Source organism: Cystobacter fuscus DSM 2262, assembly GCF_000335475.2.
GTDB classification, from domain to species: Bacteria; Myxococcota; Myxococcia; order Myxococcales; family Myxococcaceae; genus Cystobacter; species Cystobacter fuscus.
Genome location: NZ_ANAH02000012.1, coordinates 1 through 57,671, shown reverse-complemented (window position 1 = coordinate 57,671; position 57,671 = coordinate 1). Strand labels below are relative to the sequence as shown.

41 protein-coding genes and 1 tRNA gene are annotated in these 57,671 nt (G+C 67.1%); 19 read left to right on the top strand and 23 right to left on the bottom strand.

What is annotated here, in order from left to right; genetic code table 11:
- Positions 1 to 218 precede the first annotated feature (218 nt).
- Together D187_RS22505 and D187_RS22500 are read left to right on the top strand one after the other, a co-directional pair.
- Positions 219 to 1,598 carry an FHA and sigma-54 interaction domain-containing protein gene (locus D187_RS22505; RefSeq protein ID WP_002624034.1) on the top strand — a complete coding sequence of 460 codons (1,380 nt, stop codon included), beginning with the start codon at positions 219 to 221 and terminating at the stop codon, positions 1,596 to 1,598.
- Between the two features lie 37 nt (positions 1,599 to 1,635).
- Positions 1,636 to 2,856, top strand: coding sequence for a hypothetical protein (locus D187_RS22500; protein ID WP_002624033.1), 1,221 nt, complete (start codon positions 1,636 to 1,638; stop codon positions 2,854 to 2,856).
- Between the two features lie 103 nt (positions 2,857 to 2,959).
- On the opposite strand, the gene smc is transcribed toward D187_RS22500, so the two are convergent.
- The 3 genes from smc to D187_RS22485 all read right to left on the bottom strand — a co-directional run bounded on the left by smc (position 2,960) and on the right by D187_RS22485 (position 9,130).
- Complete coding sequence (gene smc, locus D187_RS22495) at positions 2,960 to 6,559, bottom strand: chromosome segregation protein SMC (protein ID WP_002624032.1); 3,600 nt, start codon at positions 6,557 to 6,559, stop codon at positions 2,960 to 2,962.
- 362 nt (positions 6,560 to 6,921) lie between these two features.
- A complete protein-coding gene (locus D187_RS22490; RefSeq protein WP_002624031.1) occupies positions 6,922 to 8,262 on the bottom strand; it encodes a hemolysin family protein in 1,341 nt (446 codons plus the stop codon).
- A gap of 52 nt (positions 8,263 to 8,314) precedes the next feature.
- The gene (locus tag D187_RS22485; RefSeq protein WP_002624030.1) at positions 8,315 to 9,130 is read right to left on the bottom strand and encodes a tetratricopeptide repeat protein; all 816 of its coding nucleotides are present in this window, start codon (positions 9,128 to 9,130) and stop codon (positions 8,315 to 8,317) included.
- 445 nt (positions 9,131 to 9,575) lie between these two features.
- On the opposite strand from D187_RS22485, the gene prfA reads away from it, so the two are divergent.
- The 7 genes from prfA (at position 9,576) to D187_RS22445 (ending at position 16,773) form a co-directional block, all read left to right on the top strand.
- Positions 9,576 to 10,667, top strand: a complete 1,092-nt coding sequence (gene prfA / locus D187_RS22475; protein WP_002624028.1) for a peptide chain release factor 1 — start codon at positions 9,576 to 9,578, stop codon at positions 10,665 to 10,667.
- Positions 10,664 to 11,545, top strand: coding sequence for a peptide chain release factor N(5)-glutamine methyltransferase (gene prmC / locus D187_RS22470; RefSeq protein ID WP_002624027.1), 882 nt, complete (start codon positions 10,664 to 10,666; stop codon positions 11,543 to 11,545). Before prfA ends, prmC begins: the two co-directional genes overlap by 4 nt.
- Before the next feature lie 12 nt (positions 11,546 to 11,557).
- Positions 11,558 to 12,823: a UDP-N-acetylglucosamine 1-carboxyvinyltransferase gene (gene murA, locus D187_RS22465; RefSeq protein ID WP_002624026.1), complete on the top strand. Its 1,266-nt coding sequence runs from the start codon at positions 11,558 to 11,560 to the stop codon at positions 12,821 to 12,823.
- 166 nt (positions 12,824 to 12,989) lie between these two features.
- The gene (locus D187_RS22460) at positions 12,990 to 13,379 is read left to right on the top strand and encodes a zf-TFIIB domain-containing protein (RefSeq protein ID WP_002624025.1); all 390 of its coding nucleotides are present in this window, start codon (positions 12,990 to 12,992) and stop codon (positions 13,377 to 13,379) included.
- A 191-nt stretch (positions 13,380 to 13,570) separates the two neighbouring features.
- Positions 13,571 to 15,487, top strand: coding sequence for a hypothetical protein (locus D187_RS22455; protein ID WP_002624024.1), 1,917 nt, complete (start codon positions 13,571 to 13,573; stop codon positions 15,485 to 15,487).
- Positions 15,488 to 15,553: 66 nt separating this feature from the next.
- Positions 15,554 to 15,626 (top strand) — tRNA-Gly (locus tag D187_RS22450).
- 109 nt (positions 15,627 to 15,735) lie between these two features.
- Positions 15,736 to 16,773: a PA0069 family radical SAM protein gene (locus D187_RS22445; protein WP_002624023.1), complete on the top strand. Its 1,038-nt coding sequence runs from the start codon at positions 15,736 to 15,738 to the stop codon at positions 16,771 to 16,773.
- Between the two features lie 21 nt (positions 16,774 to 16,794).
- On the opposite strand, the gene D187_RS22440 is transcribed toward D187_RS22445, so the two are convergent.
- From D187_RS22440 to D187_RS22415, 6 genes are all read right to left on the bottom strand, one after another.
- Positions 16,795 to 18,888 (bottom strand): M13 family metallopeptidase, encoded by a 2,094-nt coding sequence (locus D187_RS22440; protein ID WP_002624022.1) that lies wholly within the window; start codon positions 18,886 to 18,888, stop codon positions 16,795 to 16,797.
- A gap of 102 nt (positions 18,889 to 18,990) precedes the next feature.
- Positions 18,991 to 19,551, bottom strand: a complete 561-nt coding sequence (locus D187_RS22435) for a chalcone isomerase family protein (protein ID WP_002624021.1) — start codon at positions 19,549 to 19,551, stop codon at positions 18,991 to 18,993.
- A gap of 32 nt (positions 19,552 to 19,583) precedes the next feature.
- Complete coding sequence (gene serC / locus D187_RS22430; RefSeq protein ID WP_002624020.1) at positions 19,584 to 20,672, bottom strand: 3-phosphoserine/phosphohydroxythreonine transaminase; 1,089 nt, start codon at positions 20,670 to 20,672, stop codon at positions 19,584 to 19,586.
- Between the two features lie 77 nt (positions 20,673 to 20,749).
- A complete protein-coding gene (locus tag D187_RS22425) occupies positions 20,750 to 21,466 on the bottom strand; it encodes an HvfC/BufC N-terminal domain-containing protein (protein ID WP_002624019.1) in 717 nt (238 codons plus the stop codon).
- Positions 21,463 to 22,308, bottom strand: a complete 846-nt coding sequence (gene bufB / locus D187_RS22420) for an MNIO family bufferin maturase (RefSeq protein ID WP_002624018.1) — start codon at positions 22,306 to 22,308, stop codon at positions 21,463 to 21,465. The genes D187_RS22425 and bufB overlap by 4 nt, the downstream gene beginning before the upstream one ends.
- A gap of 119 nt (positions 22,309 to 22,427) precedes the next feature.
- Positions 22,428 to 22,685, bottom strand: coding sequence for a hypothetical protein (locus D187_RS22415; protein ID WP_002624017.1), 258 nt, complete (start codon positions 22,683 to 22,685; stop codon positions 22,428 to 22,430).
- Positions 22,686 to 23,148: 463 nt separating this feature from the next.
- Between D187_RS22415 and D187_RS22410 the strand changes: the two genes are divergently transcribed.
- Together D187_RS22410 and D187_RS22405 are read left to right on the top strand one after the other, a co-directional pair.
- Positions 23,149 to 24,687 (top strand): helix-turn-helix domain-containing protein, encoded by a 1,539-nt coding sequence (locus D187_RS22410; RefSeq protein ID WP_043431212.1) that lies wholly within the window; start codon positions 23,149 to 23,151, stop codon positions 24,685 to 24,687.
- A 15-nt stretch (positions 24,688 to 24,702) separates the two neighbouring features.
- Positions 24,703 to 25,578, top strand: a complete 876-nt coding sequence (locus D187_RS22405) for a tetratricopeptide repeat protein (RefSeq protein ID WP_002624014.1) — start codon at positions 24,703 to 24,705, stop codon at positions 25,576 to 25,578.
- Positions 25,579 to 25,639: 61 nt separating this feature from the next.
- Here the strand turns inward: D187_RS22405 and D187_RS22400 are convergent, their stop codons facing one another.
- Genes D187_RS22400 through D187_RS22385 form a run of 4 tightly spaced genes read right to left on the bottom strand, consistent with a single transcriptional unit; the run spans position 25,640 to position 34,591 of the window.
- A complete protein-coding gene (locus D187_RS22400) occupies positions 25,640 to 27,313 on the bottom strand; it encodes an AAA family ATPase (RefSeq protein WP_002624013.1) in 1,674 nt (557 codons plus the stop codon).
- A 2-nt stretch (positions 27,314 to 27,315) separates the two neighbouring features.
- The gene (gene drmB, locus D187_RS22395) at positions 27,316 to 29,163 is read right to left on the bottom strand and encodes a DUF1998 domain-containing protein (RefSeq protein ID WP_002624012.1); all 1,848 of its coding nucleotides are present in this window, start codon (positions 29,161 to 29,163) and stop codon (positions 27,316 to 27,318) included.
- Complete coding sequence (locus D187_RS22390) at positions 29,150 to 32,368, bottom strand: helicase-related protein (protein ID WP_002624011.1); 3,219 nt, start codon at positions 32,366 to 32,368, stop codon at positions 29,150 to 29,152. The genes drmB and D187_RS22390 overlap by 14 nt, the downstream gene beginning before the upstream one ends.
- A 12-nt stretch (positions 32,369 to 32,380) precedes the next feature.
- Positions 32,381 to 34,591, bottom strand: coding sequence for a UvrD family DEAD/DEAH box helicase (locus tag D187_RS22385; RefSeq protein WP_002624010.1), 2,211 nt, complete (start codon positions 34,589 to 34,591; stop codon positions 32,381 to 32,383).
- A gap of 429 nt (positions 34,592 to 35,020) precedes the next feature.
- Between D187_RS22385 and D187_RS55385 the strand changes: the two genes are divergently transcribed.
- Positions 35,021 to 35,143: a biotin/lipoyl-binding protein gene (locus D187_RS55385; protein WP_002624009.1), complete on the top strand. Its 123-nt coding sequence runs from the start codon at positions 35,021 to 35,023 to the stop codon at positions 35,141 to 35,143.
- Positions 35,144 to 35,191: 48 nt separating this feature from the next.
- The gene (locus D187_RS22375) at positions 35,192 to 35,416 is read left to right on the top strand and encodes a hypothetical protein (RefSeq protein WP_043431181.1); all 225 of its coding nucleotides are present in this window, start codon (positions 35,192 to 35,194) and stop codon (positions 35,414 to 35,416) included.
- A gap of 136 nt (positions 35,417 to 35,552) precedes the next feature.
- On the opposite strand, the gene D187_RS22370 is transcribed toward D187_RS22375, so the two are convergent.
- The 6 genes from D187_RS22370 to D187_RS22350 form a co-directional block, all read right to left on the bottom strand.
- Positions 35,553 to 38,495 carry a Z1 domain-containing protein gene (locus tag D187_RS22370; protein ID WP_081713805.1) on the bottom strand — a complete coding sequence of 981 codons (2,943 nt, stop codon included), beginning with the start codon at positions 38,493 to 38,495 and terminating at the stop codon, positions 35,553 to 35,555.
- A gap of 24 nt (positions 38,496 to 38,519) precedes the next feature.
- A complete protein-coding gene (locus tag D187_RS50230; protein ID WP_162159673.1) occupies positions 38,520 to 39,485 on the bottom strand; it encodes a PD-(D/E)XK motif protein in 966 nt (321 codons plus the stop codon).
- A 14-nt stretch (positions 39,486 to 39,499) separates the two neighbouring features.
- Positions 39,500 to 40,984, bottom strand: a complete 1,485-nt coding sequence (locus tag D187_RS22360) for an ATP-binding protein (protein ID WP_020918204.1) — start codon at positions 40,982 to 40,984, stop codon at positions 39,500 to 39,502.
- 215 nt (positions 40,985 to 41,199) lie between these two features.
- Complete coding sequence (locus D187_RS22355) at positions 41,200 to 43,257, bottom strand: AIPR family protein (protein WP_002624005.1); 2,058 nt, start codon at positions 43,255 to 43,257, stop codon at positions 41,200 to 41,202.
- Positions 43,258 to 43,290: 33 nt separating this feature from the next.
- The gene (locus D187_RS52530; protein ID WP_245591791.1) at positions 43,291 to 44,763 is read right to left on the bottom strand and encodes a DNA cytosine methyltransferase; all 1,473 of its coding nucleotides are present in this window, start codon (positions 44,761 to 44,763) and stop codon (positions 43,291 to 43,293) included.
- Between the two features lie 111 nt (positions 44,764 to 44,874).
- The gene (locus D187_RS22350; protein WP_043431174.1) at positions 44,875 to 45,447 is read right to left on the bottom strand and encodes a very short patch repair endonuclease; all 573 of its coding nucleotides are present in this window, start codon (positions 45,445 to 45,447) and stop codon (positions 44,875 to 44,877) included.
- 362 nt (positions 45,448 to 45,809) lie between these two features.
- Here D187_RS22350 and D187_RS22345 point away from each other — a divergent pair, with 362 nt between their 5' ends.
- The 4 genes from D187_RS22345 (at position 45,810) to D187_RS22330 (ending at position 50,639) form a co-directional block, all read left to right on the top strand.
- Positions 45,810 to 48,446, top strand: coding sequence for a serine/threonine-protein kinase (locus tag D187_RS22345; RefSeq protein WP_002624001.1), 2,637 nt, complete (start codon positions 45,810 to 45,812; stop codon positions 48,444 to 48,446).
- 22 nt (positions 48,447 to 48,468) lie between these two features.
- Positions 48,469 to 49,014, top strand: coding sequence for a PH domain-containing protein (locus D187_RS22340; RefSeq protein WP_020918203.1), 546 nt, complete (start codon positions 48,469 to 48,471; stop codon positions 49,012 to 49,014).
- Positions 49,011 to 49,754: a PH domain-containing protein gene (locus tag D187_RS22335; RefSeq protein WP_081713804.1), complete on the top strand. Its 744-nt coding sequence runs from the start codon at positions 49,011 to 49,013 to the stop codon at positions 49,752 to 49,754. Before D187_RS22340 ends, D187_RS22335 begins: the two co-directional genes overlap by 4 nt.
- Positions 49,755 to 49,835: 81 nt before the next feature.
- Entirely contained in the window at positions 49,836 to 50,639 is an 804-nt protein-coding gene (locus D187_RS22330) for a hypothetical protein (protein WP_002623998.1), read from the top strand.
- Positions 50,640 to 50,760: 121 nt separating this feature from the next.
- Here the strand turns inward: D187_RS22330 and D187_RS22325 are convergent, their stop codons facing one another.
- Both D187_RS22325 and D187_RS22320 read right to left on the bottom strand, forming a co-directional pair.
- The gene (locus tag D187_RS22325; protein WP_043431172.1) at positions 50,761 to 51,297 is read right to left on the bottom strand and encodes an imm11 family protein; all 537 of its coding nucleotides are present in this window, start codon (positions 51,295 to 51,297) and stop codon (positions 50,761 to 50,763) included.
- Positions 51,298 to 51,345: 48 nt separating this feature from the next.
- On the bottom strand, positions 51,346 to 52,749 hold the full coding sequence (locus D187_RS22320; protein WP_043431171.1) for an AHH domain-containing protein: 1,404 nt from the start codon (positions 52,747 to 52,749) through the stop codon (positions 51,346 to 51,348).
- Positions 52,750 to 53,047: 298 nt separating this feature from the next.
- Between D187_RS22320 and D187_RS22315 the strand changes: the two genes are divergently transcribed.
- Positions 53,048 to 54,724: a carotenoid oxygenase family protein gene (locus tag D187_RS22315; RefSeq protein WP_002623995.1), complete on the top strand. Its 1,677-nt coding sequence runs from the start codon at positions 53,048 to 53,050 to the stop codon at positions 54,722 to 54,724.
- 50 nt (positions 54,725 to 54,774) lie between these two features.
- Here the strand turns inward: D187_RS22315 and D187_RS22310 are convergent, their stop codons facing one another.
- On the bottom strand, positions 54,775 to 55,851 hold the full coding sequence (locus D187_RS22310; RefSeq protein WP_002623994.1) for a trigger factor: 1,077 nt from the start codon (positions 55,849 to 55,851) through the stop codon (positions 54,775 to 54,777).
- A 31-nt stretch (positions 55,852 to 55,882) separates the two neighbouring features.
- A complete protein-coding gene (locus D187_RS50225; RefSeq protein WP_020918201.1) occupies positions 55,883 to 56,839 on the bottom strand; it encodes a hypothetical protein in 957 nt (318 codons plus the stop codon).
- 40 nt (positions 56,840 to 56,879) lie between these two features.
- Here D187_RS50225 and D187_RS22300 point away from each other — a divergent pair, with 40 nt between their 5' ends.
- Positions 56,880 to 57,104, top strand: a complete 225-nt coding sequence (locus D187_RS22300) for a hypothetical protein (RefSeq protein WP_002632743.1) — start codon at positions 56,880 to 56,882, stop codon at positions 57,102 to 57,104.
- Positions 57,105 to 57,671: the final 567 nt, after the last annotated feature.

The following is a 57,671-nucleotide window of genomic DNA, read 5'->3' as shown; positions in this document are numbered from 1 at the left end:
TCCGGGCCGTCGTGCGTGTTGGGCTCTCCCCAGGGGCCTGTCCCGTGTCCGCCCCGGATCCCGCTCCGGTTGGAAATCTCCCGGAGGACTTGATTCCTCGTGGACGGTCCGGAGCGCGAGACAAACGCTTGCTCCCTTCGGGAAGCCCTCGTAAACAGGAACTTCCGTGAAGCTGGCGGAGCCTCCTGCTCGCCGCGCGGAATGGAGGGACCACGCCCATGATCGACGACAGAGCCGAGTCCACGTTGACCGTGCAGGTGGGAGACAGTCCGCCAACACGCATCCAGGTGCGTGACTGGACCGTCGAGGTCAACTCGGGGCCGGACAAGGGCAAGAAGGTCACCACCCAGGACGCGCTGCTGCGCGTGGGCTCCGACCCCGCGAGTGACCTGGTGCTCAGTGATCAGACGGTGAGCCGCCGCCACCTGGAACTGGAGCGCAGCTCGCAGGGCATCCTCCTGCGCGACCTGGGCAGCCGCAACGGCACCTTCCTGGATGGCCACCGGGTGATCCAGGTGCTGCTGCAGCACGGCGACAAGGTGCAGTTGGGCAAGACGAAGCTCGTCATCAAGCAGGAGTCGCGCGCCACCGAGGTGGAAGTCTCGGGGGGAGCGGATGCCTTCGGCTCGCTGGTGGGCACCGCGGAGAAGACGCGGGTCGTCTTCGCGCAGCTGCGCGGCATCGCCCGTGAGGACATGAACCTGCTGCTCGAGGGCGAGACGGGCACCGGCAAGGAACTGGCCGCGCGCGCCGTGCACCAGCACTCCATGCGCCGCCACGGCCCCTTCAAGGTGGTGGACTGCAACCTCATCACCGAGGAGAAGGCCGAGCGCGAGCTGTTCGGCGGTCTGCGCGCCGACGAGGACAAGGGCGCCAAGGGCGTGTTCGAGGCCTCCCAGGGCGGCACCCTGTTCCTGGACGAGGTGGGCGAGCTGCCCCTGTCGCTCCAGCCCAAGCTGTTGCGCGTGCTCGAGTCGCGCGAGGTGCCCTCGCTCACCGGGGCGCCCATGCCGGTGGACGTGCGCGTCATCGCCTCCACTCACAGAAACCTCGAGGAGGACGTGCGCCAGGGCCGCTTCCGCGCGGACCTCTACTTCCGCCTGGCCGTGGCGCGCGTGCGCCTGCCCCCGCTGCGCACCCGGCGCGAGGACATCCCCGTGCTGGCCCAGTCGCTGCTGCGCGGCATCAAGTCCTCCTTCGAGCTCACCCCCCAGACGCTCGCCCTCTTCGAGGGCTATGACTGGCCGGGCAACGTGCGCGAGCTGCGCAACGTGCTCGAGCGCGGCGCGCTCATGCAGGAGACGGGCAACTCGAGCTGGCTGGACTTCATGGCCCAGAACCAGCGCCGCCCCGATGGCGAGCAGCCCACCACCAGCGTGGCCGCCCTGGTGACGAACATGCCCTACCACGAGGCCAAGGATCGCGTGGTGGCCGACTTCGAGCGCCTCTACTTCGCCGAGGTCATGCGCGAGTCCAACTTCGACATGAAGAAGGCCGAGCAGCACACGGGCCTGTCCATGCAGAGCCTCTACCGACTGGTCAAGAAGAACGGTTTGCGCTTGAAGGATCTCAAGAACGCCGAGGGACTTGATAAATGACGCCTCCGTTGTCCTGACCCCAACGGAGAACCTCCACATGATACGTCGTATCGCCATCGCCTCCCTCCTCGCTTCGGCGGCCGCGGGCTGTGCCAGCACGCAGCAGGCCCAGACCCAGGGCCCCACCACGAAAGAAGAGCGGATGCGCATCAGCAACCAGCCGCCCTTCGACGTGTCGGTGTGCCAGACGCAGCTGCCCGCCCTGCCCCAGCCCGCCAACCAGGGCGGCCTCGTGGGCGGCCTGCTCTTCGCCCGTCCCCAGGTGATGGAGTGCCTGGTGGATCCCAAGTCCCGCGGCGACGCGGAGACCACGCGCGTCGTCGTGAAGACGACCGTGAACGATCAGGGCGGCACGCACGCCGTCTCTGGCGAGAACCTCACCCCCGAGGGCACCGCGTGCGTGCAGAAGACGGTGGACACGCTCGTGCCGCTCACCGCCCTGGCCAAGGGCGCGCAGCCGGTGGAGTCAGAGAGCGTCTTCGTGCACGAGCGCGGCAACAGCGCCAGCGTGAAGTTCGGCACCAACCCGGGCTCGGACTACTCGGGCGCCGTGCGGCTCGCCCAGCCCCAGTGGTGTGACTGCTACGCGGGCTTCACCACCGTGGCGCCGCCCACGCTGCGCGCCAACATCACCCTGAAGAAGGCCGCGACGACCGCGGCCGACATCACCTTCGACACGGTGGGAACCCCCGAGGGCGAGCAGCTCGCCGCGTGCCTCAAGGGCAAGCTGGCGGCGGTGCCGGCGAAGCTGGACGTGGACGAGCTGAAGTTCCCCTACCGCTTCGTCCACTTCAACTCGCGCGCCACCGAGCCCGCCGCGGATCTCCAGCCCGAGATGCGCTTCTTCCAGTTGGATCTGGTGCGCAACCAGCGCTCGGCCGACGCGGCCATCGCCTTCGGCCACCGCGCCAACGCCGCCGAGGTCTATGACGCCGTCGTCGCCCAGTACCAGAAGAGCAAGGACTGGAAGCTGGTGGACGAGCTCAAGAGCAAGTGCAAGGTGCTCGTCGACGCCTCCCAGGCGTGGGTGAACGCCATCGACGCCCAGCTCAAGGTGGACCAGAGCACCCTGGGGCTCGCCCAGGAGCTCAAGGCCAAGGACGCGTCCTGGGCCGACCTGGAGCCCAAGGCCCAGGAGGTCATCAACAACACCCAGCAGGACCTGGACAACGCCAAGAAGCGCCTCGAGGCCGACCAGGGCGCCTGCCCCAAGGAGACCCGGGAAGCCGCGCCCAAGAAGGACGCCAAGAAGAAGTAGCCCCCGACGCCTGAAGCACCCGAGGCCCTGAAACACCGAAGGCGCGGCCCCTGGAACCCCAGGAGCCGCGCCTTCTTCACTTCCGCGGGAGCGCGGCGGGGGCTCAGGCCACGCTGGTGTTGTCGTTGGCCGCGGTGGCCTCGCGCAGCCGCACGCTCACCAGCTTGGAGATGCCGGGCTCCTCCATGGTGACGCCGTAGAGGGTGTCGGCCACTTCCATGGTGCGCTTGTTGTGGGTGATGAGGATGAACTGCGACTGCTTGCTCATCTCCTTCACCATGTCGTTGTAGCGGCCCACGTTGCCCTCATCCAACGGGGCGTCGACCTCGTCCAGGAGGCAGAAGGGCGTGGGTTTGATGAGGAAGATGGCGAAGATGAGCGCCACGGCCGTGAGCGCCTTCTCGCCGCCGGACAGCAGGTTCATGCTCTGCAGCTTCTTGCCGGGCGGCTGGGCGACGATCTCCACGCCGGGCTCCGTCCCCTGCCCTTCCTGAGTGAGCACCAGGCTCGCCCGGCCTCCGCCGAACAACCGCGGGAAGATGGCCTGGAACTTCTCGTTGACGATGTCGAACGTCTGCTTGAAGCGCTCCCGGCTCGACGCGTCGATGCGCCGGATGGCCTCCTGCAGCTTCTCCATCGACTCGCTCAGGTCCTTCTTCTGCGCGAGCAGGAACGCCGAGCGCTGGGTGAGCTCCTCGTGCTCGTCGATGGCGGTGAGGTTGATCTCCCCCATCTTCTCCACCTGGGCGCGCAGCTCCTTGAGCTCCTGCTCCGCCTCCTCGCTCAGCGAGGGCAGCAGGTGGTAGTTGTGCACCTCGTCGGGCAGCTCCACCGCGTGGCGCTCGCGCACCCCCGACACCAGGTGCTCCAGCTCCAGGGAGATCTCCCGCTCGCGCAACGTCATCTGCGACAGGCCCTGGGTGAGCCCATCCAGCTTCGTGCGCAGCTCGCGCAGCGCCGCCTCCTGGTCACGCACCTCGCCGGTGGCCGCGGTATGGGCCGCGCGCCGCCCCTCCAGCCCCTCGGTGGCGCCGCGCAGCGCCTCGGCCTTCTCGGCGCGCAGGGCTTGCGTCTCGCCGATGCGGCGGTTGAAGTCCTCCACGCGCGAGGCGCCCTCACGCACCGTGGACTCCAGCTTGCGCACCCGGCTGGCCATCTCCTCGCGCTGGGCGAGCAGGCTCTCCAACTCCTTGCGAGCCGCCTCGCCACGCTCGCCGCCCGCGGCCACCTTCACCTTGAGGCTGGTGAGCTGTCCGGTGGCCGCGTCCGCGCGCTGCTTGAGCGACTCCAGCTCGCCCAGCAGTTGCTTCACGCGCTCCTCGCGCGCCTCGCGGTCCGTCTGGCCGTGCGCCACCTCGCCCCGGCTGTTCTCCTCCTCGTGCGCCAGGCCCTCGTACATGTGCGCGAGCTGGGTCTCCTCGGCGTCCACGGCGCGGATCCGATCGCGCACCCGCGCCAGGTCCTCGCTCGCCTTGTGGAGATCCTTCTCCTGGCTGGCCAGGCTCAGCTCCTCGGCGTGCTGGTTGCGCGAGAGCCCCTTGAGCACGTCCTCCGTGTCCCCCATCTGCTTCTGCAGGGTGTAGTGCCGGGTGAGGATCTCGTTGTAGCGCTCCTCCACCCGGGCCACCTCGATGGCCAGCTCGGCGATCTCCCGCTTCTTCTGCAGGGCCCCCACCGCGGCGCCCTCGCGCTCACCGCCGGTGATGGTGCCGTCCGAGCGGAACACCTCGCCGTCCAGGGTGACGAGCGTGCACGCCTCGCGCTCGGCCTCCGCGTAGGAGCGCGCGCTCGCCAGATCCTCCACGATGATCACGTCCCCGAGCAGCAGCCGCACCACGGGCAAGAGCGCCGGCTCACACGTCACCTCGTCCAGGGCGCGCGCGAGCACGCCCGGGCGGGAGCGGTCCGGTTGGATTTCGGGGGGGAGCCGCTCGGGGGGAGGCACGGGCAGGAAGCTGCCCCGGCCCTCGGCGGCGTCCTTGAGGTACTCCACCAACTCCACGCCCTTGGCGCGGCTCTCCACGACGACGTGCTGCAGCCGCTCGCCGAGCACCGCCTCCACCGCGCGCTCGTAGCGCGGCGTGGTGGAGAGCACGTCCGCCACCAGGCCGAAGATGCCCTGGGTGCGCGCCTCCTCGCCCGCGCGCACCATCACCGCGCGCACGCCCTTGTCGAAGCCCTCGTAGTCCTTCTGCAGCGCCTCCAGCGAGGCGAGCCGGGTGCGCTTGTCGCTCAGCTCCTCGCGCAGGCCGATGACCTGCACCTCGTTCTCCGTGAACGCCTGGCGGGTGCGGCGCAGCGCCTCCTCCTCCTGGCCCCTGCGCTCGGCGATCTCGATCGACAGGTGGCGGCGATCCTCCACCTGGCGGGCCACCGACTGGCGCGCGTCCTCGAGCTGCTTCTCCTGCTCGCGCAAGCCGTCCGCCTCGGCGCGACTGCGCGCGCGGCGGGCCTCCAGGTCCGCCTTCTGGCGGGCGAGGTTGACGAGGTTGCTCTCGTGGTTGGCCAGGCGGCTGGCCACGGTGACGAGCGCGGCGCGCTCCTGCTCCAGCCGCAGGCCAATCTCCGCCTGCAACTGGCCCGCCCGGCGCAGCTCCTCCTGCGCCACGCGCATGGCCACCTCGTCCTCCTTCCACGAGCCGGCGATGTTGCTGAGCTCCGCCTCGCGCGAGCTCATGGTCTCGGACACTTCGGCCTGCCGGGCCTTGAGCGCCTGGAGTTCCACCTCGGACTGGGCCACCCGGGCGCTCGTCTCCTCGAGATCCTTGTGCCAGTAGGCCAGGTCCTGGTCCGCGCGCTGCACGGCGCTCTCCAGGGCGTGCACCTCGGCCGACAGCTTCTGCAACGCCTGGGTCTCCGCCTCGAGCCCCGCGCGGCGCTCGGCGATGGCCGCCTCCTGCTCGCGCATCTTCTCCAGGCCCTCGCGCTCCTCGCCCACCACGCCGCCCAGCTTCTCCTGCAGCTGCTTGGCCTCCGCGTGCAGCGCCAGGAAGCGGTGCGAGGCCGAGTGCAGATCGATCTCGCGCATGCGCGTCTTGAGCTTGCGGTACTTCTCGGCCTTCTTCGCCTGGCGCGACAGGCTCTCCAGGCGGCGCTCCAGCTCGTTGGTGATGTCGGTGACGCGCAGGAGGTTGGCCTGGGTGGCCTCCAGCTTGCGCTCGGCGGCCTTGCGGCGCGACTTGTACTTGGTGACGCCCGCGGCCTCTTCGATCAGGTGGCGCCTGTCCTCGGGCTTGCTGGAGACGATGAGTCCCACGCGGCCCTGCTCGATGATGGAGTAGGCGCGCGTGCCCACGCCGGTGCCGAGGAACAGCTCGGTGATGTCCAACAGGCGGCAGGTCGTCTTGTTGATGAGGTACTCGGACTCGCCGTTGCGGAAGAGCCGGCGGGTGACGGTCACCTCGGGGATGCCGCCCAGGTGCGCGGGCAGCGTGTCCGTCTCGTCCACGTGGAAGGTGAGCGACACCTCGGCCATGGACAGGGGCGGCTTGGACTCCGAGCCGTTGAAGATGACGTCCTCCATGCCGCGGCCGCGCAGGTTCTTGGCGCTCTGCTCGCCCATCACCCAGCGGATGGAGTCCACCACGTTCGACTTGCCACAGCCGTTGGGGCCGACGATGCCCGTGACGCCCTCATCGAACGAGAAGACGCTGCGCTCCATGAACGACTTGAAGCCGGTGATGTCCAGGCGCTTGATTCGCATGAGGGAAAGGGCTCCCGAGAAGAAGGTGCGGACGGACGAGAAACGGCGCCGAGGCCGAAAAATCGGCTCCGGAGCGATTCTGGACGAGTAGCACGCAAGTTTTCGACCGATCAAGCATGACGCCCGCCCAGCCCATGCATTCGCGTGGGCGGACGCGCTCGTCCCCACCCGACAACCCGGGGGTTGTGGGAAGGGGAACAGACGCTACCGTCCCTCCGCGCTTCCTGGAGGCATCCCTCGATCAAGGCCCTGCTCGCCCTCTCGCTCCTCACGGGAGCGTCCCGCGAGGGTGTAGCACCCCCCTCTGACACGGCGGCGCCGCCAGCGCGTGTCGGGGTGGCGCGAGGAGCGCCTCCCGGGCTTCAGGCCTCCGGAGCCGCCGTCACCGGGGGCTTGGGGCTGGCCTGGGGCTCCACCGTCACCTTCACCACGCGGGGGCCATCGACCTCCTCCACCTGGATGCGCCACATGTCCAGCTTGAGCACGTCGCCCTTGAGGGGGATGCGGCCCAGCTTCGCCATGAGGTAGCCGGCGATCGTCGTCACCTCGACGTCCTCGTCATCCAGCTTGAACGACACGTCCAGCCGGTCCTCCAGGTCATCCAGCTGCGCGGAGCCGGGCAGCTCGAAGCGCCCACCGGGCAGCGAGCGCACCTCGTCCACGCGCCGCCCCAGCTCGGCCACGTCGCCGACGATCTCCGCCACCACATCCGCGATCGTCACCAGGCCCGAGGTGCCTCCGTGCTCGTCCACGACGAGGGCCGTCTGCCGGCGCCGACGGCGGAACTCGTTGAGCAGCTGCTCGAGCGTCACGTGCTCCGGCACGTACAGCACCGGCCGCTGCACCTGGGACAGGCTGCGCAGCTCACCTCGGGACAGGAGGAAGAAGAGGTCCTTCACGTTCACCACCCCCTCCACCTCGTCCATGTTGCCGCGGCACACCGGCAGCCACGTGTGGCCCGCCGCGCGCGCGTCCGCGACGCACTTGTCCAGGGGCTCCTCCATGTCGAGGAACTTCACCTGGTGGCGCGGCACCATCACCTGGCGCGCCGACTTCTGCGCCATCTCCAGCGAGCGCTCGAGCAGCTCGGCGCGCGCGGTGGTGATGGCGCCCGCCTGGGCGGAGCTGTGGAGGATGACGCGCAGCTCGTCCTCGTTGTGCGCGTCCTGGGACTCGTGCGCGGTGTGCATGCCGAACGCCTTGAGCACCCAGCCGGCCAGCGCGTTGAGCAGCCAGATGGCCGGATAGAAGACGAAGTAGAAGGCGCGCATGGGCAGCGCCACCGCGAGCGTCGTCGCCTCGGCGCGCTGGATGGCGAGGCTCTTGGGCGCCAGCTCCCCGAGCACGATGTGCAGGAAGGTGATGATGGCGAACGCGACGGCCACCGAAATCGAGTGCGCCAGCGTGGGCCCCGCCGCCTCGGGCACCACCCGCGTCAGCACGGGCTCCAGCAGGTGGGCGAACGCCGGTTCCCCGAGCCAGCCCAGTCCCAGCGACGCGAGCGTGATGCCGAACTGCGTGGCGGACAGGTACGCGTCCAGCTTGTCCACCATCTTCATGGCGGTGGCCGACCCCGGCCGTCCGTCATCCACCAACGCCTGCAGGCGCGTGGGGCGAATCTTCACGATGGCGAACTCGGTCGCCACGAAGAAGCCGTTGGCGACCACCAGCAGCAGCGCCAGGCCGAGGAAAACCCATTCCATGGTGGGACTCAGGGGCTCGAAGAAGAGCCCTGGAGAGGGCTCGCGGGAGGGCTCAGAAGAGCGCCTCGAACCCGGGATCGCTCTTCAACGAGTCGAACATCGTATCCGTGGCGAGCCAACCCTGAACCTTCGTGCGATCGGCCGCCACGGCCTTTTGCAGGAAGGTCAACGCATCGGCCCGGCGGCCCCAGAGCGCGTAGAGCGCGGCCAGGTTGTAGTTGAGCAGCAAGTCCTCCGCGTTGAGCGCGCTCGCCTTCTCGTAGGAGCGCTCCGCCTCGGCGTAGAAGCCCTTCTGGGCGTAGCAGATGCCCAGGTCCAGGTGCGCCTCGAAGTTGTCGGCCTCCAGCCGCACCACTTCCTTGAGCTGGGTGATGGCCGAGCGGTAATCCCCCTCGTCCATCAGCAGCGCGGCGAGCTCGTGCCGGGGGAAGGCGTCCTGGGGCTCCAGCTCGATGGCCGTCTGCAACTCGCGCATGGCCTCCTCGATGCGCCCCTGGTCCGCGTAGGTGAGGCCCAGGTTGAGGTGCGCGTCCGGGTACTCCGGATCCAGCTCGATCGCCTCGCGGTACTCCACCACCGCCATCTCGTCGGCGTGCGTGGAGAGGAAGCAGGCGAGGTTGTAGTGCGCGGTGGGGCTTTCCGGCTCCAGCTTCAGCGCGGTGAGGTACTCGCCCAGCGCCTCGCGATAGAGCTTCTTCTCCGCGTAGACGGTGGCGAGGTTGTCGTGGGCGTGAGCGGAGTCGGGATCGAGATCGATCGCCTTCTTGAACTCCTTGATGGCCTCGTCCAGCCACCCGCGATCCGCCAACTCGATGCCACGTGAGTTGTGCTCGTCGGAGAGAGCGATGTTGTCCTTTTCCCGGGCCATGAACTCGCGAAATCAATCTACGCGCCGCCACTTTCACGGCGCAAGCAAGAGCCATCCCTCCCGGCAAGTGCCCGGAGGGTCCTATCCTGGGAAGACCTAATGACCAGCTCCCCAGGGATCCAGCGCGCGGGGTGGGGAAGGCTTGCCCCCTCCCCTTCGGACCAGGGGAGGAGGCGTACGGCGAACTACTTGCGGCGCTCGCGGGCGCGGCGGCGCTTGAGGGCCGCCTTCTTCGAACCAGCGCGGTTGGACAGCTTCTTCTTGCTGCGGTTTCCCTTCTGGGCAGGCATCTTCTTGGTACTCCGTTTCGGCGGAATGGAGCCGCACGGAAAGGCGGCGAACCGCCCTTTTTTCACGCTCTGGGACTGGAAGTCCACGGAATTTCTTGGCCCCGTCCGGCCTTGCCAGGGGCCAGACAACGGGGCACAACCCCGAGCCCACACCGATGATCGATAAACTCGAAGACGTGGAGCGCCGGTTCGAGCGCCTCACCGCCGACCTGGCCAACCCGGACGTCATCGCCGACTCGGCGAAATTACAGAAGGTCTCCAAGGAGCGGGCGAGCCTGGAGAAACTGGTGGAGACCTTCCGCTCCTACCGCAAGGTGCTCGACGACCTCAAGGAAGTGGAGGCGTGGCTGTCCAGCTCGGACGCCGACGAGAAGGCCTATGCGCGCGAGGCCCTGCCCGGCCTCAAGGCCCAGCGCGAGGAGCAGGAGCAGGCGCTCAAGCTGCTCTTGCTGCCCAAGGATCCCAACGACGAGAAGAACGTCATCCTGGAGATCCGCGCGGGCGCCGGCGGCGACGAGGCGGGCCTGTTCGCCGAGGAAGTCATGCAGATGTACCTGCGCTACGCCGACCGCAAGGGGTGGAAGGCGGACATCCTCGACATGAGCCCGGGCGGCGCCGGCGGCGTCAAGGACGTCACCATCAATTTGTCGGGCGAGGGCATCTACAGCGCCATGAAGTACGAGTCCGGCGTGCACCGGGTGCAGCGCGTGCCGGCCACCGAGGCCCAAGGGCGCATCCACACGTCCACCATCACCGTGTCGGTGATGCCCGAGGCCGAGGACGTGGACATCAAGCTCAACCCCGCCGACATCGAGATGCAGGTGATGCGCTCGACGGGCTCGGGCGGCCAGAGCGTGAACACCACCGACTCCGCGGTGCGCCTCATCCACAAGCCCTCGGGCATCGTGGTCAAGTGCCAGCAGGAGAAGAGCCAGGGGAAGAACCGCGCCATGGCCGAGCGCATGCTGCGCGCCAAGCTCTATGAAATCGAGCAGGAGCGCATCCGCAACGAGCGCGACTCCATGCGCCGCGGCCAGGTGGGCACGGGCGACCGCTCGGAGAAGATCCGCACCTACAACTTCCCGCAGGACCGGCTGACGGACCACCGCATCGGCCTCACGGTGCACAACCTGCCGGGCATCATGTCGGGCGGCGTCGAGGACATCATCACCGCCTGCCGCACCCACTACCAGGCCGAGGCCCTCAAGCAGCAGACGGGCGGCGGAGCGGGCTCGCAGGGCGCATGAGCGAGGAGATCTGGACCATCCGCCGGGTCCTCACCTGGACGACGCAGCACTTCGAGAAGAAGGGCGTGGACGCGCCCCGGCTCACCACCGAGGTGCTGCTCGCCCACGTGCTCAAGACGACCCGGGTGCGCCTGTACGTGGACCTGGACCGGCCGCTGGACAAGGAGGAGCTCGCCGCCTTCAAGGCGCTCATCGCGCGGCGCATGGCGGGCGAGCCCACCCAGTACCTCACCGGCGTGCGCGAGTTCTACAACCGCCCCTTCAAGGTGGACGCGCGCGTGCTCATCCCCCGGCCCGAGACGGAGCTGCTGGTGGAGGCCGCCCTGCACGCGCTGCCCAAGGACGGCCCCGGCACCGCGCTGGACGTGTGCACGGGCTCGGGCTGCATCGCCATCAGTCTCGCGGCCGAGCGGCCCCAGGCCACCGTGCTCGCCACGGACCTGTCCCCGGACGCCTGCGCGCTCGCGCGGGAGAACTCCCAGGCCCTGGGCGTGGCGGACCGGGTGAGTGTGCTGCACGGCAGCCTCTACACCCCCCTGCCCCCGGACGCCCGCTTCCAGGTGGTGGTGTCCAATCCGCCCTACATCGCCTCGGGCGAGATTCCGGGCCTGTCCGCCGAGGTGCGCCGCGAGCCCCGGATGGCGCTCGACGGGGGGCCGGATGGGCTCGCGCTGCTGCGTCAGGTGATCCAGGGGGCCCGCCGTGTCCTCGTGCCTGGCGGGCTGCTTGCAATGGAAATCGGCGAAACACAGGGCCCCGCCGTTCAGGCCCTCCTCCAGGCCGCGGGCTACGAGAACGCGCGGGTGGAGAAGGATCTGGAGCGGCGGGAGCGCCTCGCTTTCGGGACACAACCCGTGGCCAACCAGCCACGGGGGTGAGAGACGGGACAGATGGACAAGATCGTCGTGAAGGGTGGTCACCCCCTCAAGGGTGAGGTGACCGTGTCGGGTGCGAAGAACGCCGCGCTGCCCATCCTCGCCTCGGCGCTGCTCGCGGACGGCAGGAGCGTCTACCGCAACGTGCCGGACCTGGCGGACGTGACGACCATGCTCAAGGTGCTCGGCACCATGGGCTGTGGCACGGCGCGGCTGACGGGCGAGCGCTCGGACGTGTGCGAGGTGGCCATCGAGGGGCCCATCCACCCCGAGGCGCCGTATGACCTGGTGAAGACGATGCGCGCCTCGGTGCTGGTGCTCGGCCCGCTGGTGGCCCGCTTCGGCCGGGCGCGCGTGTCCATGCCGGGTGGGTGTGCCATCGGGGCGCGCCCCATCGATCAGCACCTCAAGGGCCTCAAGGCCCTGGGCGCGGACATCCACCTCACCGAGGGCTATGTCGAGGCGACGGCGAAGCGCCTGCGCGGCGGCACCGTCAACTTCGACGTCATCACCGTGACGGGCACGGAGAACGTGATGATGGCGGCGGTGCTCGCCCAGGGCCGCAGCGTGCTGGAGAACTGCGCGCGCGAGCCCGAGGTGGAGGAGCTCGCCCGGGTGCTCAACAAGATGGGAGCGCGCATCCAGGGCGCGGGCACCTCCGTCATCACCATCGACGGGGTGGACGGGCTCAACCCCGTGGAGCACGCCATCCTCCCGGATCGCATCGAGGCGGGCACGCTCATGGTGGCCGCCGCTATCACTGGCGGTGACGTGCTGGTGCGGCGCGTGGTGCCCGAGCACATGGAGCCCATCATCCTCAAGCTGCGCGAGACGGGCTGCACCGTGACGACCGAGGAGGGGGGAATCCGGGTGAAGGCTCCCCCGGTCATCCAATCGGTGGACGTGAAGACGGCCGAGCACCCGGGCTTCCCCACGGACATGCAGGCCCAGCTCATGGGGTTGATGACGGTGGCCAACGGCACCTCGGTCATCTCCGAGCGCATCTTCGAGAACCGCTTCATGCACGTGCCGGAACTGCACCGCATGGGAGCCGACATCACCATCCAGGGGCATACGGCGGTGGTGAAGGGGGTGCGCTCCCTCTCGGGCGCCCCCGTCATGGCCACCGACCTGAGAGCCAGTGCCTCGCTGGTCCTGGCCGGTCTCCGGGCCGAGGGCAAGACCGAGGTCCAGCGCATCTACCACCTGGATCGAGGCTACGAGCGCTTGGAGCGCAAGCTGCGTGACCTGGGGGCCGACATCGTCCGCGTCAAGGCCTGAGCCCCGGGGGGTGGTCCGAGGGTTGGGTGCGTGAACACAATGCGGGGGTTGGGTTGCATCTGAAAAATCATGCGACCTATCATTCCGTGAACGCCCGGGGGCAAGCCGTGACCCGGACCGCACCCCACGGGAGCTCGGCTCCCCCAACAGGAGAAAGATCCACCCCATGAATTGCCCCGGTTGCAGCGTCGAGATGGTTGATCTCGAAGGGGACCACGAGACGTTGCGCAAGTGTGGAGATTGCGGCGGCCTCTGGATTGACGTCGCGGATCTCAACCGGATCCTGCTCCACAACAACCTGCCTGGGCTCGAGAGCCAGGGAGGCAAGGTCGACGCGAATGCGCTCACGGGCCAGTGCCCCGAGTGCCAGGTGGATCTCGTCCGGGTCGACGGCGGAGACCGTCAGCATCCGCTGAGCTACGACACCTGCGAGTCGTGTGGCGGCATGTTCCTCGAGTCGGAGTTCGCCGACGCCACCGACGCCAAGGTCGCCGAGCAGGAAATCATCGACTTCTTCCGGCACTTCAACGCCAAGAGGAAGACCGCCGCCGGCTGAGCCCCTCGCGCTTCGGCCCCCGTTCCGTCCCGCCCCACCGGGCTCCCGTCCACCCGACGGGCCCGAAAACGACCCCTCGTGTCTTCACTCGTCCCTCCGCCGGGATGAAAGCGTCAGCCCGCCTGTTGGCGGACCTTGACACCCGGCCACCAGGGGATTGAGTAGGCGGGCGAATGCCAAGAGGGAACGGAATGCGACGTCTGGGTGGGGTGTGGCTGTGCCTGTTGCTGGCCGGCTGCCCGAATGGCTGCTCGAACAAGGAGGTTTCGGTTCCCGACGCGGGTCCCGTGGTCACCGGGCCCGATCAGCTCGAGGAGAAGGAACCCGATGATCGGCCCGAGCAGGCGATCACCCTCGCCCGCGACGCGACGGTGAGCGCCAGCCTCGGCGCGGATCCATCCAAGCCCGATGAGGACTGGTACCGGCTCGCCCCGAGCACCCCGCGCGTGGCGGACGTGAGCGTCTCCGGCATTCCCGGCGGAGACGTGGTGCTCGAGGTGTACGACGCGCCCGGCGTGCGCAGCGCCAACCTCAACAGCGCCGGGGTGGGCAAGCCCGAGCGCTACCCCAACCTCTTCGTCGAGGGCGAGCGGTGGGTGCGCGTGGCCTCGGCCCGCAAGGGCACGGGCGGCGCCTACACCCTCGAGGTGCGCTACCACGTCCCCGAGGACGGCGTGGAGCGCGAGCCCAATGATCGGGCCGTGGACGCCACGCCCCTGCAGCTGGGCCAGACGGTGGCCGGCTTCATCGGCCACGCGGGAGACGAGGACTGGTACCGGCTGGAGCTGCCCGAGACGGCCCAGGCCCCCGCCGCCCCGGCCCCCGCCGCCCCGGACGCGAACGACGCCGGAAGCACGCCCACGGCCGCCCCGGCGGCGCCCCCGCCCGGCGCTCCCAGCGAGCCGCCCACCGAGCCCGCTCCGGGACAGCCCGCGGAGCCCTCGGACCAGGACCCGTCCGCCACCGCCCAGCAGGAGCCCCCGCCGAGCGAGCCGCTCCAGGTCCCCATTCCCGTCCCCCTGCCGAATCAGCCCGCCCCCGTGCCGGAAGAGCCTCCCGCGGTGGCGCTGAAGATCGATCTGGTGGGAGTGGAGGGCGTGCGCACGGAGCTGTCGGTCCTCACGGCCGCCGAGGCTCCGCTGTTCACCACCAAGAGCGTCGAGGGGGAGGGCCTGTCGCTGCGCAACGTGGGCGCCCGGGCGACCGATCGCGTGGTGTACCTGGTCGTGAAGAGCGGCTGGAGTGGGACGGGCAAGGACGCGAAGCGGGGCTTCAACACCGAGAAGGCCTACTCGCTCACGGTGACCCTGGAGGAAGCCGGGGCCAACGCGGAGCTGGAGCCCAATGACGAGTTGTACAAGGCCACGGCCCTGCCGCTCGCGGGCTACAAGGAGGGCTTCCTCTCGCCCAAGGGCGACGTGGACCACTTCGTCCTGAAGACGGCCGAGCCGGTGCTCGCCCGGGTGGAGCTGTCGGGCGTGGAGCGCGTGGACGTGGAACTGTCCGTCATCCAACCCCCCGAGGGCGAGGGTCAGAAGGAGACGGTGCTCCAGCGCGCCAACGATGGCGCCATCAAGGAGCCCGAGCGCCTCAACAACGTGGCCTGCAGCGGCACCTGCTACTTCCGGGTGCAGGGGGCCTCGCGCAAGCAGGATGGCAAGTGGGTGCGCGACTACGAGAACGCGGAGCAGCCCTACCGCATCTCCATCACCACCGTGCCCGACGATGGCAGCCAGGAGCGTGAGCCGAACAACAGCGCGGACCGCGCCACCGAACTCACCCTCGGCAAGGCAGTGCGGGGCACCGTCTATCCGCTCAAGGACGTGGACTACTACCGGTTGGACTTGTCGGACCGGCCGGTGCGCACGCCCATCCGGGCCACGCTCTTGGGCATCCTCAAGGTGGACGTGGGCCTGTACCTGCACCGCCTGGGCGAGGACGGCAAGCTGTCGCTCGTGCAGACGTCCGACCGGGCCAAGGGCGATCAGGCCGAGACCATCCGCTACAGCGCCGAGCCCGACGTCTACGTGCTGGAGGTGCGCGACGCGCGCAACCGCGAGGCCAACTTCCAGGATGCCTACCAACTCACTGTCGAGGAGGGCGAGTAGCTCCGCCCGCGAGACTTCTCGTTGACAAGCAGCGGTGGGCCTTCTACTTTCCTCCTCGCTCGCCGCGCGGTGGTAGCTCAGCTGGTAGAGCACGAGCTTCCCAAGCTCGGGGTCGCCGGTTCGAACCCGGTCCGCCGCTCTGAAGGGCCTGGAACTCCTGGAGAAGTCCTCCAGAGGTTCCAGGCCCTTCGCCTTTTGGGGCCACGAGCCTACTTGACTGAACGTCCTTTCAGACCCACCCTGAGTGGGTGAAGCCGCGTCCCGTCTCCAATCCGCCCAACCCCTGGGACACCACCGCCGTGGAGTACCTGGAGGAGATTCCTCCCACGAAGCTGGAGGTGCTCGAGGACCACAGCCGCGAGGTGCTCGGACGCAACGACAGCCCCGACGTGGGCTTCACCTGGAGCGTCAACCCGTACCGCGGCTGCCTCCATGCCTGCGCGTACTGCTACGCCCGGCCCTACCACGAGTACCTCGGCTTCGGCGCCGGCACCGACTTCGAGACGAAGCTCGTGGTGAAGCCCCGCGCCGCGCAGCTCCTGCGTGACGCCTTCGAGCGCAAGAGCTGGAAGGGCGAGACGGTCGCCTTCAGTGGCGTCACCGACTGCTACCAGCCCCTCGAGGCCTCGCTCCGCCTCACGCGCGCCTGCCTGGAGGTGTGCGCCGAGTACCGCAACCCCGTGGGCATCATCACCAAGGGGCCCCTCATCGAGCGCGACCTGGACGTGCTCCAGACACTCGCCCAGAAAGCAAGGCTGACGGTGGCCATCACCCTCCCCTTCCATGACGAGGCCGTGGCGCACGCCATGGAGCCCTATGTGGCCTCACCCCGCCGGCGCCTGCTCACCATCGAGCGGCTCGCCTCCGCGGGCATCTCCGTGTGCGTGGCCGTCGCCCCCCTCATCCCCGGGCTCAACGACGAGGACATGGTGCGCGTGCTCACCGCGGCGAAGGAGGCGGGCGCCACCCGGGCCTTCTCCACCCTGCTGCGCCTGCCCGGCCCCGTACAGGGCGTCTTCGAGCAGCGGCTGCGCGAGAAGCTCCCCCTGCGCGCCGAGCGCGTCCTGCACCGCATCCGCGAGACGCGCGGCGGCGAGCTCAACGACCCGCGCTTCCGCGTCCGCATGCGGGGGGAGGGCCTCTACGCCGACACCCTCCATCAGCTCTTCTCCTCCACCGCGCGCCGCTTGGGGCTGAACACGAGCGCGCCCATGGAGGTGGACGGCGACAAGGAGAGCCCCTTTCGCCGCCCCATGAAGTCCGGCACCCAGCTCAGCTTCTTCTGAGCACCGGACGCGCCCGAGCGCCTACCAGACCTCGCAGCGCTGCGCCGCGGGACGCACCATCTTCACGTCCGCCTTGCACTGGAAGGCCTTCTGGAACTCGGACAGGTTGCCCACCGGGCCGTTCACCCGCCAGTACGGCGGCGAGTGCGGATCCACCACCGCGAGCTGCCGCGCGTAGGCGTCCCGGTACTTCGAGCACCAGGACTGCGCGTAGCCGAGGAAGAACTGCTGGCTGGGCGTATAGCGCGAGCCCTCCGCCTTCTTCGCGGCCTCGGCATCCCTCGCCAGCCAGGCCTCCATGGCCGCGTGGGCCAGCTTCAGGCCGCCCAGGTCCGCCACGTTCTCGCCCAGCGTCAGCGCCCCGTTCAACTTCACGTCGTCGATCGCCGTGTAGTTGTCGTACTGCTCCTTCACGCACGCCACGCGCTCGCGGAAGGCCTTGTCCGAGGCCGGCGTCCACCAGTCGCGCAGGTTGCCCTCGGCGTCATACTGTCGGCCCTCGTCGTCGAAGCCGTGGGTGATTTCGTGGCCCACCACCATGCCCATGGCCCCGAAGTTCACCGGCATCGTGGCCTCGCGATCGAAGAACGGCGGCTGGAGGATGCCCGCCGGGAAGACGATCTCGTTGAAGGGCGGGTTGTAGTAGGCGTTCACCGTGGGCGGAGACATCAGCCACTCCTCCTTGTCCACCGGCTTGCCAATCTTGGCGATCTGCCGCGCCTGCTCGAAGGCGTTCGCCCCCATGATCGAGCGCAGGAACGACTCGCGATCCACCTTCATCGCGCCGTAGTCCCGCCACTTGTCCGGGTAGCCAATCTTGTTGACGATCTTGCGCACCTTCACCAGCGCCTGCTCGCGCGTGGCCGCGTCCATCCACGCCAGGGTGTCCAGGTTGCGCTCGAAGGCCTTCTCGATCTCCTGCACCATCTGCAGCGTGGTCGTCTTGCCGTCCGCGCCGAACGTGCGCTCGATGAAGGGCTGCGCCAGCGCCTCGCCCAGCGCCATGTTGGCGAAGCGCACGCACTTCTTCCAGCGCGCCACGTCCTCCTTCGCGCCCGTCAGGTTCTGCGAGAAGCGGAAGCGCTCGTCCTGGAAGGCCTTGGGCAGCGCCGGCACCGCGCTCGACACGTAGTTCCACGTCAGGTACGGCGTCCACGCCGCCGCCGGCATCGTCTTCGCCAGCCGCTCCACTTCCTTGAAGAACGGCGGGTGTGACACGTTGAGCGCCTGCACGCTCCCGGCCCCCGCGGCCTTGAAGTACTCGTCCCACGGGAAGCCCGGCGCCTCCGCCTTCAGGCCCTTGCGCTCCAGGCGGTGGTAGAGGTTCTTCGGCTCGCGGCGCTCCACGCGCGACATCGACGCCTTGGCGAGCGCCGTCTCCACCTCCAGCACCGACGCCGCGCTCTTCGCCGCGGTCTCGGCCGGCTCGCCCAGCAGCACGAAGGTGTTCTTCACGTGCTCGGTGTAGGCATCACGCAGCGCCTTCGACTTCTCGTCGTCCTTCAAATAGTAGTCCCGGTCCGGCAGGCCCAGGCCGCCCTGGTCCACCTCGCCGATCATCTGGCTGGCGTCCTTGAAGTCGGTGTTGGCGCCCATGCGGAAGAGCGGGAACACGTTCTGCGCGTGCAGCGTGCCCACCACCCGCGCCAGTTCCTTCGCGTTCTTCGCCGTCAGCTTCGCCAGCTCCGCCTTGAGCGCCGGCAGCGACGCCTCCAGCTTCGCCTCGTCCATGCAGGAGCCGTAGAAGTCCCCCAGCTTCCGCGCGGAGGCGAGCCCCTCGGGCGCCTTGCCCTGGGACACGCCCTCGAGGATGTCCCGGAGGATCTCCTCGTTGCGCGCCGAGATGGCATCGAAGCCGCGCGACCAGCGGGGGCGATCCGCGGGAATCTCCGTGTCCTTCACCCAGTTGCCGCACGCGAACTCGTAGAAGTCCTCGCAGGGGTTGGCCTGCTCGTTCATCGCGGCCAGGTCCAGACCCGGGGAGAGCGGGCGGGACTCGGCGGGGGGCTGGGGCTGCGTCGCGGGCGTGGCGGGCGAGGGGGGCGTGGGCGCGGGCTCCGCCGTCTTGCAAGCGGACGCCACGAGACAACATGCGGCGAGCAATGCCTTCTTCATCCAGTCGTTCTCCGTGTGGGGTATGAGGCAGCGCGCACCCTATCCGGCCACGGGCGCGCGCGCCTCAACCTCGTACCGGAGGGCGACCCCCGAAGCGCGGTGCTACTCCTTGCCCAACATCCCGTCCTTGACGCCGCCGTCGACCGGGTTGTTGCCGAGCCACACCGAGAAGAGCGCGTCGGCGAAGTCCTTGCCCTCCACCGAGATCTTCTGTCCCCCCTTGCTCTCGATGGTGGTGCCCTGGCCGGGCACGTACGTGAGCAGCAGCTCGTCGCCCTTCTTCAGGTCCGGAATGGCCGAGGTGAAGGTGTCCAGCCGCTGCTGGAGCGAGGGCAGCTTGTCCTTCGCGTTCTTCTTGAAGCCATCCACGATGGCCTCGGAGATCGTCTTCTTGTCCAGGTCGCGCAGCATGGACATCCGCACGCGCTTGATCTGCTCCGAGCCGATGGCCTGGGCGCCCTCGCGCGACGGGTTCTGCAGGTAGAGGCCGGCGGCGTACACGTTGAAGACGAGCTTCTTGCGCAGGCCCACCCCGTTGAGCTTCAGCTCCTTGCCCTCGACGGACACCGAGTCGGGAAACGCCACCCCCGCCACGTCCTTGGCGGCGGCGGGCAGCGCGAGTACGGCGGTCAACAACACGGCACACAGCGTGGTGTTCTTCATGACCTCTCCTGTGGAAGGGGTGGGGGGCCACCCTAGCCTTTCTTCCGGGCGAACTCCTCCAGGAAGGACACCAGGGCGCGCACGTCGTCCACCGACACCGCGTTGTACAGGGAGGCGCGGATGCCCCCGCAGATACGGTGCCCCTTGAGACCCACCATGCCCGCCTTCTTCGCCTCGGAGACGAACGCGGCGTCCAGCTCCTGGGTGGGCAGGTGGAAGACCACGTTCATGAAGGAGCGCGACTCGCGCTCCACGGGCGCGCGGTAGAAGCCCGCGTTCGCATCCAGGGCGCGGTAGAGCAGCTCGCCCTTCTGCCGGTTTCTCGCCTCCAGCCCCGCGAGCCCGCCCTGCGCCTTCATCCACGCCAGCACGTTGCGGCACAGGTAGATGGCCAGCGTGGGGGGCGTGTTGTAGAGCGAGTTGTTCTCCGCGTGGAGGGAGTAGCGGAAGATCTTCGGGATGTCCCGGCGGCCCTGGGCGATGAAGTCCTTGCGAGCGATGGCGATGAGCACGCCCGAGGGCCCCAGGTTCTTCTGCGCCCCCGCGTAGAGGAAGGCGAAGCGGCTCACGTCCGTGGGCTTCCACATGAAGTCCGAGCTCATGTCCGAGATGAGCGGCACGCTCCCCACCTCGGGCAAGGTGTGCCACTGGGTGCCGTAGATGGTGTTGTTGCTCGTCATGTGGACGTACGCCGCCCGGGGATCCAGCTGGAGTTCCTCCTGCCGGGGCACGCGCACGTAGCGCTTGTCCGGGCCCACCGTGGTGGCGGCGATGCGCGCCTTGCCCACGATGCACGCCTCGTCATAGGCCTTCTCGCTCCACACGCCCGTCATCAGGTAGTCCGCGCTCGTGCCCGGGTGCAGGAAGTTCATCGGCACCTGGGCGAACTGCTGCGACGCCCCTCCCGTGAGGAAGAGCACCTGGTGGGTGTCCGGAATGCCCAGCAGCTCGGTGAGCAGGGAGATGGCCTCGTCGTGGACCGCCTCGTACTCCTTGCCCCGGTGGCTGTGCTCCATCACGGACATGCCCGAGCCCTGGAAGTCGATCAGCTCGTCGCGCGCTCGCTCGAGCGCGGGCAGGGGCAGCCCCGCGGGGCCGGGATTGAAGTTGATGACGCGCATGGCTGGGTCCTCTCACTGGGAAAACAACGCGCGGCCATTCTGCCCAACGCCTCCGCCGGGGGAAGCGTGAAGCGCCATCACGGCGCCAGGACGAGACCGTCGGCCACCCGGGTGTCCACGGCGGCACGGATGACCGCCTCCTCCACGCCCGTCGCCTCCGCCACCTGCCGGGGCTCCAACCCCTCCACCGCCATTTTCAGCACCAACAACGAGCGCTCCTCGGCCTCCAGGTACATCGTCACCAGCCGCTCCGGGTGGCGCCAGAGCAGCGCCAGCTCCTGTCCGGGCTCCGGCCGCTCCCCCACCCCGGCCCGCATGAACGCGCACAGCCGGAAGGGATGCTCCAACATCATCAGCGTCGGGTTCACCGTCAGGCGCTCCACGCGCGCGGGCACGGGCTCCATCGACGTGTACACCGCGAAGTCCGTCCACTCGAAGCGCGCCAGCGCGGGCAGGAAGTCCGGCAGCCCCCGAGCCCCCGCCTCGTCCGCGAGGAAGCCGGCGAAGCCCTCGCCCAGGCGGTTCATCTCGAAGGGCCGGTGAGGACGCGAGGCGCCATGGGCCCGCACCAGCTCCGCCCAGAGCGCCGGCTCCACGCACCCGCGCACCCGCGGGTAGAGCTTGTCCAGGGTGGCCTCGCCATGGTGGCGCACCATGTGCCCATAGAGCTCCACGCGCGAGCGCGGCGCGTCCCAGCCCGGGTGCGCCGTGTACAGCCGCTCGAGCGCCTCCGGCCCCGGGTCCGCGAAGTACGCCTCCATCGACTCGAAGAAGCCACGCAGTCCCGGTTTCATCGCGCCACCCCCTGGAGCAGCTCCCGCGCCCGATCCGCCTCGTCCAGCACCGCCTCCAGCGAGGGGATGTCCTGATCCCATTCGATGAGCGTCGGCACCGGCCCGGTGCGCTCGAGCACGTAGCGGTAGAGCGACCACACCTCGTCGCAGACGGGCGCCCCATGCGTGTCGAGGAGGACGTCGGGTCGCCGCTCGTGCCCCGCGAGGTGGATCTGCCCCACGCGCTCCAGCGGCAGCGCGTCCACGAAGGCGCGCGGCTCGTAGCCATGGTTGCACGCGTTCACGTACACGTTGTTCACGTCCAGCAGGAGGCCACAATCGGCCTCCTCCACCACGTGCCGCAGGAAGTCCGCCTCCGCCAGGGTGCCGCCGGGCATGCGCGCGTAGTAGCTCGGGTTCTCCAGCAGGAAGGGCCGGCCCACGCGCGCCTGGACCTCGCGCACCCGCGGCGCCACGTGCTCCACCGCCTCGGGCGAGAAGGGCAGCGGCAGCAGATCGTAGAGGTAGGCGCCCCCCAGCCGCGCGTAACAGAGGTGATCCGAGAAGAAGGGCGCGTCCAGCCGCTCCACCAGCGCCTGGAGCCCGGAGAGGTAGGCCTCGTCCAGTGGCTCCGGACCACCCACGTTCAGCGCCACCCCATGCGGCAGCACCGGCCAGCGCTCGCGGCACGCGTCCAGCGCACGCTGGGGACGGCCGCCGAGCGTGAGGAAGTTCTCCGGGACGATCTCCACCCAATCCAGCGCGCGGGGGGTCTCCGGCAGCCGCGCATAGAACTCGCGCCGCAGCCCGATTCCCACCCCGAGCGGCTCGCCGCCCCACCTTCGCGCGTGTGCCACCGGCATGTCGGCTCCTGGGAGAAAAGACACGGGCGGCGGGAAGAGGGCTCCCCACCGCCCGGAAGACAACCCCCGGAGCACCGGGGGCCCATCCTCGAAGGCTTCTTCGAAGGCTTCTTCGACGGCTACTTCTTGCCACCACAGCCGTTGGCGCCGCAGCCGCCCGCGCCACAGCTGTGCTCACTGGACTTCTCGGTCGAGGGCGTCGCGGTGCCCTCGGCGGCGGGGGCGGCGGCGCCCTCGGCGGGGACGGCGCTGGCCGCGTGAGCGCTCGTGCTCCCCTGCTCGGCGGGAGCGGCCGCGGTCTTGGCGGTCGCACAGCCGGTCGCGAGCGTGCCGAGGGAGAGGGAGCCGACGAGGGCGGTCAGGGTCTTGAGGTTCATGGCGTTTCCTTTCAGGGGTCGGGCCGGGGACGGATGCACCTGGCGGAAGAACCCCCTTCGCCCCGAGCGAAGGGAGCCCGCACCACCATACGCCCGGGGCCCGACGGGGTTACACCCGGGAGAACACGGCCCGGGGGATTCCATGCCCGGGCGGCGCCCACCCTCCCGGGAGTTGCTGGGTTTTCCACCTCCCTGTCCAGGTGGTGGTAAACGGGGTGAATGGAATTTGACAGCCCGCCCGCCCCCTTGGACTCCAGTCCATGAAGCCCCAAAACCGCCTGTTGAATCAATGGGTTGGAATGTCGAAAGAGGGCGAAGCGTCTGCCTGGGGGGGCTCCCGGTGCCTTGGGGTGACGGGATATTTTCTCCGAAAACGCTGATTGCAAATCAGTAAACGCGCTCGCACAGTTCGAGGAACGGAGAAGCCGGCGGGGCCCCCATGGGCGCCGGCCCAGAGATGGCGATGAACGAGAACGCACTGAACGCCAACGTGGGACTGAAGCTGCGCGGACTGCGGCTCGCCCGGAACATCAAGCAGACGGACGCGGCGAAGGATCTGGGGGTGTCCCCGGCGTACTTGAACCTCATCGAGAAGGGCAAGCGCGTCATGCCCTTCCCGCTCTTGTGGAAGGCGCTGCGCTACTTCGATCAGGATCCCGAGCAGTTCATGTCCACGCTGGGCGAGGGCCGGGTGGACGAGGCGCTCGCGAAGCTGTTGGACGAGCCGCTGCTCAAGAGCCTCGACATCGACTCCGAGTCCCTGCAGAGCCTGTCGGCGGAGCCGAAGCTGGCCGGCACGGTGGCGGCGCTCTTCAACCTCTACAAGAACACGCGCACGCAGTTGGAGAACGTGCTCGCGCAGCTCAACTCCGAGGAGCGCTCGCGCATGAACGCGGGGCCGGGCGGCTCGGAGGGGCCGCGCTTCGACTACTCCCCGTTCGACGAGGTGAGCGATTTCCTCGAGTCGCACCACAACTACTTCCCCGAACTGGAGGAGCAGGCCGAGGCGCTGCGGCGCGACTTCAAGCTCGGGCGCCTGCTGTCGAGCCCCCAGCTCATCCCCATGCTGGAGGAGCGCTTCGGCTACCGCGTGCGCGTGGAGGCCGCCTCCAGTGGCTCCTCGGTGGTGCGCCGCCTGGACCCGGACACCAAGGAGCTCATCCTCTCGCCGGACCTCACCGAACAGCCGCTCAAGTTCCAGCTCGCCGCGTCGCTCGGCATCCTGATGTTGGATCAGGAGAAGCTGGTGGAGCGCATCGTGGGCGCGGCGCGCACCCGGCACGCGGAGACGCTGCGGCTCATCAAGGTGAACCTGGCCAACTACTTCGCCGGCGCGCTGATGCTGCCCTACGGGGAGTTCTTCAAGGAGGTGGAGCGCACGCGCTACGACGTGGAGCTGCTGTCCAACCTCTTCGGCACCACGTACGAGACGGTGGCGCACCGGCTGTGCAACCTGTCGGATCCGAAGCGCCGCGGCCTGCCCTTCCACTTCCTGCGCGCGGACATCGCCGGCAACATCTCCAAGCGCTACAGCGGCACCGGTATCAAGTTCGCCACCGGCGGCGGCTCGTGCGGCAAGTGGGCCGTGCACCTGGCCTTCCTCAACCCGTCGCAGATCACCCGGCAGTACTCGATGATGCCGGACGGCACGTCCTACTTCTGCTTCGCCAAGGTGCAGTTGCAGCCCATCGAGGGCTCCATCGTGCGAGGCACGGCCTACTCCATCGGCCTGGGCACCCACGCGGAGAACGCCAAGTACCTGGCGTATGGGCTGCCCACCACGGATCTGCGCAAGGACGCCGTCCCCAGCGGCATCTCCTGCCGCTTCTGCGAGCGCACCGACTGCAACCAGCGCGCGGCCGCCAGCTACCGCTTCGCCTTCTCGTTCGACGAGTACACCAAGAAGGATTGCTTCTTCTCGCCCCTGCTGGTCCACGAGGCCGGCCGTGCGGAATCACTGGACAAGGCGCCGCGCCGCCGTAACAAGGCCGAGGAAAACTAGCCCCCCCGCCCTCCAATGAATCACCACGACACCGAACGCGCCCACATCCTCCAAGCCATCCAAGAACAGCGCAACGCGCTCGCCGTGACGCGCATCACCGGAGATCCGGCGGAGACGGGCCGGGGACTGCTCCACCTGGCCGAGCTGCACGGCATGCTGGAGGAGCACGCCGAGAGCCGCCGCCACTACGAGGAGGCCCTGGGCTTCTTCCAGACGGCGGGGGACAAGGAGGGCCAGGCCCAGGTGCTCTTCGGGCTCGGGGTGGCGCGCGCCCACTTCGGGGATCACCGGGGCGCCGTGGAGCACATCGCCCAGGCGACGCTGCTCTTCAACAGCCTGAAGGATCAGGAGAACGAGGCGCTGTGCCGGGCGGCCATCGGCGAGTCGCTGCGCGCGATCGGCCAGCCCAAGGGCGCCGAGGAGAAGTACCAGGAGGCGCTGCTGCTCTACCGGCAGGCGAAGAACGGGCCGCGCGTGGCCCGGCTGCTGTTGGACATCGGCGACATCCGCATGGAAGCGGGCGAGTACGAGGCCGCGCGCAAGCGCTTCGCCGAGTCGCTGCAGGTGCTGCGCAAGGAGCCGGAAATCGACATGGAGGCCCTGGCGCTGTGCGAGCTGCTCTTGGGCGAGGCCGAGGGACTCCTGGGCAACCACGAGGCGGCGCGGCCCCACCTGCAGCAGGCCGCGGAGCTGTACTCGCAACTGCACGACCATGCCTACGAGTCGCGGGCCCGGTGGGATTTGAGCATCGCGTGCACCTTCCTGCAGGACTGGAAGGGCGCGCGGGCCGAGCTCGAGACGGTCATCCCGCTCTTCGAGCACCAGGGCCGAGGAGAAGACGTGGCCAAGGCCCGCAAGGTGCTCGCCCACTTCGACTCGCGCGGGGTGTAGCGCTCCGAGGGGCGTGGCGATGGAGGACCGTAGGCGCCTGGAGCGCGGCGACAGGCCGCGCCTACTCCGGCTCCCTAATCCTGGCGAGACACTCCTTGCTCCCAATCACGATGAGGTGGCTGCGCGCACGTGACAGGGCCACGTATGCCAGCTCCTTGTCCGCCAATAAGCTCTGGTCGGCGACGACGATGACGACGGGCCGCTCAAGCCCCTTGAACCGTCTGATGGTGTCCACGGTCAGGACGCCCTTGCGGAGCGGGCCGCAGGGAGCGATGGGGCGTCCGCCCAGCTGCTCGCCGGGAACCATCACCTTGCGCTCCTGCTCACGGGCGAAGAGCACAGCGATGTGCTCGGCCGGGATGGACTCCTGGCCGACGCACCGCGCCACGCAGGCGTCCAGGGCTTGTTTCAGCTCTGCCGGGGAGACCTCTCGCCAGTCGACCAAGACCCCTTCTGGACCAATGGGCAGGATGGGATGGCCCGCGTAGTGCCGTCCCGCCGCATCGTGGATGCGCTTCGTGTTCCTCAGGTTCTCGCCGAGCCGGATGGGGATGAGCCCGACATCCCTGGGCAGGCTCGCCGCTTCCTTGTAGATGCGCTGGTTGCCGTCCAGGAAGACATAGAGCAGCGCGGACCCCGTGGAATCGAGGACTGAATCCACCGCGGGCCACCAGTGGGGACGAAAGTCCTGCCCCTCGTCCACCACGACGGCGTCGTAGCGAAGCTCGCGACGCGCCTCCATGGCGTGCATCAGCAGCTCGGGCCAGCGCTCGTCCATGGCGTCAGGCTCCGCGGGGGCGGGGACGGTCAGGCCCGCAGCCTCGGCCTTTCGCCGGCACAGGGCGTGGAAGGTCATCACGTCCACACCCGAGTCAGGCCCCAGGGTTCGGGCGACATGCTCCGCGAGGGGCCTGTTGAAACACGTCAGCAGGGTCCGCATCCCAGCGGCAGCACACCTCCTGGCCTTCTCCATCGCGAGGAGGGTCTTGCCCGTCCCCGCTCCGCCCGACACGGCGGCCTTTGGAACCTCTTCCAGCTGGGTCAGGATCCGGAATTGCCCCGGCGTCAGGGATTGGATGGCCGCATCGTCCTCGGCCACCAGGTGCGCCAGGGGGGTACGCAGGGAGAACGGTCTGGCAAGCAGCTCCTCCAGGGCCGCGAGTCCTTGCCTGCCCAGCGGCTCTTCTCCCTCCTCGAAAGAGGGCATGCCGAGGCGGGCCTTCAACCAGGACTCCAGCGAGCCCTCGAAATCCTTGAGGAAGCAGAAGAGTTTTTGCGGCATGGCGGCTCCCAGGTCGGAGCCGACGCCCTGGCAGTCCGGCAGGATGACCCCGTGCTGCGCGCGGATGCGATGGGGCGTCCAGGCCCGGCAGTCCTTGAGCTTCTTGAGGAGCTGATACTTCGAGGACATCGCCTGGGCGACGGGATTCTTGATCTTGTGGCGGATGCCCCAGCGGTCCTTGCTGAGCCACGTCTCGCTCATCGGATCGAAGCTCACGGCTCCGCCCTTGACCTCCAGCGCGAGGAAGCCGGAGTCCGCCCGGGCCACGACGAAGTCGCATTCCCCATCGATCTCCTGGCCGGTCGGCGTCAGGCCCAGCCAGGGACGGGAGTAGAAGACTGTCCAGGAGTCATCCAGCTCGTCGCGTAGCCGCTGGTACACCTTGCGCTCCGCTGCCCGCAGCTCGTTCCTCAGCACCTCGTCGGGCAGGGCCCTGGGCCACATCACTGCCATGTTCAGGGATCCTGGAGCATCGGGGTGAAGTAGCCAGACTCGGAATGCCCCGGGGCACCGACGAGCATGGCCCGGTCGAGGAAGCGGTTGAACTCCTCACACGCCGTTTCGGGGGCCAGCACACACGCATGGCATGCCGCCAACGACAGGCCATCTGCTCCGCCCATGACGCCCTCGATGCACAGCGGGTCCGAGGAGCACCACTCCATGGCCTGGATCGCCGCCGGGATGGTTCTGGCGATCCGTTCGGGCTCGCCCTGCCGCTGCAGCCCGCCGAGCGTTCCATCGGCGTCCGAGGTGGCCGTGTACACCAGGAGGCCTGCCATCGCCCCCTCGCCATCGCGCACGTAGAGCCGCTCCTTAAGCGACGCACTGGAATAGCCGCAGTCCAGCGTGAGCTGGCGCATCAGGGCATGCGCGAAGGTGTGGACCAGGAGAAAACGGGCCGTGATCGTCCGAGGCTCCCCGCCTTCCTCGCCATACCGGGCGAGCCACTCCTCCCGCCAGGCGGCATTGATGCGCGCGGCCCTCTTGCGGACACCCTCGGACTCCCAGGCATCGAGGCGCTCGGGGGAGAACTCGAGGAAGATGCCCTCGCCCCTCACATCGATGGCGGGCAGCCAGTCCGGCTTCGTGCGCCAGATGGGCGAGAGCTCTTCGCCGCCATCACCCGGCGGGTTGATGCGGGTGAACCCGTAGAGGGCCCTGACCTCGCGAAGGCGCACAACGCGGACGATGCGTGAGAAGTAGGGCTTGAGGGGGATCGGGACCGCTACCGACCGGGTCTCGAACTCCTTGTCGGAGGGGTCGGCGTAGCCACCCGCCAGGGTGAACTGGCGATACTCGCCTCCCCGGAGATCGAGGATGTCCGGCCCCTCGAGGGCCTGGAGGCGGCGATCAATCTCTGCGGAGAGCTCCTCCGGCGACAGCTTCAGCTCCTGCAGCACTGCCTTCAGGTCTCCCCGGGCCAGGAGCTTCACGAACATGGGCCGATCCTCGGCGGGTGTGTCCACCAGGGTCTGCCAATAGACGCCGAGGGCCTCCTGGAGGCCGTCGGACCAGTCGGGAATGCTGAGCGCCGACTCGATGGCTGGGAAGTAGAGGTTTGAGGCGCCGCGCTGCATCGCCCGCACGGGCTTGTCGCTGTCGCAGTCCTCGTCGGGCCCCGAGAGCCAGGGCCGCTTGCCCTTGCACTTCATGCGATCCTTCCAGGTCGCCTCGGTGAAGATGCCATCCAGGGACTTGCCCGCTCCGCAGTCGGGGCAGCGGACGAACAGTCCGGCCAAGCCCGGCCGCTCGGCCTTGAGCATCAGGAAGCCCTTGTTCGCACAATCGGGCGTGTGACCCACCCACCAGTGCCAGGGGAAGTCGTCGAGGTGGCCTCGCGGGCAGGCCATCACGAAGCGGACCGGGACGGCGAAGACCTTGTGGCCGCCCGGGGCTTTTCGGGTGCACTGCACGCAATGACGGGTAGGCCTGCCGGGCTCCTCCCCCCACTTGCGGCTGGGGGCAATCCGATCGCAGTTCGGACACAGGAGCCAGTCGGGGAAACGGACCGCCACCAGCCGCCGCGTGTCGGGAGAGAGGTTGCCGTTCGCGTCGCGCCGGTTCTCGTCGATGACGGGGGGCAGCCGGAAGCCGCGCACCCCCAGCTTCCGCTCCAGTCGTGGCTCGTGCACGCTCTGGGGGTTGGTCACTCCGGGGGGCTTGAAGCTGTTGTCCCACTCCTCGATGCCGGAGACGACACCCGAGATCGCGGCACCATCCGCCCGGAAGTCCACCACCGCGCCGGGACCGAAGGTCGAGACGACCGTGCTGCGGCGCAGCTTGCCGAGTTCATTGTTGGCCATTGTCTCCTCCTGTCTTTCCACCCGCCGCCGTCGTGTCCTTGAGACGCTCGGCCAGCCGGAAGTGCGCGGACGGCTCGACGTTGCGCATGTTGTTCAGGGTGGCCCACGCCTCACCCGGCGAGCGGCCAAGGGCCCTCATCGTGGCGACCCGCTCGGCGCTCTGGAGCAGGGATTGTCTGTGCATCCGGTCCTCCCAGTAGCGTTGGGGGGAGCGGGCCCGCCACTGCTCCAGCCGGTCGGTCAGCTCGCTCAGGACGTCCTTCTCCGAGGGATCCACGGCCCTGGCGCGCGCCACTAGGCCGTCCACGATGGCCTGGAGCGCGGCGGGATCGGCCGCATCGAGGTCTGGTCGCTTGAGCATCCCTGGCACCAAGTGTCTGACGAGTGCCACCAGCACGGCGTGCAGGGCCCGGTCGCGGGCCCGGGAGGAGAAGGGGGTGACGCTGGTGGCCTCCACGTCCCGGTACAGGGTGGCATGCCAAGTGGGGAAGGTCTCGAAGTGCGACCGGTCCCGCGCCTTCGCGTTGTTGAGCACCGCCACCACGAGGCCGGGATGCCTGCGGCCCACGCGGCTGGTCGCCTGGATGTACTCGGCCGTGCCCTTGGGCTGGCCGTTGACCAGCATCACGCCGAGCCGCGGCACGTCCACGCCGACACTGAGCATGTTGCTGGCGAGCACCGCGTCCAGGGCACCGTCCTTGCCCGCTTTTGTCGCCAGCAGGCCGAGCATGTCCCGGACCTCGTCCTGCGAGCGCCGTGACGTCAACTCCTCGACGGCCTTCACCGGCCGGGGCGGCTCACCCCGGCGCGTCGCGTACATGCCGACCGTGTCGGCGACGTCGTCCTGCATCAGGACGAGGGCGCCCCCCAGCTCGCGCAGCGAGTTGAAGTAGGCCACCAGCGTCCAGTAGGGGTCCGCCGCATCGACTGAAGGGAACGCCGCCTGGGCGGACTGCAGCAGGGAGGCCGCTGTCCCCTGGAGGGAGAACTTCGCCGAGCGCCCCGCCGTCGTCACCGCCGCGTACAGACGGCCGGGGGCTTCGGTATCCTCCACGGCGAATCCGGAGTCCGCCGCGCTGAGCCCGGGGGGCGGGAACTGGCAGGTCTCCCTGCCAAACAGGGCTCCGACCTGATCCGCCGCGCGTCGGATGGTCGCCGTGGACCCGATGATCTTCGGCCGCCTGCCTTCTCGAGTGAAGAGGCTGTCCACGGCCGCCTCGTACAGGCCCACCACGGTTCCCAGCGGGCCGGAGATCAGGTGCAGCTCGTCTTGGATGATGAGATCGGGGGCCAGTCCCCGCCCGATGGCGAAGAGCTGATTCACCTCCTCCTTGCGGACGATCTGGGCGAACTTGTCCACCGTCCCGATCAGCAGGGTCGGCTGCTTGCGGTACACATCCTCGTCCACGGTCCAGACGGGAAGTGGCAGCTCGGGATCGTACAGGAGGCAGTCCGGTGTGAGGCAGCGGACGTGAATGGAGCGCTCGGGGACTTTCGGCTCCCATCGCAGGCTCGCTCCGCAAGCGGGACACTCCAGCAGTTGCTTCGGAGACGCGACGTTGCTGCTGCCCGAGAGCGCTTCCCGCGCCACGTCGAACTTGTTCGGCGTCGCCTCGCCGCCCACCCACAAGCCGATGGAGAACGGAGTGCTCCCCAGCTCGATCCCGGCCGGGACACCGGGCGCCTTCCGCCTGCGCATGGCCTCACAGGCGAGCATCATGGCGGCGGCGCGGGAGAACTGCTGCGTCGTCAGCAGGCGCAGGGTGTAGCGCATGAGGGCGGCGACACCCGCCCCCGAGTCCGGACCATCGGCGGCCGTCAGCCTGCGGTGGAAGGTGAGGAAGGCGATCAGGGCCAGGTAGGCCTCGGTCTTGCCACCGCCGGTGGGGAACCAGAGCAGGTCCATGATGCCCCGGTGAGGATGGCTCCGATCCGCCAGCGACGCGACCGAGAGCAGGAAGAACCCGAGCTGGAACGGCCGCCACATCAGCGGGCCGCCCTTGCGCTTGTCGGGATCCCATCCGTGCTGCATGAGCATCGCCCGGTTCGCCAGGCGGAAAGCGAGCGCGGCCTTGGGGTTGCCGGAGATCTGCCTGACGCCTTCTTCCATGCGGTCGGCCGTGGTCCGGCACGTCGCCAAGCTGTGCAGGCCCGTCGAGCGAAGCTCCGCTGGCAGGCCGGGAATTTCGGCCTCCCGAAGCACGATCCACTCCCGGTACGCGTTGACGAGCCGCATGAGTGCGAGCCGCAGCTGTACGTCGGACGCCGTGGAGAGCCAGTCGGCGGACAGCGGCAGGGACTCGCCGCCGGACAGGGAGGAGAAGACCTCGTGGCCGCGGGCACTGACGGCCGGGACGATGGCCCGTGGCACCCACGTCGTGGAGATCGACGACGCATGAGCGGCGTCGCGCTCCGTGCTCCAGGTAACGGAGCAGGTGTGGCCCGCGGCGAACTCTCGAGCCCTGCGATAGAGCAGCGCCGCGGACCGATCCTCGTCATCCACGATGGCGCGCCTGGAGGGCCGCGCGACCAACTGCGTGCCAGGGCACGGCTTCACTTCGATGACGACCTGGAACAGGGTGGCGTGCTCGATGCCATTCCTTCCCTCGGACTCGTCGGGTACGGCGGTATTGAGCGCGGTCAGGGTCACCAAGCGTCCGCGCTCCCAGTTCGCCGTGCGGACGTGCAGCTTGAGGCCCGCTGGTATCCCATGAGGGGTCATCGCCTCGCAGTGGACCCCTGATGGCAGGTTGGCGAGATCCAATTCCCTCGAGGCGCTCTCGCAGGGGATGGGCTCGAGTTCCAGGATGTGCTGCCTGCGGACCCACTCCAGCTGGGGACGGCCCTTGGCGGACCGTTTGGCCTGGGACTCGGCCTCCCTGGACGTGTAGGTGGCGCACCGGAGCGTCACCTTCACGGCGGGCGTCCCCGGCTCCGCAGCGACCGCGAACGAGATGCCCGCCGAGCAGGGCCGGCTGAGTCCCGCCAACGAGACCTCTTCCTCCTCGCTGGCGGGCCCGCCGGTGTCCTCATCGCCCGAGCCGACCCCCAGGCGGTCGTCTTCCTCGGCCCCCATCCGAGTCTGGCGAGGCCAGAGGATGCCCGTCAGATAGACGTCCGAAGGTCGGGCCGAGAGCGTCTCTTCGCCGCCGGGTGGCCCGACCAGGTCGCGCTCGAGGCGCTCTACAATGGTTTCCCTGTCCATGCTGTTCGTCTCTCAACGCTGGTAATAGGGGAAGGTGAGCGTCGTGTAACCCAGAACGATGGGGACCAACACGATGCCACTGGCGGACCAGGGAGCGTGGAGTCGTTCCGCCTCCGGGGAGTCTGGGGCGAGTACCGCCGTGCGCACCCCCACGACATGCAGGTGCCAGAGCTCGTCGGGCGGCCTCCGATTGCCGCCCTTGACCTTGGCGCGAGCCGCTGCGGCCACCTTGAAAAGGTCGGAATTGACGCGCTCCGTCAGTGCCCCGAGCAACTCGGCCCCATCCACGGTGCGGAGCATGTAGGTGAAGTGGGCGTCTGGGTTGTGGCGGGCCCACGCGGTGCTCGGTGCATCCACCTTCTGCAGCAGCCTCTCCTGCACCGCTCTGACCTCCGCGGCGTTGGCGTACAGGGACGTAGCGGCCGCGCCCTCGACGGAGACATCTCCATCGCGGCCGATCTCGACCTGGGCTTTCGCCTTGCCCTGCTTGCAGTGCAGGACATAGGCGCGGCCCGATTCCAGGCTCGTCGCGAAGTGATGGTTGTATCCCTGGCCGACCTTGAGCTTGGCCTTGGCCCGTGTGGCGCCGACGAATACGACGCGAGTCTCCTCGTCGCAGTCCATATCGTCGCCGGGCATTGCTGGCATCATCAGGTGGACGGTGCCCGCCTCGCGGCCCTTGGAGGCGTGGATGGTGCCCACGATCGGCCCCCGCGTCCCCAGCTCGGACGTGCAGAAGTCCGCCGGTGGTTGGGTGCGTCCGAGAACCGCCCGCAGGCGCCGCATCTGGACCACGGTCTCCGTGCTTCCCGCATGACGGACCAGGAGTGCCCAGGCCTCGTCGTCGCTCAAGGCCTCGCACCGGGTCCCCGCCACGCGCTCCTTCCACAGGACGAGGAACTCCGTTCGCGTCAGTACGGGGGCCGTGTGCTCGCCAAGACACGCGCCAACCCAGGGAAGGATGCACACGGGCAGGCCGGACATGCGCAGCCTGTGCCGGACGCCCTTGCTCGAGAGGAACGAGGAGGCGAGCAGCGCCTCCGCCCGCCGCCGGAACAGCACGAAGAGATCCTCCTCCTTCTCCAGTTCCTGCTCCTCGATTCTTGGCACGGTGCCATCGGCAAGCCCCTCGAGTTCCTGCCGCAGTTCCTCTAGCTTGCCGACGGCGTTCTCGGACGGCGCGAGCACCTTTGCCCTCGTGGTGGTGAACAGCGAGAGCAGGCTGGGCGAGTCCGTGCGGAAGACTTCCCTGAGCGACTTCTCGGAGAACCCGTAGTCGCCCTTGCGAAGCCTCTCGGTGAGAGCCGATTGGCGGACCTTGCACGCCCGCGCCTCGGTGTCGTTAGCGAAGCCGTAGATGGCCTGGGCCTCGTCTGCGAATACGGTCACGCCGCAGCTTCGTGACAGCTTGGATATGAGTGCGGTGACCAAGTCCGCGCGGATGCCGACGACGTCCTGGGCTTCATCGACGATCAGGTGTTCGACCCTGTCGAGGTAGTCGGCGACTTGGTCGTCCTCACGGATGAGCTGCAGCACCTCATCGATGTTCTGCTCGTGCGAGCCCGCGATCTTCGCCGTCTCGTCGAAACCGCTGTGGATGGCCCATGCGTGCGAGTCCAGTGTAGCGATCCGCACGGCGTAGGCCGCTTCTTGGTCTCCCAGCACGGTGGCGATGCGGTTGCGGACCTCTCGGACTGCCGTGCGCGTGAAACTCACCAGCCAGATACGCGTCGGCTGGATGTCGTGTCGTTCGATCAGCTGGGCGACACGAGCGCAAGCCACGGCCGTCTTGCCCGTGCCCGGGCCTGCATCCACCAGCAACCGCGCCTCGGGAGAGGCCTCGATGACCTCTTCCTGGAGCGGGTCCCAGCCCTTCTTCCGCGGTGGGCCAACCTCTTCTTGCGCCCCAATCGTTTCAGCAGGCGCTTCGAGGAAGATCGAGTTGCCCTCCACCAGTGCGTGCAGTCGCCGCTGATAGGTGACGGCGGGCTTGCCATCCAACTCCCGCAGGGGCCGAGACACCCTGTCGACGACCGCTCCCCCCTGGTGGACGACGACTTCGACCTCGGAGAGGCCGTCGAGGAAGATCGAGTTGCCGCCCACCAGCGTGTGCAGCTGCTTCCGATAGGTGACGGCGGGCTTGCCATCCAACTTCCGCAGGGGCCGAGACACCCTGTCGACGACTGCTCCCCCTCGGTAGACGATGACTTCGACCTCCGACATTGCTTCACCGGTGCGGACAGAACGTGTGACAGCGGTTGTACCAGAACCGAATCCTGAGCAAACCACCGCCGGGGTCTATACCTCTCGAGGGGTATGGCGGACGGCCCCGTGATAGAACTCAGGGGATCGGCCGCCATCCCCAGCTTGAGTGCATAGGAAGCTTGAGTGCATAGGAGGCCTCTCATGCACATCACCAACGCTGTGTGTTAGGAGGTGCACCCGGTGAGTGCGAGCACCAGACGCCTCGGGGAGCGGCGGTACGCACCGAGGGGAGCAGGCATGACTGCCGTCCTCGTAGTACTGGGGCTGCTCGCCGGGCTGGGCTGCGGGCGGGGAGGCGCGCCGAGCCAGCGGCACCTCAAGCCCAGGCCCAGCCCCCCGTGGCGCTCGGTCCTCAGGACGAGGTGAAGGTGGAGCCACGCATCCGCAGTGACGCCCCCCATCCTCTCCGGCACGCTCCAGGCGCATCGCATCGCCGCCATGCTTCGAGCAGGCCAGCGGGTGAAGAAGGGTCAACTGCTCGCGCGGCTGGAGGACACTGCCCTAAGCTAGCCTCGGCGCTCCAGGCGCGCCTTCTCGCCGATGGAGTCTGGGTGGTGCTTGCGGGGACCGCAGGATGCCCGGGTGCTGCTGGCCCAGGGCGGTCAGGCGCTCGTGGTGGCCTCGTACCTGCTGGACGGGAATGGCGCCACGCTCACCCGCCCCCTGCACTCCAGCGAGCGGATGGCCTCGCTGCCCTTCTTCGTGCTCAAGCCCCGGAGGACACTCGCCTGGTCGCGGCCGGGCTCGACGCGGGCGCGGATGACGTCCTCTCCCGTCCCATGAACCCGGACATGCTGGCCGCCAAACTGCGCCGCGCCCTCCCCCCTGCCTGTCGGCGCACGGTGAGGGGCGACGGATGGGAGTTTTGTTGCCGGGAAGGGCGTGATCGGCTTCGGCGGCATCGAGGTGCGGCAAGAACTCAGCGCGCCGTTCGACGGGTTCGTGTGGCGGCGTCTCCACGTGATCGCCGCTGGGACTGGGGAGGCGGCGAGTCATCGTCGACAACCACAGCGTCAGGATTGTGTTTGTCGCGCACGGTGAAGAAGAATCGATGGATGAGCTTGTTCTTTGGGAAGAGGAGAGAGAACCCCATGGTCACTTCGTTCTTGTCTTCTTTTTTGGTGTCTCGGCACGGATAGAAGAGAATGATGGCCCGGCTTGAGTTCTGGTATCGCTCAGCGGCGGGCCCAATGCAGGGAAGGTTTCCGACGCCTGATAGAGCAGTGGCTACCGCGCGGTGGTCTGGGGTGCTGTACGCCTTGAAGCGTTCGCTGCCATCCCCAATACGCCCACGGTGGACGACCGGAAATTTGTACTCTCCGGATGTCCAGGTCTCGCCTTCCGTTTTCTTGGACTCCGCTATGGGAGCGAGGAAGAGCCAGTCGTTGATGTTGGGGTCTCCCATTCCGCCACCGATGAACTCCCAGACAGGGTCTAACTTCGGGTCACGAGACCACTTGTAGCTCTTGAGAAACCTGAGCATTGAGCTTTTGTCGAGGAGCGCCACCCAGGCTGGGAACTTGACCGTCTTTCCATCGGACACAGTTCCCAAGTCGACCTTTTCCAAGGGGCGCTCACCAAGCAACTGCCGGACCAATTTCTCGTTTGTCGCGCAGGGGACCTTTGGAGCGAGCGTGCTCTCAACGAACTGGCCACCGAGATTCTCCGACAGCAACTTGGCATTGTACATCTTGTTGCGGGATGTCGGTAGAAGGAGATAACTGGGCACCAGTGGTGGAATCTGCTTCGGCGTCAGTGGTGGATTTCGCTCTCTCGAGTACAACTGGAGCTTCTTCCTAAAGAGCTCCTCGTCAAGGCAGATAGACTCAAAGGCCTCGTAGAGATCCAGAGTCGTCTTGCCGTCCGGCTCGCTCCTCCCAATGAACAGGCGGACCAGATCTCGGTAGCCACGCCGAAAACCGAACCAGCGGCCCATCTGCATGAGTGTGTCAGCGTTCTTCACACGCCGACGATAATAGCTGATTGTCAGCCCCTCCACGGTATATCCACGAGAGAGCTTCGTGCCGCCAACGAGGATGCGCCAGACGCTTTCCCTATCGAAGTTGGGTGTCTGATCCTTGTTGGCGAGGTCTCCGTTGACTATTCCAACCGGATTCGCGCCAATGGCCTTGAGGCAGCGGGCCACGAAGGGCTTGAGCTGTTTGAATGAGTCGGGCATCGGAAGGCCGGGTTCCTGCTTCTTATGGACAGGAAGGAAGTCCTCCTCGAAGAGCCTGCTCAATCGCAGCAGACCAGCGCCATGATATGCGGCACCATCGTAGGTCTTCCGTACGAGTTCCGCATCATCCTCGTGGTCCTTCATTTGGTGGGACCGGTGAACGAGCATCGTGTGGTGCTTGAAGCGAAGATCACTACGAGTCTCGGTCCGGAAGAGCTTGATGGCACCCGAAAGCACGAAGCTATCGATGGCTCGGAGTAGGTTTTGTGCCTCATCATCGTCGCCCTCCACGCCACGCACAAAAGCGCGCTCCTTCGAGGCAAAGCCCTCCGGCGTCGTACCATTGAGGTCGTGGAAGTCTGCCACGCCCATGTATCCAGCGGGCCGGTCAAGCGAGACGATGTAGTCCTTCGGGAAGATGTCCTCCGCATCGTCTGGGTTGATGAAGACGTTCGCGAAGGGAGTGGCCGTGTAGCCGATATACTGGGCCCTGGGCAGTGCCTTGAGCAGTCCTACGATGGCCTTGTTCGTCCCGGTCCGGTCGCGAGCACTTCCTGGCTTCACCGTGTTCACAGAGGCTTGATCCGACTCATCATCAATGATGAGCGCTGGTACCTCATCTAGCCTCCCACGGAGCGCAGCAAGGTCGCGTGCGAGCCGTTTCAGGACGGCAGGGTTCTTCTTGACGACCATCAGCCGCGCCCGGGATGGGTGCAGATTGACTGGATCATTGTAGCGGCGGCCGTTCATGACCTTATGGAACTCAAGCGCGTCGATGCCACGGTGCAGGCTCCTGTAGTCCTCCTTCGACCCTGTGAGGCGCTGCCAATCGAATGCATCCAGCTTGCTCGGAAGCTCTCCATGGGAGATGAAGTTCTTCCACTCGGTGTCATCACTATAATCATGCCGACCGAATTCGTCGGGATGCAGGGTGATGAGTTCCTTACCAATGAGTTCCTTGTCGATCCGCCGCTGTGTCTGTTCCCTTAGGACATTCAGGGTTCCTGCGAGGACAATGACGAGTCGGTAGCCTGCATCCACGGCCTTGGCGACGACCGCTGTGAAGTTCGCCGTCTTCCCGCTCTGGACATAGCCGATGACAAGGCCCTTGGTCTGGTACACTTGTCGTTGTTCGGGGTCGCTCAGGCGCTCGACGACCTGATCGGTGGTCTGATCGAGGTCGATGACGCTCGCCTCGGGCCACCCGTTCAGTTCGCGCAGATATTGTTTGTACGCATCCCAGTAGAAGGTGTGCCGCGCCTTCCGCTCGGGCGTGTACCAAGGCTCATGATTCTCAGCAATGACAGTGGGCTCCTCGACGTCCGTGCGTGCCGGGATGAGGAGGTCGCACTGCTTCCTGAATTTCTCGTCTACGGAAAGGAGTCTGTAGATATGCTGGCGCCGCTCGTGCGTGTTCGGTGATGTCCCTGCCGACCAGCCAGCATTGAGATAATCCCATCGGTGAAGGTGGCGAGCAAAGAGGTTGCGTGCAGGTGAGTTTGCATCCTCGGAGAGCAGCTCTCCGGTGAAGCGCCTCATGCCGTCGGCAGGGCACGTCAACCTCCGCTTTTGTGCTGCCTCACGGAGTTCCACCTCAAGTGGCTGTGGACCAAGATCTTGCAGGCTCTCGCCCATGGTGCTGAGCGCGGTTCTGACGACAGAGAGCATTTCGTCCGGTGACATGGTCTCCTCAGGGAAACAAGTGGATCAGGGCAGCATCCGCAAGAACTCTGGCGTTCCGTCCTCGAAACCGAGTCCAGAGAGATTTACACGGTAGCGGACATCACGGACACGTGCTGCCAGGACTTCGCCCAGCACCTTCCGGACATGCTCCGGGATCAGTCGCGGGCACTTGCGGTCGACGGGGACGAGCAGGGGTGGAGTTCGCAGGCTGAGTTTTGACCTATAATGGACAGCATCTTCGTTTCTGTATCCCGTGCGGTTCAATAGCTTCTCGAACTTAGTTGCTTGCTCCGATGACGTGGCGAGCACTTTTCGCAAGGCCGCGACACGGTCGGGCAGTGATTCACCCGAATTGGACCCGATCGGCTCCATCTGCAGGGAAACAAGGTAGAGGCTGCGGCCCGAACTCGGCTCCAACTGGTGCAATCCGCTGATGACGTGCACTCGATCAGCGGAGCGCGTAGTCTTCACTTCGAACTCGGTCCCGGCGTATCGGAAATCATGAGACTCGCCGAGAGGCCCGACCCAGGCGTCCACGGCGCGCGTTCCGTGCGCCTGATGCAGTCGCTTGAGGAGCCAGAGTTCCCCGAAGAGGCCTGTCTGGGCCTCGGCACTCAGTACCGTGGACTCACGCAGAAGTTCCTTCCAGTCCTCCAGTGATTCAGAGATAGCGGTGGCTGGCTGACGACTGGAGAGCTGGATGCGGTCGGCAACGTCCATCATGAACGCGTAGAATTGCTGATAGAGGGCGACAGTTCGGGTGGCAATCTCCAACACATTGGTGCCACCTGTCGTGCGGAGGCCGACCTCGATGGCTGCCAGCGGACTGGCCACCTCAAGTTTGTCGACTGGAGTGGCTGTTCTCAGCCCCAGGCGCGAGGCATCGGTATCGACAAAAAACTCTACGTCGCGTGAAATCGCATGTCGGACGCGGTGGAGTGCGGGGACTCCCGGTGCGATGAATGTCTCCCAAAAGTTCTCCCAGGTCATGTGGCGCTCCGGGCTCATTCGTCGTCCGTCCGGAGCACTTTCATCGCGTGGGTCAGCGCACGGTTGCAGGTGTCCAGCCATTTGCGTTGTTTGGGGGAAACCCGTTCACTATCGATGTCGTCACGTAGTAAGAGGAAGAGCAGCACTTTGAGTAGCGGGGCATCAGCGGCAGAGGGACGGCGGTTGCCAAGCACCCGATTGCGGTATGTGCGGTTGAGACGGATGACACGATTATCGCGGTCAATCTCAAAGAAATCGCCCCCTTCGATATCTGTCCATTGGAAGGACACTGGGCGGATGTGCTTTTCACTGGGGGCAAGCGTCTCCCGGAGGTTATCCCGGAGATAGGCAGGTAGGCCCTCCACCGGAACCAGGGGAAAGTTGTCCGGGTTGGTGCTTTCATGCTTGCGGTAGGTGGCCTGCGCTGTCTTGAGGTACTCGGAGAACTTCGTCTTCTTACCGTCCGCGGCGCTCCGAAGGGCAGTCATGAAGATGGGGGGAGCCTTGATGCTGGATTTCTGGACGTCTAGGCTGAAGTACGAGTCGAACGTTGGCGGCAGGTCGATGGCGATGCGAGCCAGGGATGAGTGTGGCTCTGTATCCCGGATGTCGTTCCATCCACCTGCCTGAATGAGACGATCGTTGCGGTAGAAATAGAATCCCTGTCGGTTTGCGGCGCTGTCGAGCTTGTAGCTACGCTGAGAAGCATTTGACGGCCAGATATGCGCCTCCATCACCAACTCGCCAAGTTCGCCAAGGTCGAGCGGGAAGACACGCGGGTAGTTTGTATCCCCGGAGCGCTCATAACTGAATGGGTTGAGCGCTTCGACCTCGATGCAGACGCCGTTCGGATGGGCGTCTGCCTCCTGGCTATCGAGCCAGATGTGCACCCGGCCATCTTCAAGGAAGCGGTGGAAGTGGAGCCCCAGGTGAAGGGTGAGACGGTCGAAAAGCCGTTTGATGGTTGCGTCGAGCCCGCCCTTGCCAATACGGATGCGGTCCAGGCCCGACCAAGCGACCACCGTTCCGTGTCGTGAGAGGTCGACCTCGCCCCAGGGGCCCTTCATCAGCCGACTGGTGTCCTGTCGGGGCACCGCGTCACAGCGCCAATCATCGCTGATACTCTCGACGGTCCAGCGGCGACCGCTGATGTTGCCGGCGCTGCGAGTGGCGACCGTCAACTCAGTCGCTTGGCTGAAGGATGCGAGCTTGAGACCCATGCCGAACTTACTCAGGGAGTCAAGGGACTTCTCGGTGTCCGCTCCGAAGCGCATTGCTTCGTGAAGGCGGTGCTCGGACATTCCGGTGCCATCGTCCACGACAAGAACTTGATCGATTCTCTCGTCGGTACGGACCAGTCGCACCAGCACGTTACGGGCTTTGGCGCTGATCGAGTTATCGATGATGTCCGCTACAGCCTGCTCGAGGCTATACCCAATCGAGCGGAGTGCCTGGATGAGCATCCGCGGGTTCGGAGGAATTCGGTCGTCGGAGGCCATATCCTGGAAGTTCTCGGCGTAGCGCAGATGTCCCAAAAGGGATCGGCGATGGAGAGGAGCCTGTTTCAGCCCGGCCCCGGAAACTCCAGTGCGCCGGGGAAAGGGGCCGGCGGACCGACTCTATCGAAGAAATCTGTCTACCTGGTACCCCCGTTCACTCGGTATTGGAGTCCGGGTCCGGAATCGCGCCGTGGGGATTGGCACTCCCCGGGGCATCACGAACGTGACTTCAAGTACCAAGCAGCGCGACCGCCACTAGCGCGCGTACCGTCCTCGCAGAACATCGGGTTGTGGCCGAGTGCGCGGACCTTTTCCATGAGGTCCACCAGTTCATCTCCTCCTATGATCCAGATGGCTCCCCCAGGGCGGAGGTCGAGCACCTCCCGGCCCGTCAGAATTTTGGCGAGATCCGGCAGGTCTTTGAGGGGCTTCGTGTTGCGGCTCTCCGTGGCTGAGGCCCCAGGCAACGCCTTGCCGGAAGGCTTATGCTGACCAGAGGCTCCGAGGAGTCGTGCCGCAGGCACATCGAGGGAGCGAACCAACTCCCAGCACTCCTCCTTCTTGCACCACTCTGTGACGTTCCGACCGTCAGCGCCACGCCGAAGGGCGCTCTCGACAGGTGGGAGGAGCGCCTCAAGCGCCGTCTCTATCTCGCGTGGGATGCGCTGCTCCGCCCAGATGGCGTCAAGGTCCACGCGAGCCCCCGCGTGTGTGCCCAGGTAGGAGACGGAATAGGCCACGACGTTCGCCCGGTACGCACCGAGCTTGGCCTTCAGGGCCAGTTGCTGGCAGGTCCTGAAGATGATGCCCTTGGCCACCAGTCGCTGGAAGTAGCGCTCGTCCGGCGTGGCCACCGTTCCGGTACTGCCGAGGGCTTCTGCGAAGATGCGGAAGTTTTTCTGGGCGCCGAGGCTCACCGTGTAGGCGCGTCCCTCCCAGCAATGGATGAAAGTGGCGACGTCAGTCTTCGTGAAGACCTGAGACGCCGGGTGGACTCGCTCGAACTCCCTCAAATCAGCTCCCGAATGCCTCGTCCGTGCGACCTGATACTGGCCGCGTGCACGCTCGTAGAACCACCGATTCTGCCCTCCCGGGGCCCATATGGAGCGAGAGAGGCGCTCGAGTGCGAGGTGATACGGCTCATTGGCGGAGAGGTCAGCCTCGTTCACCTTGTTCTGGCTGTTGGCGAAGCGGGAGATGCGCGGGACGAGTTCCGCTACAAGCGAAGTCGGCACCACGGTCAGCTTGGCTTGGACAAAGACCTGTGAGAGATCAGCACCGTCCTTACGCCCAGCCCTATGCACAGAAGCTGTGGTCTGGCCTCCATTCACGATCTGCAGTCCACGCACCCACGTAATACGCACACCACCCTTTGCATCCCTATCGGTGCGTACTTCCTCCGCAATGGCGGAGAGGCCGTTATTGTAGGCGAAGAACTGCTCTGGGGCATTAAGGATGGTGTCGCGAATGCCTCGGTTCACTTGTCCCTTCGCCTGCAAGAATGATCGGACGTTCAGCTCGAGAAGACGCTCGCCGTACTCGTCGTAGAGCTGGTGCAGGACGGTCCCTGGGATGACCGTAAGATACCCGCTGATGTTGCCGTTCCCCGCTACGGGCAGGCATGGAAGCCCGGAGCCGTGGTCTGCGAGGAAGTCGACCTCAATGCTCTCCTGAATGCGCCCAGACCCAATGCAGCGAGCGAGCTTCTCTATGTCGTAGATGTAGATGCGCGGCTCGATGGCTCCCTGCTTGGTGGGGCGGATTGCCTTGTTGCCGCGGAAGGATTTGGCGATGCCTTCTACGAGGACGAAGAGACGGACTTGCTCCAGCGTGCCGCGCACCTCGTGGATCCGGAGCGCCATGGGGTATGCCGGATCTTCCTCATCGAGTTGCAGATGAAGTCCCCTGAGGGCAGCGTTGAGGAAGCGCCAAGCCAGGTCCACGGCCTTCTGGACGTCCCGTGCAGGCACATCGGGCAGCTGTTCGGACGGGGAGCAGATGGATACGGCGAGGTCGAGTCGATCGCCATCATCGCTAACGAAGAATCCATTGGCCTTCGCCAATCCAGGACCGACCCTCCCCTCAAAAGGGCGGCTGTCCAGTTCCTCGAGCGCCCCCGTAGCCTCGAGAACCTCGGCCGCAGCTCTCGTGAACGCGGTCTCACGAGCCACCCGGGTGGTTGGTCCGGTGCCTCGCTGCTCTTCCTCGAACCGCCGACTGACGGTGTCACGAAAGCCTTGAAGAAAGGTGGTGACTTCCGGTGTCTGGGGCATCCAGCGTTTTCTCGATAGGCAATGAATGAGTGGTCAGGCAACCTTTACAGCAGCCCGTCGCGTCGTTGGAGATTCCAGCTTGTGCTCTGGAGAGGGCTTCCTTGATTTTGCTTCCAATTGGAGCAGCAGTTGATCGGCGATAGCCCACGATAGGAGTGGCGGAACGCTATTACCGATCTGGCGGAATGCGGTGTTCATTGCGCCAGAGAAACGGAATCCATCGGGGAAGGATTGAAGACGGGCGGCTTCTCGCACAGAGATGACCCGCGCCTGATTTGAGTCGTAGTGGATGTGGCTGTATGTATCCTTGCCCAGGTGCGCCATGAGCGTTCTGGCCGGCGCATCGGCGGCCATCTTGCGCCATTTGTTTGGAAACTTCTTGTGATCATACGGTGGGACATACTCAGCACGGAGCTTCTTGTACTCGCTTGAATTCGGCCGAAGGACCTCCCCCGTGCGCTGTTCATGTTGGGCGAGAGCGTCGGTGAACAACTGCTCCGCGAGTTCGTAGGCCTTTGGATAGTCTTGATCCGCGCGCATGCGCTCGAAGAGTCGATAGTCACGCATGGTCAGGCAACGGGTGACGTGGTCTCTTAGATACCCGACTCCCATGTACCCGGGCCACGTTCGCATGAGTTGAGCATAGTCATTCCTGGGCTCGTCACCGTAGGGCAGGTTGCCATCTAGACTACGGCGGCCCCGCCGGTCCATTCCATTCAGATGCCCTTTGAGTTCGGGCAGATCTGCCAACGCCTGCTCGGCGCTCACTGGGGGCGGAGCATCCAAGCGGGACTGCGGAGGCGGGCGATACCATAAATGCGCTGCGGCGTTTCCGGGTGAATGAACTTTCTTCAGTGCCACTTTGCGCGAGCTGAGGTACCCCAATGGGAACTCGTATCGTCGCGTCGGAGTGGGGAAGGCAGGCTCGATACCCGCCTGCTTGTGGATGGCCACAAGGAAGAAACGCTCACGCATCTGTGGGACGCCGTAATTTGCGGCGTTCAGTAGGGTATACGCGCAGCGGTAGCCCAGTTCATCCAATGACTTGCAGATTTCATCCCCTACGTTATGGCCACCCCAGTTTAGGATATCTGGTACGTTCTCCATGACAAGCGCTACAGGTTTGAGCTCCCGCACGTACTTCAGATACTCAATGTAAAGGGTCGCACGTTCATCATGCTTGAATGCCTCGGGATGATTGTAGACCTCCCGGAGCTTGGCTCTGCCAACCCGCGTGAATGCCGGGCAAGGAGGGCCACCTACGATCAGGTCAATTCCCTTCTTAGATGAGCGTGCCTCCAAATCATGCAGCAATTCCCGTGGCCCGTGATCCACGACACTCTTGGGATATGCATGGTACTCATCGGGCTGGCCATGTACGGGGTGGAAGTTCCAGGCGTAGGATCGAGCGGCGTCCCTGTCGATCTCGACGCCCCCGACACTGGTGCAGCCAGCGCTCACGAAGCCGAGCGTCAGCCCACCACAGCCGGAGAACAAGTCCAGCATCCGGGGGGATGCTCCCTCTCGAATCCTCTTCAGCTTCGCCGCGATGCTCGGACCCATGCCACGAGGGATTATAGCGCAGCGAGCTCTTGTCGCCATCTTCTACCTCTCCTTCTACAGGGTGCTACCGGACTGATTGAGTGCTCGCTTCCACTTTTTCGTGCTCCTTTTAGCCTCTACCGAATGCCGTACCTCGGGGCTGCGGAGATCCTCCATCCAGCGCCGCTCCATGTCTCCTTCGCCCGGGAGCGCATCGACCTGGATGACCCGCCATGAATGGTAAGGGGCCCACTGTTCATCCCGGAGTGCCGAGCGCACGGTCTCCACGAGTTCGAGCATCGACTCGAAGACCTGATGCTCCCAGAAGCGGCAGACGCGCCAACCGAGGGCCTCCAGTTGGAGCGTCTGCCGCCGGTCCCGCTCGACGTTCTCGCGGAGTTTGGACGACCAGAACTCGTTGCGCGTGCGAGGCCGGACATAGTGCTCGGGACATCCATGCCAGAAACACCCATCTATGAAGATGGCCACCCGGGCCTTGGCGAACACGACGTCCGGGCGCCCATGCGGTGTCCGGGATTGGAGCCGGAAACGTAGGCCCGCCCTCCACAAAGCCGAGCGTAGGAGTCGTTCGGGCGAGGTGTTCCTTCCTCGGATTCGTGACATCTGTTCGGACCGGCTCAAACCCATGTTTTATACATTGATGCTTGTTACCTGAAAGGTAAAGAGCAAAGAGCGTACTCCTCGCGTCAGGCCCTACCTGCAGTCAGAATCCGGAACTCCATTCGCACACCAGGGAAAGATCCCGCAGCGGTCCTGGAGGCTTGTCGGCGGAGGTAATGGTGTATGAGTGGGACCGTGAACTCGGCATGCAATAGAGCGTGTGGCGGATCCGGGCCCTCGACTCGTTCCAGGGACCCACTGTCATCTTCGTGACAGAGCCTCCTCGCCACGAGGCCGGAGGTGGTCCCCGCCCTTGTCCTCCGTTCACCCCGGGTATCGGATGCGCGTCCGGTTTTACTTGGATGTCCAGCAACGCGGGGAACAGCGGGATGAGCGACACGGAGTGGCCAGCGGAGGAGGAAGGCGCCTTCGAGTCCTCTGAAAGGACGGCGACGGTGTCCGAGCGGCCCCAGTCCATCCCCCGCGAGGTGCCCGCCTCGGGCACGACGCTGGCCGGGCGCTACACCGTGCTGCAACCGCTCGGCGAGGGCGGCATGAGCATCGTCCTCGCCGCCTATGACGCCCAGCTCGACCGGCGCGTGGCCCTCAAGCTGCTGCGCGCCCGCACCGAGCCGGAGGACGATGCCCGCTCGGAGCTGCGCATGGTGCGCGAGGCCCAGGCCATGGCCCGCCTCAACCACCCCAACGTCGTGGCCGTCTACGACTCGGGCCGCCTGGAGGATGGCTCGTTCTTCATCGCCATGGAGTACGTCGAGGGGCAGACGCTGCGACAGTGGATGCAGGAGCGGCCCCGCCCCTGGCGAGAGGTGCTGGACTCCTTCCTCGCCGCGGGGCGCGGACTGGCCGCCGCCCATGAGGCCGGCCTCATCCACCGCGACTTCAAACCCGACAATGTGCTCGTCGGCCGCGACGGACGCGTGCGCGTGACGGACTTCGGCGTGGCGCGCACCCAGGCCCTCGCCGAAGCCTCCCCGCCCTCCTCCTCTCGCCCGGGTGCCTGGGACTCCGACCTCACCCTCGCGGGCTTCGTCGTGGGCACCCCCCGCTTCCTCGCCCCCGAGATCCTGCGCGGTGCCCCGGCCGACGCACGCGGCGATGTCTACTCCTTCTGCGTGGCCCTCTACGAGGAGCTCTGCGGCCAGCCCGTCTTCGTGGGCGACTCGGACGTCGAGCGCACCCGGGCCCGCTTCGAGGGGCGCATCAACCCCCCTCCGGCCCACCTGCCCGCGTGGGTGATGCGCTCCGTCCTCCAGGGCCTGTCCGTCGATCCCCTCCAGCGCCCCGCCTCCATGTCCACACTGCTCGAGGCCCTGTCGGATGATCCCGACGTCCGGCGCCGCGAGCGGCTGAGCCGGATTGTCCGGGTCTCGGCCGCACTGGGACTGGCGGCGCTGGCCGCCGGGGGATGGATGCAACAACGCGACGAGGGGCCGGAGTGCGCCCACCTGGAGCGCGAGCTGGCCGGCATCTGGGACGACTCCGTGCGGCAGCGGGTGCGGCAGGCGTTGGAAGGCACTCGACTGGACTATGCGCCCGCCACCGCCGAACGCGTGTTCCAGACGCTGGAGGGCTACACCCGCATCTGGACGCGGATGAGCACCGAGGCGTGCGAGGCGGCTCGCGACCAGGCCGGAGAGCCACGAAGCCTGACGGTCCTGAAGGAATACTGCCTGGAGCGGGCACGCGGCCGGTTGCGCGCGCTCACCGGGTTGCTCGGCCGGGGCTCGGACGCGGAGCTGCTGCCCCGCGCCGTGGAGGCCGCCCAGGGTCTGCCCCCGCTCGAGTACTGCGCGGATGCCCGGGTGCTCACGGCAGCCGTGCCTCCCCCGGAGGACCCCCGGGTGCGCGCCCAGGCCGAGTCCCTCCAGAACGAAGTGGACAAGCTGGAGGCGCTCTACGAGGCCGGCAAGTACGCCGAGGGCATCACGTTCGGCGAGGCGCTGCTGCCCCGGGTGGCCGAGGTGCCCTACCCCCCACTGCGCGCGAGGGCCCTGTACCAGCTCGCCCAGAACCTGGAGGGCGCCGGGGAGTTCAAGCGCGCCGAGGACCGCGTCCGCGAGGCGATTCCCCTGGCCGCCGAAGGCCGGGACGACGCACTGCACGCCCGGGCCTGGGGCCTGCTGACGTTGCTGGTGGGCGACCGGCAGGGCCGCTACCAGGAGGCGCAGGGCCTGACGCTGATCACCTCCGCGGCCGCGTCGCGCACCGAGGACGCCCTGGCCCGCGCCGAGGCCCTCAATGCCCTGGGCACCTTGTGGAACAGCGACGGCCACTACGACGAGGCCCAGTCCAGCTTCGAGCGCGCGATCACGCTGTGGCAACAGGTGCGCGGGCCCCGGCACCCCTACATCGCGGGCTTCCACAGCAACATCGGCATCGCCCTGATCCAGCGGGGCGCCTACGCGGAGGCCCTGAAGCACATCGAGGGAGCCCAGGAGCTCTGGGAGGACGTGCTGGGCCCCGAGCATCCCTATCTGATCCACGCCCTCATCAGCCGGGGCATGGTGCTCTGGAAGCTGGGCCGGCCCGGCGAGGCCCTCGCCCCCCTGGAGCGGACACTGGCCCTCATCGACAAGCAACTGGGGCCCGAGCATCCCTTCCGCACCGAGCCGCTGACCCTCCTGGGCTCCGTGCTGGCGGACCTGGGACGCTACCCGGAAGCCGAAGAGTGGCAGCAACAGGCGCTGGCGCTGAAGGAGAAGGTCCTGGGCGCCGAGCACCCCAGCATCGCCGACTCCCTGCTCGGCATGGGGCACCTGCGGCGGCTCCAGGGCCGCGCCTCCGAGGCCCTCCCCCTGCTCGAGCGCGCCCTGACCCTGACACGGGCCCAGGAGTCCTCCCGCGCCGAGGTGCAATTCGAGCTGGCCCAGACGCTCTGGAGTCTCGGGACCGCCCCCACGCGCGCCCGGGAACTGGCCTCCGAGGCCCATACCTACTGGCAACGGCTCGGACACCCCGAGACGGCCCGGACGGAGCAGTGGCTCGCCGCGCATACCGCCCCCTGAAGAGGGGTACGCTTCGCGCACGATGGCCCCAACCTCCCCGCCTCCTTTCGATCCACGCGGAATCACCCGGCCCGCCCCCGTGCTGCTGCGCTACTACACCCTCGTGTCGCTGGCCGCGCTGGCCGCCTTTCCGGTCGTCTGGCTCGTGAACTTCTTCCGGTACGAGACGCTCAAGTACTCGTTCGGCGAGGACGGGGTGTCGATGAGCTGGGGCATCCTGTTCCGGCGGGAGATCCACCTCACCTACCGGCGCATCCAGGACATCCACGTCACCCGGAACATCCTCCAGCGCTGGATGGGATTGGCGACCGTCAGCATCCAGACCGCCAGCGGCAGCGCGACCCCCGAGATGCAGATCGACGGCCTGCTCGAGTTCGAGCAACTGCGTGACTTCCTCTACACGAAGATGCGCGGCGCCCGGGGACTCGCCGAGCCCGGCGCCCCGCCCGCCCTCGCGGGTGCTCCCGCGGCGCCCTCGGACGAGGCCCTCGTCCTGCTGCGGCGCATCGCGGCGGATCTGGCGGTCATCGCCGGCGCGCCCTCGTCCCGAGGGGATTCTTCCTCATGAAAGCGCCGCTCACGAGACAAGCCTCCGCGTGGGTTTACCAGGGCGTCTGGGCCGTGTTGACGGAGCTGTTCCACGTGCCGAGCCAGCCACCGGCCCTACCCGGGAGCCAGGTCCTGGCGATGCGCCCATGCGACGGCTGGCTGCGCTACCGCAAGGTGGGCTTCTGGATCGGCCTGCTCGCCACGCTGCTCCCGATCTCCGCCGGGGGCCTCGTCATCCTCATCACACGCCCGGGCCTGGCGGTGGCGGTGCTCGTGCCCGTGTTCCTCGTCATCCTTGGCATGAGCCTCGCCAGCTATGTGTCCCTCCACCTGGGCTACGACACCACGTGGTATGTGCTGTCGGACCGCGCCCTGCGCATCCGGCGCGGCGTGTGGACGATCCACGAGACCACCATCACCTTCGACAACGTCCAGAACGTGAAGATCACCCAGGGTCCGCTCCAGCGGCTCTTCGGCTTCTCGGATCTGGTGATCGAAACAGCCGGCGGTGGGGGCAGCGGCCCGCACCAACAGCCAGAGCAGTCCAGCCATGTCGGACTGCTCCAGGGCGTCGAAGCCCCCAGCGTCCTGCGCGAGCAGATCATGGAGCGGGTGCGCGCCTCACGCTCGGCGGGCCTGGGCGACGAGCACGACACGGAGCTTCACCCGGCCAGCGCGCCCACGAACTGGTCCCCCGCGCACCTGGAGGCCCTGCGGGAGATCTCCGCCCACGTGGCGCGGCTGCGCGCCCGCGCGTGACGAATCGAACCCGACAGGAGCCTCCAAGGCAGTTGACTTCAGAGGTCAACTCCGCTTGCGTACGAGGGAAAGGAGCGGCACATGGCGGAAGAGAAACACTGGACGCGTGACAGGTTGGGCTCGTTCTACCTCGGCGCGAGCCATGACGAACTGGGAGCGGGCCTGGGGCGGCTCTACGAGGCCTGGCAGGAGGGCACGGGCGCGCCGGTGCTCCTGTTTCAGCCTGGCGCCAACGTGGACTGGCAGCCCGAGGGGCCCGTGCGCGTCCAGCTCGCCTTCGACCCGAGGTGGTCCACCGTGGCAGTGAAGGTGGAAGAGGCTCCCGCTCCACTCGATCTCTCGGACGTGGCCAACATCCTCGTGCTGACCAGCGCGGCGGTCACACGCGTGGAGGACAACCCCCAGGTGCGAGCCCATGTCGCCTCCAGGCCCAGACCGCACGCGATGCCCTCGGCGCCGCCTCCGGCAGCCCAGGAGCCGCGCTTCGGACGCGGGCTGGCGCTCGCGGCCCTCGTCGTGCTCTCACTGGGGCTCGGTGTCTGGCTTTGCTCCGAGCGCGGTTCCATCGGCCCGTGGCACGCATCATCCTCCAGGGAGACTGGAGTACGCCCCTCGCCTGATGCGACGAATCTGGGCGGTTCGACTCGCCCGGGCAAGGCGGCCATCGCCTATCCCATGCCCAGCAAGCCCTTCCGGAATCAATCGACCGCGCCCTGCTATCCCGAACTCGATGAGGTGGAAATCAACGGGGGATGTTGGTTCGAAGTAGCTCGGCGTCCGCCCTGTCTGAAGGACGTCCAGGCCGAGTACAAGGGCAAGTGCTACCTGCCCATCTCGAAGGACCGAGATCGGGAAGGCAAGCCAGCACAATCCATCGAGCCCTGAGCTGAAGCGGGCGGGCTTGAGCCAGTGACGTTGCTCTGGCTGGCCCGCCCGGGGTGCCACTGGCTTGGCCACTCGCACGTCAGGTGGGGCGATGGGTGGATTGGGCTGGTGGGAATGTCCGTCAGACCTCCGTGAAGCGCGCACCTGTCATCCCGGACTCCTCCATGGCCCGCTTGACTCGCTCGGAAACGATGATGTTCGTCTGCCAGCCCCACGGGCGGAATATCTCGGCGTCCCCCACCTTGCTCGGGTCGATGCGCATGCCGACCACATTACGGTATTCACCGATTCCGTCCTCATAGCCGTCCTCAGCGGTTCGATACGCAACCTCTTCACATCGCGCATCGTCGATACAGCGAACGACTCGAAGCAGGTTCAACAGGTAATGGGGCGCTGATTGCCCTTCGACGGTGATGGGAAACAACTGCATCTGGCCGTCCAACCCAAGCTGCTCGAGGAGCTCTTTGACCTTGCCGTGGATGATAGGGACGCAGAGCGCGGTGGTCGAGAAGTCCAGCGGGCGCCCAGGGGCATACAGCCCGATGCGGAGGGGCTCCCGCACCGAGATGGGCAGCCCTTCGGTCAGATGCCCATGCCAGAGTTCCTGACCATCTCCATCCATTGGATCGCCAAACGTCCATCGGTCCAGGATGCGCATGTCGTTTGAAAGTTTATAATATCGCAAGTAGCTCTCTTTGGCAGGAACTCATGGCGTGGTCGCCAATCGGTGGAGCCTGGAGCCCGGGGAGCAGACTTCGTCTGCGATCTTGTTGAGCTCTCTTGTCAACTCGACCCTGCAAGCGTCCTTGTTCGGGCACGTTCGCACGGCCCTACTGATGCGCTCGAAGATTTCTGTGTGGTACGCTTCGGAATGGGGTCCCGCGTGCTTCAGCAGATAGACCTTGTTCGCGGCATCCTCCAGGCTCATTCCCGCCTTGGCGAAGATGATTTCAAAGAGCGGCGTCCAGGGGCCTCCTCGTGAGTCTGAAATCCTGTTCTTGTTCGTCGCGAGGTGATGCCAGGTGTAACCGAGCAGATTGAAGACGCCATCGCCGCATGCGGAGCGGAGCGAGGCACCGGTAGCGCCCGTGGCCACGCCCGCCATGAGGAGCACTCCTTGCTTCACGCCCACGCGCACCGTGCTCGACGTGGCGGCTTTGACAAGCTCCGCCCCCTCCGCCAGGACGAAACGCTGGGGCAACCGGAGCAGGCCCTTGAGCCCTGCCCACGTCCGCTCCAGCCCACCCGGGAGTGGCTTCGGCGCCACCTTGGCCACTCCCCAGCTTGTCACTGTGACCATTACCCGCAGCGTCACCCCTCCTGCGTACCGACCGAAGTACCTTGCCGCCTCCTCCACCTCTTCCAGTGTATGAATGCCGCGCGTTGCCTGGTACAGCTTCAGAGCGGCTCCGCCAGCATGCGCCAGTTCGGCCAGGGAAAAGGCTGACACGAGCACGACCGTTGCTGCTACCGCAAAGGTTTTCGTGAACAGCGGCTCGGGTGCTGCCCATGACGTGACGTAGGCCACCAGGGAGACAGCGACTCCGGCAAGGAATGCCGGGTCGCGGAAGAGTTCCTCGGCGCCCTCGCGAATGCCCTCCGGCATGTACTTGGGGGAGAGCCACAGCGCCATGACCAGAGGGCTCTTGCGCAGGGAGTCTGGCAAAGGGAGGCTGGGTTCACCGTAACGATCGGTGTACTCCATCAAGAGAACCGTCTCCACCGAGTCCGGCTCCTGTGCCAAGGCGAGCAAGGTGCCCGTGGATGCCACCCACCGCTTGCGCTGCTTCAACTCGGCCAGGTTCTCATGGAACTGCTGGAGGATGCGCCGGGCATCTTCCCGAGTGAACTGCTGGTACGAGGGTTCTACATCCAATTGTGGAAGGTACAGCCGGACACCGCCCTCGGGTGGGATTTCCACACGAGCGAGCGGTAACGCTGGTTTGAGGAAAGCCCCCTCTGCGGGCATGCCGCACGAGAACTCCGCCCTGGAGGGCTCGACGTCGTCCCTCGTTGCTTCGGTATGGGAGGAGCAGGCGGTTGTCACTGTGAGGTACAGCACCAGCACCCGTTTGACGAGCTGCCCGGTTGCGAGAGTGGTAGGGCTCATGCCACACAGGATTCTAGTATTGGCGAGCCCAGCAGAGAAGAAGGGAGAGCGCCCCTCCAATTGCCGCCGACCATCCCGGCGACATGCCATAGCCCGTGCAGTCATTGGCGCCCTGGCCGTCCTGGATGACGGAGTAGTCGTCGACATGCTCCAGCCTCGGCGGCGAGCCGCTCGACCCGCCGCCCTCGTCCGGGGCTCGGTGGGATGCAAGGTGAGCAAGGCACCTGGGAAGGACTTGCGCTCTCCGGGTCGCGCTCTGGGATCATGACCAAGCTTCCTCACCACCCCAGGAGGTCCCATGTCCGTGCCCGGTAAGATGATGCGCTCCCCCGGTCTGCCTCCGGGCACGCGCTCGCTCGACGTGCGGGAAGGCGCCTGGCCCTCGGGGCTCTCCGGCCACACCTTCGTCGTCGGGCCCACGCCACTCCCCGGTCTGCCCTTCTTCTTCGGACCCGGGGCCGTCCACCGCCTGGACCTGGCCCCCGGAGAGCACGGGCTGTCATGGCATACCGGACACCTGATGACCGAGGGACTCCAGGTGCTCTCCCAGTTGCCCCCGGAGCTCCTGAAGGACCCCCGCTTTCCGCCCCTGTTCGGACCCGTTCCCAACGCCGCCAATACGGCCCTGGTGCCCATCCAGGACGGACGCATGCTGGCCACCTTCGACGCGGGCCGCCCGGTGGAGTTCGATCCCCGCGCGCTCACGCTCCTCACCCCCGTGGGAGCCCTTCGCGAGTGGAAGGTCTCCGTCCCCGGCGTCGTCCAGCCACTCGTCCAGACCCCGGCGCACCCGTTCTTCGATCCCTTCGAGTCGCGCCTGTACACCCTCAACACCACGAGCATGCCGCGGCAGGGCACCTCGCTGGCCTGGAGCGAGCTGGACACCTGGCTGTGCCGCTGGGATGGAGAGGGCGCGGTGCACCGCTGGCACGTGAGCGGACTCTCGTTCGCCCAGTACACCCACGAGGTGCTCGCCACGCGCTCGTTCCTCGTGTGGACCGACTCCGCCGTCTATCCCCAGGAGCCCGGCGAGCGCTGGGGCCTGCCCCGCACGCGGCCGCAGAAGCCCTACACGGACATCGCCATCGTGCGCAAACGCGACCTCCTGGACGGGGCGCGCGACGTGGAGGCGCGCGTGGTGCGCGTGCCGCTCGAGGGCGCGCACATCTTCGCGGACTACGACGACGATGGGGAGCGGCTCTGCCTGTGGCTCGCGCACGCCAACTCCGTCGAGCTGCCCACGGTGGTGGCGCCCGGGGACGTGAATGCCTTCTCCGGCGAGCCCGTGGACCCCTCCCTGTATGGCCTCTTCACCCAGGCGGACCTCAATCCCTTCGGCCGGTACGTCATCCACGTGGAGAGCGGCGAGGTGGAGTCTCACGCCCAGGTGCTGGACCCCAAGTTGTGGGGTCTGGGTCTCTTCGCGCGTGACCAGCGGCCGGACGCGCTGCGTGCCCACCGTGTCGCCTGGCTCACCTACTCGGGCTTCGAGCCGGGCGCCCTCACCCGGCGCATGCTGAACCTCTACGGAGACCATCCCTACCGCGTCGTGCCCGTGGAGCGGATGCCCCGGGAGCGTGAACCCTCGACGCTCGTCCGGGTGGACCTGGAGGGCATGCGGGTGACGGATGGCTACACGCTCGACGCGGGGCGCATCGCGTCCTCGCCCACGTGGATTCCCGGGGAGGCGGGGGGCTGGCTGCAGGTGCTCGTCTGGAGCGAGCGGGACACGGAGGTGTGGCTGTTCCGCGCGGACCGGCTGTCGGAGGGGCCCGTGGCGCGCCTCGGGGCGGAGGGCTTCCAACTGCCCTACACCCTGCACACCGCATGGCTCCCCGCATTGAGCGAGCGCACCAGCCGCTACCGGGTGGACTTCGCCGAGGACATCGGCCCGGACTACCAGCGGCTCCCCCCACCCGTTCGCGAAGCGGTGGAGCGGGTGGTGGCGAGCCAGAGGGCCTCGGTTGGCCGGTAACAGCTCGACCTGCTGAGGGGTAGGCCCGTCAAGGCAGCAGGGTCTTGTCATCAGGCGCCCGCGAAGCGCACCTGGGCCTTGCTCATGACGTACCCGACCGCCATCAGGTGCCAGGCCACCTGATCGATGCGGGCGTACTGCTGCGGATCCTCGCGCAGGGCGGCGATGGCCTGCTCCAGCGAAACCCCAAGGGCGGTGGCCTCGGCCTGGATGACCTCTTGCACCTTGGCCGGAGTGAGGGTGACACCGTCGCGCGCGCAGATGGCGCTCAGCGCCAGGCCGATGCGCAGCCGCTGCCGGGCCGCGGCCCGGGTGGGCTCGTCACTCAGCCACGTCTGCAGCGACTCCTCCTGCTGCTTCACGGTGAGCTTGAGGTCGCTCACGGCGCGGCCCTCGCTCGAGCCCCAGCGGCGGCGGACCTCCTCGTCGACGAGCGCCTCGGGGATGTCCACCTGCGTGCGGGCGGCCACCTCATCGAGCACCATCTCCTGGGCCCGGAGTTGCAGCAACCGCACGGTCATCTCCTCCAGCTCCTTCAACACGGCACGCGTCGCCGCCTCCACCGTGTTCCCCCGGCCAAAGGCCTTGAGGAACTCCGGGCTCGACGGATCCGGGTACTTCACCTCGCGCGCGGCCTGGAGCTGGACGGCGAAGCGCGCGAGCTGACCGCGCAGCGCCTCGACGGGGTAGTCCTCGCCCAGGGTGATGTTCACCAGCACGTTCTCCCCTGGCAAGTGGCCCACCAGCTCCTCGTACAGGCCGGGCAGAAGGGGGGCGGGCGCCAGCGGAATCCAGGCATCGGCGCGCACGCTGAAGGGAATGAGGCGGCCGTTCGAATACCCCGCGATGTTGACCAGCACCTCATCGCCCCAGGCAATGGGCTCGGTGCGCGAACGCATGCGCTCGGTGGCGTACGCACGTGCCAGCTCCTGGAAGCGCGCCTGGATCTGCTGGGCGGTGATGGGCTCCGGGGCGGGCACGGTGACGGAGAGGCCCTCCAGGGAAGGCGCGGTCACCGGAGGCAGCTCCACCGGACCGCCCTTCTCGACCCTGCGCGCCAGCGGCATGGACATTGGAAACGCGAAGGGCTTCTTGGTGGGCAGCGCGGATTTCTGGTTCGGGTCCATGAAGGCTCCTTTCGAGGCGGGAGGCTACCGCTCAACCGCCGACGTGCGGCCTGTGGCCATGGGACGACCCCATCAGGGGAGCCAAGCTGCTGATGGCGGCGGCGGTGGCGCCAGCCTGAGCCAAGACGGGGATGTTGGTGGCGGCGGCGATGGAGCCCATGGCGGTGATGCCCGAGTTGAGCTTCTGACCCAGGGTCGCGTTGGGACTCATGAAGGTCTTCGCGGCATTGGCGGCGTCCATGCCCGCCATGAGGATGTTGAGGCCCGGAGCGAAACGCCCGGCCGCCTTCGCCAGGGCACCACTGCCGCCCTGGAGGAGACCCGCCAGCGTGCTCGCGTTGCCGAGCAGCGCATGACCCGTCTCGAAGGCGGAGGACGCCGAGTGAGCCAGATTCGCCGGATGTGAATGGGACGCGGCATGGGTCGCCCCGTGCTCCACCGCGCCGCCGTGTCCGTAGCCCGGGGCCTGGTGCGTGCCCTCGAAACCGTGCGTCGCATGCGTCGAACCACCGCCCGTCAGACTGGAGGTGAGATGGTTCACGCCCCCCATCAGACTGGAGGCGAGATGGCTCACGCTCCCCATCAGATTGGAGGCGAGATGGGACCCTTGGACCGCCGTATCGGCGAAGTTGGCCGCGTGGCTCAGGCCGTTCAGCGCGCTCGAGGCGAGCTGGTTCAGTTTCCCCATCGTGCTGGGCTTCCCCGTGGAGGAGGCCTGGGCCGTGGCAGGAGGCTTCTCCGTGGAGGCCGTGGCAGGAGGCTTCTCCGTGGAGGCCGTGGCAGGAGGCTTCTCCGTGGAGGCCGTGGCAGAGGGCTTCCCCGTGGAGGAGCCCTGGGCCGTGGCAGGGGGCTTATCCGCCTCCTGGGCCTGCGCGAGGGCGTGCTGGAAGCTCCCATGAACGGTCGAGGGATGCACCGTTCCGCTCGTGCCTCCGGAGCCGCTCAGGGCCTGGGCCACTTGCGCCGAGTTGGTGGTGGGCTTTTCCATCGCACTATCCAGGCGGCTCGGCTTGCCCTGAGCGGCCTGGGTGCTTGCCGCGGTCGGTTTCTCGCTGGAAACCGCCTGTGCCGCCGTGCCCGTGGGCTTCGTCGAGGCTCCTCCCGTCGGCTTCGTGGTCTCGGAGGTGCCCGGCTTGTTCGCCGTTGGCTTCGTGGGCGCGGGGGTGGTCGGCTTCGCCGCCGTCGTCGTGGGCCTGGGCGGCAGCGGGGGGGGCCGAGAAGCGGGACCGCGAACGGGCATGGGAGCAACCTGAGAGCAAGAGCGATTTCGCTCGGGTGACCAGGAAAATACTTCCTCCTGGTATCGAGAAACAAAGGATTATCGTGTTCCGCCTCGTGAAGTTGCTGTCTCACCTGCAAGGCTTCTGCCAGTTCATGAGAAAACGAGGTGTCCCGCTTACCTGGCTGCCCCGCGAGCGGATCAGCCCGACGTGGGGCGCGGATCATCCAGGGGGGAACTCGACGGAAGCGGGGGGTGCCAACTTCGCCAGGCTCCCACGTCGGCGGGCACCATGCACCCGTCTCGCGACCTCGTCACCGTGGCCAATTCCTCCCGGCTCCGATGGGTACGGCGTCTTGAACCCCACGTGTCCTGCCTTACGACGCGCCACCCGAGAAAGGTGTCCCGAGAAAGGTGTCCGAGAAAGGTGTCAGACGATTTGTAGGCGAGAAAGGTGTCTCGAGAAAGGTGTCAGACGATTTGTAGGCGGCGAGATGTCCCTGAGAAAGGTGTCTCGAGAAAGGTGTCCGAGAAAGGTGTCAGACGATTTGTAGGCGGTAGGCGGCGAGATGTCGGAGTCGGGTAGACCGGGGCAGTTGCC

Bases quoted from the DNA above. Each gene is read 5' to 3' on its own strand.
- D187_RS22505 (WP_002624034.1), top strand. From the start codon at position 219: ATGATCGACGACAGAGCCGAGTCCACGTTGACCGTGCAGGTGGGAGAC.
- D187_RS22500 (WP_002624033.1), top strand. From the start codon at position 1,636: ATGATACGTCGTATCGCCATCGCCTCCCTCCTCGCTTCGGCGGCCGCG.
- smc (WP_002624032.1), bottom strand. From the start codon at position 6,559: ATGCGAATCAAGCGCCTGGACATCACCGGCTTCAAGTCGTTCATGGAG.
- D187_RS22490 (WP_002624031.1), bottom strand. From the start codon at position 8,262: ATGGAATGGGTTTTCCTCGGCCTGGCGCTGCTGCTGGTGGTCGCCAAC.
- D187_RS22485 (WP_002624030.1), bottom strand. From the start codon at position 9,130: ATGGCCCGGGAAAAGGACAACATCGCTCTCTCCGACGAGCACAACTCA.
- prfA (WP_002624028.1), top strand. From the start codon at position 9,576: ATGATCGATAAACTCGAAGACGTGGAGCGCCGGTTCGAGCGCCTCACC.
- prmC (WP_002624027.1), top strand. From the start codon at position 10,664: ATGAGCGAGGAGATCTGGACCATCCGCCGGGTCCTCACCTGGACGACG.
- murA (WP_002624026.1), top strand. From the start codon at position 11,558: ATGGACAAGATCGTCGTGAAGGGTGGTCACCCCCTCAAGGGTGAGGTG.
- D187_RS22460 (WP_002624025.1), top strand. From the start codon at position 12,990: ATGAATTGCCCCGGTTGCAGCGTCGAGATGGTTGATCTCGAAGGGGAC.
- D187_RS22455 (WP_002624024.1), top strand. From the start codon at position 13,571: ATGCGACGTCTGGGTGGGGTGTGGCTGTGCCTGTTGCTGGCCGGCTGC.
- D187_RS22440 (WP_002624022.1), bottom strand. From the start codon at position 18,888: ATGAAGAAGGCATTGCTCGCCGCATGTTGTCTCGTGGCGTCCGCTTGC.
- D187_RS22435 (WP_002624021.1), bottom strand. From the start codon at position 19,551: ATGAAGAACACCACGCTGTGTGCCGTGTTGTTGACCGCCGTACTCGCG.
- serC (WP_002624020.1), bottom strand. From the start codon at position 20,672: ATGCGCGTCATCAACTTCAATCCCGGCCCCGCGGGGCTGCCCCTGCCC.
- D187_RS22425 (WP_002624019.1), bottom strand. From the start codon at position 21,466: ATGAAACCGGGACTGCGTGGCTTCTTCGAGTCGATGGAGGCGTACTTC.
- bufB (WP_002624018.1), bottom strand. From the start codon at position 22,308: ATGCCGGTGGCACACGCGCGAAGGTGGGGCGGCGAGCCGCTCGGGGTG.
- D187_RS22415 (WP_002624017.1), bottom strand. From the start codon at position 22,685: ATGAACCTCAAGACCCTGACCGCCCTCGTCGGCTCCCTCTCCCTCGGC.
- D187_RS22410 (WP_043431212.1), top strand. From the start codon at position 23,149: ATGAACGAGAACGCACTGAACGCCAACGTGGGACTGAAGCTGCGCGGA.
- D187_RS22405 (WP_002624014.1), top strand. From the start codon at position 24,703: ATGAATCACCACGACACCGAACGCGCCCACATCCTCCAAGCCATCCAA.
- D187_RS22400 (WP_002624013.1), bottom strand. From the start codon at position 27,313: ATGGCAGTGATGTGGCCCAGGGCCCTGCCCGACGAGGTGCTGAGGAAC.
- drmB (WP_002624012.1), bottom strand. From the start codon at position 29,163: ATGGCCAACAATGAACTCGGCAAGCTGCGCCGCAGCACGGTCGTCTCG.
- D187_RS22390 (WP_002624011.1), bottom strand. From the start codon at position 32,368: ATGGACAGGGAAACCATTGTAGAGCGCCTCGAGCGCGACCTGGTCGGG.
- D187_RS22385 (WP_002624010.1), bottom strand. From the start codon at position 34,591: ATGTCGGAGGTCGAAGTCATCGTCTACCGAGGGGGAGCAGTCGTCGAC.
- D187_RS22370 (WP_081713805.1), bottom strand. From the start codon at position 38,495: ATGTCACCGGACGAAATGCTCTCTGTCGTCAGAACCGCGCTCAGCACC.
- D187_RS50230 (WP_162159673.1), bottom strand. From the start codon at position 39,485: ATGACCTGGGAGAACTTTTGGGAGACATTCATCGCACCGGGAGTCCCC.
- D187_RS22360 (WP_020918204.1), bottom strand. From the start codon at position 40,984: ATGGCCTCCGACGACCGAATTCCTCCGAACCCGCGGATGCTCATCCAG.
- D187_RS22355 (WP_002624005.1), bottom strand. From the start codon at position 43,257: ATGCCCCAGACACCGGAAGTCACCACCTTTCTTCAAGGCTTTCGTGAC.
- D187_RS52530 (WP_245591791.1), bottom strand. From the start codon at position 44,763: ATGCTGGACTTGTTCTCCGGCTGTGGTGGGCTGACGCTCGGCTTCGTG.
- D187_RS22350 (WP_043431174.1), bottom strand. From the start codon at position 45,447: ATGGGTTTGAGCCGGTCCGAACAGATGTCACGAATCCGAGGAAGGAAC.
- D187_RS22345 (WP_002624001.1), top strand. From the start codon at position 45,810: ATGAGCGACACGGAGTGGCCAGCGGAGGAGGAAGGCGCCTTCGAGTCC.
- D187_RS22340 (WP_020918203.1), top strand. From the start codon at position 48,469: ATGGCCCCAACCTCCCCGCCTCCTTTCGATCCACGCGGAATCACCCGG.
- D187_RS22335 (WP_081713804.1), top strand. From the start codon at position 49,011: ATGAAAGCGCCGCTCACGAGACAAGCCTCCGCGTGGGTTTACCAGGGC.
- D187_RS22330 (WP_002623998.1), top strand. From the start codon at position 49,836: ATGGCGGAAGAGAAACACTGGACGCGTGACAGGTTGGGCTCGTTCTAC.
- D187_RS22325 (WP_043431172.1), bottom strand. From the start codon at position 51,297: ATGCGCATCCTGGACCGATGGACGTTTGGCGATCCAATGGATGGAGAT.
- D187_RS22320 (WP_043431171.1), bottom strand. From the start codon at position 52,749: ATGAGCCCTACCACTCTCGCAACCGGGCAGCTCGTCAAACGGGTGCTG.
- D187_RS22315 (WP_002623995.1), top strand. From the start codon at position 53,048: ATGTCCGTGCCCGGTAAGATGATGCGCTCCCCCGGTCTGCCTCCGGGC.
- D187_RS22310 (WP_002623994.1), bottom strand. From the start codon at position 55,851: ATGGACCCGAACCAGAAATCCGCGCTGCCCACCAAGAAGCCCTTCGCG.
- D187_RS50225 (WP_020918201.1), bottom strand. From the start codon at position 56,839: ATGGAAAAGCCCACCACCAACTCGGCGCAAGTGGCCCAGGCCCTGAGC.